This window comes from Pseudosulfitobacter koreensis (assembly GCF_024733015.1).
Taxonomy (GTDB): Bacteria; Pseudomonadota; Alphaproteobacteria; order Rhodobacterales; family Rhodobacteraceae; genus Pseudosulfitobacter; species Pseudosulfitobacter koreensis.
Genome location: NZ_JANKJG010000001.1, coordinates 449,409 through 506,146 on the forward strand (window position 1 = coordinate 449,409; position 56,738 = coordinate 506,146).

Sequence of the window (56,738 nt, forward strand, 5' to 3'; positions counted from 1 at the left end):
CGAACAGAAAGCGGCCATCCGGCATCTTGCGAAAATAATGCAGCAGGTTGCGCGTGTCATAGCAGGCCTGATCGCTGGTCCAACCGGCGTCTTCCTGTTCCTGCGGGGTCAGCGGACGGGTTACGATCACGTTCGACTGGCTGGGCATGTAGCGGCCCGCCAGCCAGGCGGGCAGATCATCAGATGAATAGCCGTTCGTCGCGATCACGACCTGATCCGCCGTGACCTTGCGCCCGGTATCCAGGATCCAGTGCTGCGCCTTGTTCAGGCTCTGAACCTGGGCTTTTTCATAGATCCGCGCACCGGCATCCCGCGCCGCCCTTGCCAGCCCTGCAATGTATTTGCGCGGGTTCAGGCCAAAGCCGATGGGCGTCGTCAGGGCACCATGAAACGGACCGGCCAACCCGTGATCGGGCAGATCTTTCTTTGCGATAATCTCTGCTTCGACCCCGTGGTTTTCGGCTACCGCATCGGCGGCACGGCGCAGATCGTCCATGTCCTTGGGCCGATGCGCCAATTCGGTTTCGCCTTTGGAATGGCGGTCGATGTCGATGCCGTGGCTTTCGGCAATCCGCTCGACCAGCGTGATCGCGTCGCGTTCGGCCTTGCGGTATTGCAGCCGTCCGTCGCGGCCAAAACGTTTGTCCAGCCCTGCGTCGTCCATGCGGGCCCCGCCGAGACAGCAAAACCCGCCATTGCGCCCCGACGCGCCCCAGCCGATGTGATGTGCTTCGAGTACGACGACATCGACGCCCGCCTGCGCCAGGTGCAGCGCGGCGGACAGGCCGGTAAAGCCGCCGCCGACGATGGCCACGTCGCAGGAGATATCAATCTCTAATGAGGGGAATTTGGGCAGATCGCAGGTATTGTCCCACCAGCATCCATCCCTCGGGCCGCAGCCATAGGCAAAGTCGGAATAAATACGTTTCACGTGACCCTCTGTGCCGCCTGTTCTTCCCGGCGCACGCGCACGGCGTGGCGTTTCGACAGTAACGAAGCGGTGATCACGCCAACCGATACGATCCCGATCAGGATCGACGACAGCGCGTTGATCTCGGGCGAGACACCCAGTCGCACGGACGACCATATCTTCATCGGCAATGTGGTCGCAGCCGGACCGGTTGTAAATGACGCGATCACCAGATCATCCAGGCTGAGCGTGAAGGCCAGCAACCATCCGGAAATGACCGCAGGTGCGATGATCGGCAATGTCACCAGACGGAACGCGTCAAATTGCGATGCCCCCAGATCCAATGCCGCCTCTTCCAGCGAGCGGTCGAATGTGGACAGGCGTGACGAGACCACGACCGACACGAAACACATGGAAAACGTGGTGTGCGCCAGCACAATCGTCATGACGCCGCGGTCCATGCCGATGCCGATGAACAGCAAGAGCAGTGACAGGCCGGTGATCACTTCGGGCATCACCAGCGGCGCATAGATCATGCCGGAAAACAGCGTGCGCCCCATGAAACGACCACCGCGCACCAGCACATAGGCGGCCATCGTGCCCAGAACGGTGGCCAGGGTGGACGACATGACCGCCACCTTCAGCGTGACCCAGGCCGCGTCAAGGAACGCCTCGTTCTGGAACAGCGTGCCGTACCATTGGGTCGAAAAACCGGCCCAGACTGTCACCAATTTGGATTCGTTGAAGCTGAAGATCACCAGGATCAGCATCGGCAGATAGAGAAAGGCAAAGCCGAACGTCAGGCTGACCACGTTGAAGGGGCTGAGACGGTTCATTGTTCTGCCTCCTGCTGGCGCTGCTCGTTGCGCTGGAACAGGATGATCGGGATGATCAGGATCAGCAGCAGGATCACGGCGACGGCACTTGCGACCGGCCAATCACGGTTGGAGAAGAACTCTTCGAACAGGACCTTGCCGATCATAAGCGTCCCTGATCCGCCCAACAGGGACGGAATGACGAATTCGCCCAGCGCCGGGATGAAGACCAGAAAACAGCCCGCCACGATACCATTGCGCGACAGCGGGATCGTCACCAGCCAGAACGCCTGCAACCTTGAACAGCCAAGGTCCTCGGCAGCTTCGATCAGGCTTTCGTCCAGCCGTTCGATTGCGGCATAGATCGGCAGGATCATGAAAGGCAGATAGGTATAGACGATCCCGATATAGACCGCCCAGTTGGTGTTCAGGATCGTCAGCGGTTCATTGATCACGCCGAGCCAGAGCAACAACTGGTTCAGGAACCCTTCGGTGCTCAGAATGCCCACCCAAGCATAGACCCTGATCAGGAACGAGGTCCAGAAGGGCAGGATCACCAGCATCATCAACGTGGCGCGCCATTCTTCGGGGGCGCGCGCCATGGCATAGGCCATCGGATACCCGACCAGCAATGTCACGAGGGTCGAGATAAACGCAATCTGCAGCGAGCTGACATAGGCCTTCCAATAGAGGTCATCCTGGGTCAGGAAGACGAAGTTTTCAAAGTCCAGCCCGGCCAGCAGCGCGCCCAGACCGTCCTTGAGCGTCGGTGTATAGGGCGGGATCGCAAGGGCGATGTCCGACAGCGAAATCTTGAACACGATGGCAAAGGGCACCAGAAACAGCGCCAGCAGCCACAGATACGGAACCGCTATGAGGACAAAGCGTCTCACGCTTCCAACAACACGCCGGCGGTGGCGCTCCAGCTCAGCCAGACGGGGTCTTCCCACGTATAAGCGCGGCGCGAGACGCGGCGCGTGTTGGCGGATTGCGCCTTGATCACCTGACCAGTGGGCAGTTCGACGTGATAGGTGCTGAGGTTGCCCAGATAGGCGATGTCCAGCACCTTGCCTTGTACCGCGTTCACGGCATCGGCGGGACGTTCGGCGCTGATCGCGATCTTCTCGGGGCGGATTGCCAGATGCGCTTTTTGCCCGTCACTGAACGGGCGCTGGCTGGCGGCGATGGCCGGTACGCTGTTGCCCCAATCGACCGCATAACTTTCATCACCATTGGCCTTGGCGGTGCCTTCCAGAATGTTCACGTCACCGATGAAATCGGCCACGTAGACACTGTTTGGCGCCTCATAGATCTTTTCGGGGGTCGCCACCTGAATGATGCGCCCCTCGTCCATCACGGCCACGCGGCTGGCGACGGTCATCGCCTCTTCCTGATCGTGGGTCACGATGACGAAAGTGGTGCCCGTGGTTTCCTGAATGTCCATAAGTTCAAACTGCGTGTCTTGACGCAGCTTCTTGTCCAGCGCGCCCAGCGGTTCGTCCAGCAGCAACAGTTTCGGAGCCTTGGCCAGAGACCGCGCAAGGGCGACACGCTGGCGTTGGCCGCCCGAAATCTGGTGCGGCTTGCGGCGACCGAACTTGCCCAGACGGGTCAGCGTCAGCATTTCCTCGACGCGGGCGGCAATCTCGTCCTTGCCCATGGCCGAGCGGCGCAGACCAAAGGCGATATTGTCCCAGACCGAAAGATGCGGAAACAACGCATAGGATTGGAACATCATGTTGACCGCGCGCTTGTTCGGCGGCACCCCGGCAATGTCCTTGCCCGACAGCAGAATGGACCCTTCAGTCGGTGCCTCGAAACCCGCAAGCATGCGCATCATCGTGGTCTTGCCACAGCCCGAGGGGCCAAGCAGCGCGAAGAATTCTTTTTCGTAGATATCCTGTGTCAGGTTGTCGATTGCAACGAAATCACCAAAGCGCTTGGTCACGTTCACAAACTGGATCAGAGGCTTTTGTTGCGGATCGTCCCAAGGGGCGAATACGGTCTGGGCCAAAATCGGTCCTCACAGAAATCAGAGGGAAGTGGGGGCGCAACCCCGATGATTGCGCCCCGAAATCAGGCTTCAGGTGCCGGATTTGACCTTGGTCCACATGCGCGTGACGGTACGCTGGGTTCTCGCGTCATAAGGCGAGGTGGTATAGAGATTTTCCAGCGTCTCGGCATCGGGATAGATCGCCGTGTCGCCGATCACGTCCTCGACCAAGAACTCCTGGCTCGCCTTGTTGCCGTTGGCGTAATAGACATAGTTCGACGCCGCGGCCATGTTCTGTGCGTCCATGATAAAGTTCAGGAACTTGTGCGCGCCTTCGGGGTTCGGTGCGTCGACCGGGATCGCCATGTTGTCGAACCACATCAGAGCACCCTCTTTAGGCGCGTAGTATTCGATGTTCACGCCATTGTCGGCCTCGGCGGCACGGTCGCGCGCCTGCAGGATGTCACCCGACCAGCCGACGGCCACGCAGATGTCGCCGTTTGCCAGCGCGTTGATGTATTCCGAACTGTGGAATTTCTGCACATAAGGCGCGACCGCGGACAGGACCGGCTCGGCCTTTTCGATGGTCTCGGCATCCTGTGCGTCGGGGTCTTCACCGATGTAGTTCAACGCGGCGGGGATCAGCTCGACCGGGGCGTCCAGGAAATGCACGCCACAGGACTGCAATTTTTCCATGTTGGCGGGGTCGAACACCAATGCCAGCGAATCGACGGGCGCGTCTTCGCCCAGCACTTCCTTGACCTTGTCGATGTTCACCCCGATGCCGGTGGTGCCCCACATGTAGTTGATCGCGTATTCGTTACCGGGGTCGTATTTGCCAACGCGGTCGCTGATCACGTCCCACATGTTGTCCAGGTTTGGCAGCTGCGACTTGTCCAGCTTCTGAAATGCGCCCGCGCTGATCTGACGTTGCAGGAAGGTGCCGGATGGCACGACGACGTCATAGCCGGACGATCCGGCCAGCATCTTGGTCTCCAGAACCTCGTTGCTGTCAAAAACGTCATAGATCAGGTCAATGCCTGTTTCTTCCTCGAATTGTTGCAGCAGACTTTCGTCGATATAGTCGGACCAGTTGTAAACGCGCACTTCTTCGGACATTGCCGAGGTGGCGGTGACAGCCAGGGCCGCGACTGTGCTAAGCATTGTCTTAGTCATCGTAATTCTCCCGTTCATCCGACCGGGTTGATCCCGGCTTGGGGTAATTTGATCAAGTTTTGCCCTTTGCGGCAAGATGTTTTATGGTTTCATGGCAAAGGGAACCGTGCAAGCGGTTCGCCAATGCGGGACCAGAAAGAGATTTTAGGAATGAACGCATCGCTGAAAAATGAGGCAGTGAAAAATCAGGCCACGCCCGAGACCATGGTGGCCAAAACTCCGGCGCATCAGGCGGTCTATGCCAGGATGCGTGATGCGATCCTGTTCGGTGATCTGGCACCCGGTCAGCCGATCACGATCCAGGGTCTGACGGCACTGCTGGACGCGGGGATGACCCCCGTGCGCGAGGCGATCCGCAAGCTGACAGCCGAGGGGGCGCTGGTCATGCAGGGCAACCGCCGTGCATCGGTGCCGGTTCTGGACCTTCATACGCTTGAACAGCTTGAATTCATGCGCCTAAATCTGGAACCGGAGCTGGCGTTTCGCGCAACCGCACACGTCACCGACGACGATATCGCAACGCTGACGGCCATCGACCATGGCCTGAATCACGCGATTTCAACCGGCGATGTCAGTGGGTATCTGCGGCTGAACCATGCCTTTCACACGGCGTTCTATGCCCTTGCCAATGCCCCCATTCTGGCGCAATCCGCCGACGCGCTCTGGCTGCGGTTCGGGCCATCGCTCCGGGTGGTGTGCGGACGGTTCGGAACCTCGAACCTGCCCGACAAACACGCCGAACTGCTGGAAGCGCTGAACCTGCGGCACGCGGATACGGCACGCGAGGCCATCGCCGAGGACATCCGCCAGGGCATGCTTCAGGTCAGAACCGCGCTGTCAGAAGACCATGCAACACGATGATTCGCCGCCTGCCTGATTGACACTTCCGAATTTGATCATATTCTGCATGCAACTTCATTTCGGATGAAAAGGACACCGTCATGGCTGCCATCACCAACCATCTGCCCACCGCCGAATTGCAGGCGCTGGACGCTGCCCATCACATGCACCCCTTCACCACCAACAACGAGCTGGCGGCGAAGGGCGCGCGCATCATCACACGGGCGGATGGCGTCTTTCTGACCGACAGCGAAGGCAATCAGATCATGGACGGTATGGCGGGCCTGTGGTGCGTCAACATCGGCTATGGTCGGGGCGAACTGGCAGACGTGGCCGCGCGCCAGATGCGCGAATTGCCGTTCTACAACACGTTTTTCATGACGTCACACGCGCCGGTGATCGCATTGGCCGCGAAGATCGCGGAACTGGCGCCCGCGCACCTGAACCAGGTATTTTTCGCGGGATCGGGCTCGGAGGCGAACGACACCAACATCCGCATGGTCCGCACCTACTGGGCGCAAAAGGGCAAACCGTCAAAGTCGATCATCATCAGCCGCAAGAATGCCTATCACGGATCGTCCGTGGGTTCGGGCAGCCTGGGCGGCATGACCCCGATGCACGAACAGGGCGGCCTGCCGATCCCCGACATTCACCACATCGACCAGCCGAACTGGTGGGCCGAAGGTGGCAACAGCACACCCGAGGAATTCGGCCTGGAGCGCGCGCAGCAGCTTGAGCAGGCCATTCTGGCAATGGGCGAGGACCGCATCGCGGCCTTCATCGCAGAGCCTATTCAGGGCGCCGGCGGTGTGATTGTGCCGCCATCGACATATTGGCCTGAGATTCAGCGCATCTGCGATAAATACGAAATCCTGCTGATCGCTGACGAGGTCATCTGCGGTTTTGGCCGGACAGGCGAGTGGTTCGGATCGACCACCGTGGGGATCAAGCCCGACATCATGACCATCGCCAAGGGTCTGTCGTCGGGATATCAGCCCATCGGTGGGTCGATCGTGTCGGATGAAGTGGCCGAGGTCTTGAACGCCTGCGAGTTCAACCACGGGTACACCTATTCCGGCCACCCGGTCGCCAGCGCCGTCGCGCTGGAGAACCTCCGCATTCTGGAAGACGAGAACATCCTTGACCATGTCCGCGATGTGGCCGCCCCTGCACTCGCCGAAATGTGGCACAGCCTTGGCGATCACCCGATGGTCGGCGAGACCAAGATCGTTGGCATGATGGCGTCACTGGCCCTGACCCCCGACAAGGACAGCCGCGCCAAGTTTGCTGCCGATGCGGGCACTGCGGGCTTCATGACGCGCGAGCGCAGCTTTGCGAACAACCTGATCATGCGCCACGTCTATGACCGCATGGTCATCTCGCCGCCGCTGATTATCACGCCGGAAGAGATCGCCGAGATGGGCAAACGCGCGCGAAAGGCGCTCGACGAATCCTATGCGCAGATCAAGGAACAGGGCCTGTTCAAACCGGCGTCCTGATCCGTCAGGCGCCTGTCATAAGCGGCTCTAACATGGCCAGACAGGTCTCCAACTGATCTATCGCCACAAACTCGTCAGGCTTGTGGGCCTGGGCAATATGTCCCGGCCCGCAGACCACCACGTCCATCCCCATCTGCTGAAACAGCCCCGCTTCGGTGCCGAAAGGGACCAGTTCGGCGCTGTTCGTGCCCAGGAGATCCATCAGCACATCGCGGGCCGTGTTCACGTCCATCGGTTCCAGCCCGACAATCTCTCCGATCGTTTCGGTGCGGATATCGGCCTGCGCATGGATCGCGCGCATCATCGGCAGCATTTCGGTCTCTACAAAGGCTTCGATGGATTGCCTTACGAAATGCGCATCGTCCTGAACGACGGGGCGCATTTCCCAGTCCACCTCGGCCTTTCCTGCGATGACGTTGTGCGCCACGCCACCGGATACGCGCCCGATGTTGATCGTGGTCCAAGGCGGCTGATAGCGGCTGGCGGCAGGGGCCCGCGCCATCAGGTCGCCGCGCAGTTCCATCAACCGGGTCACATAGCGCACCGCGTATTCGGCAGCATTCACGCCGCGGCCCGGATCGCTGCCATGCCCCTCAAGCCCGGTAAAATGCGTGGTATATTCGCAGCAGCCCTTGTGGCCCTCGATCACCCGCATGCCCGTCGGCTCTCCGATCACGGCCATCTTCGGCTGCAACCCACGCGCCTGAAGTTCGGGGATCAGTGCCTGCGCACCGATGCAGCCGACCTCTTCGTCATAGGTGAACGCGAAATGCACCGGCTTTTGCGCCTGAACCTTGCTCGCCATCACCACGGCGGCGGCGATGAACCCCTTCATGTCGCAGGTGCCGCGCCCATAGAGGCGACCATCGGCCTCGCGCATCTGAAACGGATCGGAACTCCAGTCCTGATCAGTGACCGGCACCACATCCGTATGACCGCTCAGCAGCAGCCCGCCCGGCGCATCTGGACCGATACTGGCCCACAGGTTCGCCTTGGTGCCGCAGGGCGCCAGCATCACATCCGTGCGCGCACCCGCAGCTTCCAGCCGGTGCGCCAGTTCGGCGATCATCGCCATGTTGCTGTCCGCCGACACCGTGGGCATCGCGATCAACTGGTCGAGAAGCTCGACGGTTTCGCGCAGGCTCATGGCTTCACGAACATCTTGCGCGGGCGGTCACAGAAACACTCTGCCGCGCCGTCTTCGGTGATGCGAATGCTTTCGGTGATCTCAAGCCCCCAGTCGGCCATCCACAGGCCCGGCATGAAATGAAAGGTCATGTTCGGCTCCAGCACCGTCTCGTCACTGACCCGCAACGAAATCGTGCGTTCGCCCCAGTCTGGCGGATAGCTGAGCCCGATGGGATAGCCGCAGCGCTCGCCCCGCTCGATGCCTGCCGCCTCAAGCGGGGCAGCCAGCGCATTTGCGATATCGCAAGCGCGGTTTCCCGCACGGGCGGCTTCCAGACCCGCCTCCAGCCCTTCGACCAATGCCGCCTCGGCCCGTTTCAGGAAATCAGGCGGAGTGCCCAGGAACAACGACCGGCAGAACGGCGCGTGATAACGGCGGTAACAGCCTGAAATCTCGAAGAACGTCGCCTCGCCTGTCTCGAACGGACGGCCATCCCATGTCAGGTGCGGCGCTGCGGCGTCGGTGCCCGAGGGCAGCAGCGGCACGATCGCAGGGTAATCGCCCCACGCCCCCACGACGCCGCGCACCGCATCCCGATAGATCTCGGCCACGACTTCGTTCTTGGGCACGCCGGGTTCGACCCGCTCAAGCAAACCATCCACGATCTTCTCCGAGATACGTGCCGCGTTGCGCATATAGTCCAGCTCCGGCTCGGACTTGACCGCGCGTTTCCAGTTCACCATCGCGGTGGCATCCGAAAACTTGGCGTCGGGCAGACCCGCCTGCATCACCGCGAACGCCTTGGCGGAGAAGTAATAGTTGTCCATCTCAACGCCGATGCGCTTGGCACCCAGTTCTTGCAATATTCCTGCCAACTCCTGCATCGGGTGGCGCTCGGTCGACTGTACGAAATGGTCCTCGTAGCCGCGCACATGGTCGTCATCCATCCACACGGTGCGCCGCGCCCCGCTCGCGTCCTGACGCCGCCCCCACCAGATCGGATCGCCCTCCAAACGCAGGATCACGCCCTGGTGCACATAAAATGACCATCCGTCGTATCCGGTAAGCCACGCCTGGTTGCTGGGGTCGGTCACGAACAGGGTGTCGATCCCGGCCGCATCCATGGCGCCGCGCACCAGAGAAATGCGGCGGTCGTATTCCTCTGTCGTGAATGGCAAGTGCTTAATAATCATGGGCGTACTCCCTTTTCAGGAACTTGCTTGGTGTTGCCTTGCGACGCAACACTTATCCGGTTTTCACCGATTCCGCGATCCACGCACACAATACAGGCGGCGCCACTTGCAGGCCATTGTCCTGTTATCAAGGATTTAGCAGAAAATTTGCCTGCATTGACGGCACAACCAACTGTTTTGCAGCAATCAGGTTGCAATACCGGGCTGCGACCGTTTTACTTGCAATCAACAAGGCGGGTTCACCGTCGTCATAAATATCAGGGAGCCGGATTTGGCTAACACATCGACTGATGCGGCGTTCGTAGAGTTCGAACGCGTGCAAAAAAGCTATGACGGCGTGAACCTCGTCGTCAAAGACTTGAACCTTTCCATGCCGCGCGGCGAGTTTCTTACGATGCTTGGCCCCTCTGGATCGGGCAAGACCACTTGCCTGATGATGCTGGCGGGATTTGAAACAGCAACCCACGGCGACATCCGCCTCGGCGGAACGTCGATCAACAACATCCCGCCCCACAAACGTGGCATCGGCATGGTGTTCCAGAACTATGCGCTGTTCCCGCACATGACTGTCGCGGAAAACCTGGCCTTCCCTCTGGAAGTCCGCAAGATCGGCAAGTCCCAGCGCGAGGAGAAAATCCACCGCGCTCTTGGCATGGTCCAGATGAACGACTTTGCCGGACGCAGGCCCACACAGTTGTCAGGCGGCCAGCAACAGCGGATCGCCCTGGCACGGGCGCTGGTGTTCGAACCCGAACTGGTCCTGATGGACGAACCGCTGGGCGCGCTCGACAAGCAGCTGCGCGAGACGCTGCAGTTCGAAATCACCAATCTGGCGCATGATCTGGGCATCACAGTGGTCTACGTGACCCACGACCAGACAGAGGCGCTGACGATGTCCGACCGGGTCGCCGTGTTCGAAAACGGCCGCATCCAGCAGCTTGCCCCGCCAGATCAGCTATATGAAAAGCCGGAAAACAGCTTCGTTGCGCAGTTCATCGGCGAAAACAACACGCTGATGGGCGAGATCAAGGAAATCTCCAACGGCACCGCCGTGGTGCAACTGGACGGCGGTGATCTGATTGACGCGGTTCCGGTCAACGTGACCAAGGTTGGCGAACGTACCCGCGTGTCGATCCGTCCAGAACGGGTCGAGATGAACAAGGACCGCCTGATGCCCGGCGCCAAGACGCTTAAGGCCGAAGTGCTCGAGTTCATCTACATGGGCGATATTTTCCGCACCCGTCTGCGTGTGGCCGGTTCTGACGAGTTCGTCATCAAGACCCGGAACGCACCCGACCAGGAGCGACTGACACCCGGCACCCAGATCGAAATCGGCTGGTTGCCCGAAGATTGCCGTGCGCTGGACGCATAAGTCTGCGGCACGGCTGGCGTATCCCTTCGGGGGCACGCTCGCTATGAGGCTGTGATCAAGCCCAATCATGGCCTCCAAACCCAATTGGGCATACAAACGGGAGAACTATCAATGAATTTGATGAAAACGCTACTTGCGTCTTCTGCACTGACAGCCGCCGCTTCGGTCGGCGTTGCACAAGACATGTCCAACGAAATGACCATCGTTTCCTGGGGCGGCGCCTATCAGAACAGCCAGCTCAAGGCATACGTGGAACCCTACGTTGAAATGCACCCGGAAGTTACAGTTGTTTGGGACGAAAGCTCGAACGAAGCTGTGGCGAAACTGCGTGCCATGAACGAAGCTGACAACGTGACCTGGGATCTGGTCGATGTTGTTGCTGCTGACGCCATCCGCCTGTGCGACGAAGGCCTGGCGATGGAATACGACCCCGAGGAACTGCTCGCCGCAGGCGATGACGGTACAGCGGCAGAAGATGACTTCGGTGACCTGATCGTCTCCGACTGCTTCATTCCCCAGATCGTCTATTCGACAACATTCGGCTACCGCACAGACATGGTGCCCGAAGGTGTCGATGCACCCGACGAAATCTGCGATGTCTTCGACCTGGAAACATATCCGGGCAAGCGTTCGCTGGAAAAGCGTCCGATCAACAACATGGAATGGGCGCTGCTCTGTGACGGCGTCGCCAAGGACGAAGTCTATGACGTTCTGGCAACTGCCGAAGGTCAGGAACAGGCTCTGGCCAAGCTCGACACCATCAAGGACAGCGTTGTCTGGTGGTCGGCCGGTGCCGATACGCCTCAGCTGCTGGCAGATGGCGAGATCTTCATGGGTTCGACCTACAACGGTCGCCTGTATTCGGTCATCGAAGAGCAGGACCAACCCGTTGGCATGATGTGGGACGCTCAGGTGTTCGACCTTGACGGCTGGATCATTCCCGCCGGTCTGGAAGACGCAGACCTGGCACGTGTCAAACACTTCCTGAACTTCGCCACAGACACCAAGCGTCTGGCAGACCAGGCAAACTACATCGCCTACGGTCCTGCACGTCAGTCCTCGGCGCCTCTGGTGCCCGAGAACATGAAGCAGCACATGCCGACGGATCCCGAGAACTCCAAGAACACGTTCGTCTACAACTACATGTTCTGGGCTGACTATCGCGACGACATCGACGCGCGCTTCCAATCGTGGCTGGCCCAATAAGCCACGCTTGACTGCATGACTTCGGTGGGGGCCACATCCGGCCCCCACCACCCTCCAAAGCGAGACCGATGATGAGCAACGCAAAAGATGATGACGCCGTCGCAGGCCCCGTGCCTGTCGCACCTGTGCCGAACGCGCCCACCGAGTCCGGGCCCGTTCTTGCCGCCGACGGCACACCGCTGAAACGCAGCCTTTCACGCGCCTTACGGCGTCAAAAGGGCCGGGCCCTGCTGTTGGTCGCCCCGTTGCTGATCTTCGTTCTGGTCACCTTCATCATTCCGATCGGCTCCATGCTGTTCCGGTCTGTCGAAAACGATATCGTCTCGAACACCCTGCCCTATACCGTGCAGCGACTGGCCAGCTGGGAGGCCGAGTCCGGCAATCTCCCGTCCGAAGATGTCTACAAGGCGATGTACGACGACCTGTTTGTCGCCGCCGAAGCCAAGCGGCACACCCGCCTTGGGTCCCGCCTGAATTATGAACAAACCGGTATTTCCTCGCTGTTCCGCCAATCGGGCCGCGGCGTCGACGATCTGGCCGGAGACGCCGCCGACGCGCTTGAAGATGCCGTTCCGGCCTTCGGTGAAGGCGAGACATGGTATGCGCTGATGGATGCAGGCAGCGGCGAAGGCAACACCACCCTGCTGAGCAACATGCGCGACCGCATCGGTCGACTGAACGACAGCGCCGCCTCTGCCGAAATGGACTTTGTACCCAGCGCCGAGATTGCCGCGGTCCTGCCACGCACCGCGCGCACCTATACCGAATGGGCCGTCTACACCGTGACGGAAGACGAACGTAACCCAGCCGAGCGTGACCCATGGGAACTGGTGTCGCTGGCGCTGCTGGAAGAGCTGCCAACCGCTGACCTGTCCGGTCTGAGCGCAGAGCGCGCAGCCCTCTTGCAGCAAGCACAGGCCGTTGATTTCAATGTCCCTTCCTACCGGGAAACACTTGCGGAAATCGACGAGGAATGGGGCACTGTCACACCCTGGGAAACCATCCAGACACATTCGTCCAAATACACCGCCGGTTACTTCCTGAACGCCATCGACGCGCAGAAAACACCCGACGGCTATGAATGGCAGCCCGAGGAAAAGCAGATCCTGCTGACGCTCTTTGGTCGCACGCTGTTCATGTCGCTGATGATCACCGGCTCGTGCATCCTGCTGGGCTATCCGGTGGCTTGGCTCCTGGCCAACCTGCCCGCGTACAAGGCGAACCTGCTGATGATCCTGGTGCTTTTGCCCTTCTGGACCTCGCTTCTGGTGCGGACATCGGCGTGGAAGGTGATGCTGCAATCCCAGGGCGTCATCAACGACGTGTTGGTCTGGATCGGGCTGGTGGACGACGCCAACCGGCTGGTCATGATCAACAACCAGTTCGGCACGATCGTCGCGATGACGCACATCCTGCTGCCGTTCATGATCCTGCCGATGTATTCGGTGATGCAGACCGTGCCACCCAGCTATCTGCGCGCGGCCAAGTCACTGGGTGCGACGAACTGGACCGCCTTCTGGCGCGTCTACTTCCCGCAGTCGGTTCCGGGCATTGGTGCGGGATCGATCCTCGTGTTCATCCTGTCCATCGGCTACTACATCACCCCCGAAATCGTCGGCGGGACCAGCGGCGTGTTCATCTCCAACCGCATCGCCTACCACATTTCGTCCTCTTTGAACTGGGGCCTAGCAGCCGCATTAGGGACGATCCTGCTGGCGGTCGTTCTCGTCCTTTACTGGTGCTACGACCGGATCGTCGGCATCGACAACGTGAAACTGGGATAACTGATTATGGGCTTGCCTCCTTATGCAACGACGCCACAACGGATCTGGTATTACGCCTTTCGCGTGATCTGCGCGCTGATCTTCATATTTCTGATCACGCCGATCCTCGTGGTGATGCCACTCAGCTTCAACGCCGAGAACTTCTTCACCTTCACGCCCGAAATGCTCCGGCTTGACCCGGACGGCTATTCCCTGAAGCACTATCAGGACTTCTTTACCAATAACGAATGGCAACGCAGCCTGAAGAACTCGCTGATAATCGCGCCCATCGCGACGATCATCTCGGTGTCGCTGGGCACGCTTGCCGCCGTCGGCCTGTCGCAAAGCCACGTCCCGTTCAAAGGCACGATCATGGCGATCCTGATCTCGCCGATGATCGTTCCGCTGATCATCTCTGCGACCGGCATGTTCTTCTTCTACTCGGCTCTGGGCAACTGGCTCGAGGCGACACTGGGGCTCGACCGGGATTTCGTGGGCTACGTCAAGGTCATCCTGGCCCACGCGGTGCTGGGAATTCCCTTCGTCATCATCACCGTGACAGCCACGTTGGTCGGCTTTGACCGCTCGCTGACCCGCGCTGCCGCGAACATGGGGGCAGATCCGGTCACCACCTTCTTTCGCGTGCAGATGCCGCTGATCCTGCCCGGCGTAATCTCGGGCGGCCTCTTCGCCTTCATCACGTCCTTCGACGAGGTGGTCGTGGTTCTCTTCGTCGGCTCGGCGGGCCAAAAGACATTGCCCTGGCAGATGTTCACCGGCCTGCGCGAACAGATCAGCCCGACGATCCTTGCGGTTGCCACGCTTCTGGTGGGCATCTCGATCCTGCTGCTCACAGTCGTCGAACTGCTGCGCCGCCGCTCGGAACGTCTGCGCGGTATCGTCGAAAGCTAGGTTTCTTCTGGCTTGAAATATCCCGGGGTCCGGGGCAGCGCCCCGGTCCTGCCCCTTTGGCACTTTCGAAAAAACCTGACTCACTTGACGCTGCCTGAAATCACAGATTTCAACGCGTCAGGTGATGGTTTTTCTATCATTATTTTCAAGAAAGGCTTTAGCCGCCGCGCAGCCGCTCCAGCAGGCGCAGCGAGGCATAGCCATCCGGCACCATCCCTTTCGATACCTGAAACCGCCGCACCGCGGCCACCGTCAGCGGCCCGATCTTGGCGTCGATCTTCTGCGTGTCGAACCCCTGCGCCGTCAGCCGCTCCTGCAACTCGATCCGCTCGTCATAGCTCAGCGCGCGGTCGCCCAGCGGCCAGTCGGCCCTGAAGCCGGCACCGCCCCGAATGCGGTCTGCCAAGTGCCCGACGCCGATCACATAGGCATCGGCAGAGTTATACGCCTCTATGGCCTTGAAATTCTCGAACACCAGAAACGCCACGCCCCGCGATCCGGCGGGCAGCAGGATCGCCGCCGGTCCGTGGTCCGGCACCGCACCGCCCACGCCGGCGACACCCATGCGCGCCCAGACCGATGGCAATCGCGTGATGTCCCGGTCGGCTTGGGTATAGTCGAACCCTTCTGGCAGCGTTACCTCGACGCCCCATGGCATGCCCGTCTGCCAGCCATGATGCTTGAGATAGGCCGCCGTTGACGCCAGCGCATCCGTCGGATCATCCGACCAGATGTCGCGCTTGCCGTCTTTGGTGAAATCAACCGCATGTGCCAGATATGACGTGGGCATGAACTGCGTGTGTCCCATCGCACCCGCCCAGCTGCCGTTCATCCGGCTGGCAGGCACATCGCCGTTTTCCAGGATCGCCAGCGCCGCCAGCAACTGCTCTTCAAAGAACGCACTGCGCCGTGCGTCGTAGGCCAGCGTCGCAAGGCTCTGAACCGTGTTGTTAGAGCCGCGAAACCCGCCATAGGCGCTTTCCAGACCCCAGATCGCCGTCACGACGTGCTTGTCCACGCCGTAGGCCGCCTCGATCCGGTCCAGTGCTGCGCTGTTGTCGCGCAGCGCGGTCTGCCCGTTGGCGATGCGCACGTCAGAGACAGCCGTGTCCAGATATTCCCAGATCGTCTTGGTAAACTCGGACTGATTGCGATCGCGCCGCACGACGTCAACATCATAGCTGACCCCGTCAAAGGCGCGATCCAGCGTCGCTTGACGGATGCCCTTGGCCACGGCCCTGGGATAGAATGCCTCGATCCAGCGCTGAAAATCCGCATTCGACTGCGCCTGCGCGTCTGCATCAGCGACGGGAACAGGTGCGACGGTCGTGTCCTTGGCCGATGCCGCAGGCTGCGGGCGCAGCACCGGGCGGGCAGAGCCCTCGACCGGATCGTCCGCTTTCAGCGGACCGCCCAAAAATGTACCCAGCGCTGCCGCTGTGAGTGCGATGTACCGCATGTTTGCCTCGATTCTCGCTGCTTTTGTCGCGTGATTGGCACAAGCCTAGCGGCAATCATGGCATATCGAAAGAGATCAGGCACCGCCCGCGTCATGGGCACAGCTCTCGGCACGAATCCGCTCCAGGTGCTGGCGCAGCAGCGCCACGCGGTGCGGTCGAAAGCTGGTGCCTGTCACCTCAAGGTCGTGCATCCGGTCCAGCCGGAAGGTGCGGAAATCCTGCCGCAACAGGCACCAAGCCAGCAGTACGTTGTTTTGATCCAGGTAGACGATGCCCAGCGGGCGCACCGTCCGCTCGGTCTGCTGCGCCGCTGCGTCGGAATAGGCGAACCGCACGCAAAGCTCCTCCCACGTGGCACTGCGCAATCGCCCTACGTCGATCGTCGGCGGGCACGGGCGGCGAAATCGCTGCGCGTCCAGAATGGCATGTTTCAAACGGTGGGCCTGACGGGGCGGGACACGGGCCTGTATCTTGACCAGCGCCGATTCAGCCGCCTTGGCCAGCGCCGGGTCGCCGATCACCGCGACATCGCGCAGACCCAGAACCAGCGCCTCCAGCTCGTCATCCTCGAACCCCAGCGGCGGCAGCGTCGCGTCTTCGATCAGGGTAAAGCCAAAGCCCGCCTCGCCGTCGATCACGGCACCCAGACCCCGCAGCGCGTCGATATCGCGGTACACGGTGCGCAGCGACACATCCATGTCGCAGGCCAGGTGCTGCGCCGTGACGGGCGGCGACAGGCGGCGCAGATGTTGCATCAGTTGGAACAGGCGGTGGGTGCGGCTCATACGGCCCTTATAGCACATCTGCTGTCAGAAAATGACAGCAGATGTGTCGCGCCTCAGCTGCGTTTGCGGCTGACCTTGCGCTTGATCTTGTCGGCCTTGCGTTTGCCCTTGGCCACCTTGCGCCGGGGTGCGCGGCCAGCGGGTGATCGGCTGCCACCCTGGGGCATCTTGTCTCCGTCGACCGACAGCAACTCCAATGCGATGCCCCCCGTCACGGGGGCCGCTTCGGTCAGTCGCGCTGTAACCCGCTGGCCGATGCTGATCGTCAGGCCGGTGTCGGCCCCCATCAGCGTGCCCGCTTCGCGGTCAAAGTGAAAGAACTCGCGGCCCAGCGTGCGGATCGGCACCAGACCATCGGCGCCGCTGTCGTCCAGCTTGACGAAGGCTCCGAACTTGGCGACGCCACTGATCCGCCCGGTGAACTCGTCGCCCACGCGTTCCGACAGGTAAGAAGCCAGATAGCGGTCGGTCGTGTCCCGTTCGGCGACCATAGACCGCCGCTCGGTGTCTGAAATGTGTTGCCCGGTCTCTTCTAGCCGTTCGATGTCTTCGGGCTTCAGCCCGTCCTTACCCCAGCCATGCGCCGTCACCAGCGCGCGGTGCACGATCAGATCGGCATAGCGTCGGATCGGCGAGGTGAAATGGGCGTAATTGCGCAGCGCCAGACCGAAGTGGCCGAAGTTTTGCGGCCCGTAATAGGCCTGCATCATCGAACGCAGGGTCGAGATATTGATCAGCTCTGCATCTTCGGACCCGGCAGCGGCGGCCAGCAGCCGGTTCAGGTGCATGGTTTTCAGCACCTGCCCCTTCGCCAGTGGAAAGCCTGCCTCCAGCGCCGTTTCGCGCAGCGCGTTCAGCTTTTCGGGGCTGGGTTCCTCGTGCACCCGGAACAGCAGCGGCTGTTTTTTGGCGATCAGGGTTTCGGCGGCGGCGACATTGGCCAGCACCATGAATTCCTCGATCAGGCGATGCGCGTCCAGCCGCTCCTTGAAGTTCACGGAACTGACGGTGCCGTCGTCCTCCAGCACGATCTGACGCTCTGGCAGGTCCAGCTCCAGCGGTTGACGCAGGTGGCGCGCTTTGACCAAGGCGGCATAGGCATCGTAAAGAGGTTGCAAAACAGGCTCTAGCAAGGGGCCACAGCGGTCATTCGGGTTGCCGTCGATGGCCGCCTGCACCTCTTCATAGTTCAGCGAGGCAGGCGAGCGCATCAGTCCGCGCACGAAGTGGTGGCTGATCTTTTCGCCGTGGGCGTCGATCTGCATGCGCACGGCAATACAGGCGCGCGGCACGCCCTCGTGCAGGCTGCACAGATCGCCCGACAGCCGGTCAGGCAGCATCGGCACCACGCGGTCGGGGAAATAGGTCGAGTTGCCCCGTTTGCGCGCCTCGCGGTCCAGCGCCGAGCCGGGGGTGACATAGGCCGCCACATCAGCAATCGCGACCCAGATGATATGGCCACCTTCGTTCTTGGGATCGTCATCGGGATGGGCATAGCAGGCGTCGTCGTGGTCGCGCGCATCCCACGGGTCGATGGTGATCAGGGGCATGTCGCGCAGGTCCTCGCGACCCTTCAGGCCCATGGGCTTCATCGCGTCGGCCTCTGCGACCACCTCGTCGGGGAAGTCGTCGGGAATGCCGTGTTGGCGGATCGCGATCAGCGACACCGCCTTGGGGGCCGATGGATCACCCAGCCGCTCGACGATCCGCGCGCGGGGCAGACCCATGCGGGCAGGCCCGGCCAGCTCCGCCTCGACCAGTTCGCCGTCACGCGCGCCGCCCGTAGCATCGGCGGACACCTGCCATTCCTTGTCGGCACCCTTGTCCACCGGCAGGATACGCCCGCCCTCGGCCGTCTTGCGGAACACGCCAAGAATCTTCTTGGGGTTCGAGCCGACGCGCCGGATCATCCGCGCCTCGTAGTTGTGATCCTCGGCGGTCACCACGGTCAGACGCGCCAGAATACGGTCGCCCTCGCCCAGCGCTGGATCAGAAGTGCGGGTGATCATCAGCACCACAGGCTCCACGCCCTCGCCGTGCCACTCCAGCGGGCGGGCGAACAGATCGCCATTCTTGTCCGGGGCCAACACCTGCAGGATGCTGACGGGCGGCAGGCGGTCGGGGTCCTGATAGGACCGCTTGCGCTTTTCCAGATGACCCTCGTCTTCCAGTTCGCGCAGCAGACGTTTCAGGTCGATCCGGGCCGCACCCTTGATCCCGAAGGCCTTGGCGATGTCACGCTTGGCGGTCAGGGTCGGATTGGCGGCAATCCAGTCGAGAATTTCGGGTTTTGAAGGTATACGGCTCATATCTCCGAGGTAGCACGGGCATGGGGCAGCGTCATCGGCTATTTGTCATGTCCAGATCGGCGACGGTGTCCACGTCGCGCAGCGTCTCTATCTGGGCGATGCGAAGCCCCGGCAGGCTGGCGCATGTGTCTGCCAGCGCGTGTTCGGTGGACCAGCGCACGCCCTGGAACAGCCCGCGCGGCAAGGGACGCGCACGGCGCAGGCCGATCAGCCAATAGCCGCCGTCTTCCGCCGGACCGAACACCGCATCATGGTCGCCGAGCGCGGCAAAAGCGCTGGCAATATGCGCGCGTGTGATGCCCGGCACGTCGGCCCCGATCACGCAGACCGGACCACCTGCGCGCGCCATCATCCGTGCCATACGGTCCCCCAGATCGCCGCGCCCCTGGGGCCAGCGAGGCAGATGCGCAGGCCAGACGCGGCTGGTCATCCCGGCGCGGTCGGGTGCTACGGCCAGAACCGTTGCCCAGCGCGGATCGACAGTCTGACGCAGAAGGCGGCGCACCTGATGGCGGAACCACCACGCGGCGGCGGTCATTCCGATGTCGCGCCCCAGCCGCGTCTTCACCCGACCCGCACGCGGTTCCTTGACCATGACGACAAGCGTCGGTTTCACAGGGCCCGTTCCATGTCGCGGTGGCGGATGCCTGCGTCCAAATAGACCGGCCCAAAGGCGGCGAACCCCAACTTCTCATAGAACGGTATCGCGTGTTCCTGCGATCCCAGCTTGGCCCGCGTGATGCCGGGTTCTTGTCGGGCAATCTCCAATGCTGCGCGGATCAGCGCGGCGCCCAACCCGGTGCCGCGCATGCCCTGCAACACGCAGACGCGCCCGATCTTGGCGGTCTCTGCCGACAGCAAAATCCGCGCCGACCCCACGGGACGGCCAGCGTCAGTCGCCAGAACATGCAGCGCCTCGTCGTCCAGATCGTCGATCTCGTCGGCTTCGGGCACCTGCTGTTCCTCTATGAAAACGGTCCGCCGCAACGCGCGGCAGGCGGCGATATCACGAGTCTGCGCGATCTCGACCGTCATGCGAAATAATCACGCAGGATGCGGCCATAGATGGCTTTCAGCTGATGGATATGTTCAACGCGCACGTGTTCGTCCACCTGATGCATCGACTGACCAACCAGACCAAATTCGACCACGGGGCAGTGGTTCTTGACGAAACGCGCGTCCGAGGTGCCGCCGGTGGTGGACAAGAGCGGTTTGATCCCCGTTTCAGCCTCGACAGCGGTGCTGACCAACGTGGACAGATCGCCGGGGGGTGTCAGAAACGCTTCACCCGAAACCTTGATGCGCATATCGATCTTTACGCCGAATTCCTCGATCACCTGACCCACGTTGTCGTGCAGCCACTGGCTGAGGCTGTCGCCGGAATGGATGTCGTTGAAACGGATGTTCACGCAGGCCGAACATGACGCGGGGATCACGTTGGTCGCGGGGTTGCTGGTGTCCACGGTCACCACCGCCAGCGTCGAGGGGTCGAAATGGTCGGTGCCCTCATCCAGCGGATAGCTGGCCAGCCGGTCCATCAGACGCACCATTGCGGGCAGCGGGTTCAACGCGCGGTGCGGATAGGCAGAATGACCCTGCTTGCCGGTCACCTCGATCCAGGCGGTCATCGACCCGCGCCGCCCGATCTTGATCATCTCGCCCATGGTTTCAGGGCAGGTCGGCTCGCCCACCAGGCAGACGGTCATCGCCTCGCCATGCTTGTCCATGTGGTCCAGCAGGGCGGTGGTGCCGTGCTCTGCATCGCCTTCCTCGTCACCGGTGATCGCGATGATAATCGCACCCTCGGGCGGGGTGTCCCGGACAAAGTCGATGGCAGCGGCAACAAAGGCGGCTACGCCCGATTTCATGTCGGTCGTGCCGCGCCCGTACATCACCCCGTCGACGACATCGGCGGAAAATGGCGGATGGGTCCACGCGCTTTCATTGCCCACCGGGACCACATCTGTGTGGCCGTTGAAGCCGAAGGTGCGCGCGTGCCCCTTTTCGCCCCAGCGCGCAAAGAGATTGCGGATCCCCCCACGATCCGCCCATGTCACAGCAAACCCCGCCTGGGACAACGCGTCCGCTAGCACATCCAGCGCCCCGGCATCCGCTGGCGTGACAGAGGCGCATTTGACCAGTTCGGCGGTCAGTTCGGCGGGGTCAATGGGGGGCATGAGGTATCCTTGGATCAATGGGTGTTGGCGACATTGCGGCAAGAGTGGCCCGCAAGCGCGGCGTTTACTTGAATATTCTGTTACCAAACTCGGAAATTACATGCTAGGCTCACGCCCAATAACATGACCCGAGGCAGGGCATTCAGCAGTATCGCCATCAACGTATGGCACAAACATGCAACAACCGCATGGCGCAATGGGCACAGGTCAACTGTGCGCTGCTGATCGTTCTGTCTCGCTTCAAGGGCAAGAGGCAGACATGATCGCAGCACCACAAATTTCAGTATCAATCCCCCGCAAGCCAGACTCGCTTTCCCATTCCGACCCATCAAACGGCGGAGGCTATTCCCCCGCCGCGCGACGGACACTGAAACACTATGAAGCGGACCTGTGGCGCCGCGCACAAAAGGTCGCCTGATATGGCTTGGATTGCACTACTCGACACCCGCGAGGGCCGCTTTTGCGCCAACGGGTTGGGACTGGACCACCACGATGCACCCCGGTGCGACACGGCCGATGGCGGGCTGCTGACACGCGGCAGCCTGATGCTGGAGACACGCATGTCGCCCGATGGCCGCCCGCAGGAACTGTTCGGCTTTTCCGCCTGCCATCCGTGGCCGCGCAGCCTGACCTTTCAGGCGATACCGGGTGGCGGCATCTCGATGGTGCACAACCACAATGGCACGGTCGTGCACGGTGCCATCCGGCGCAAGACGTTCGCACGCACCGACGTGCTGCGCGTGACATATGCCTGGGACACCGCAACCAAATGGGCGCGGCTGTCGATCGAGGAGCCCGAGCAGGGCGAGGTGCTGGTCGTGCAGATCGCGGACCCCAAGCCGTTCCTGGTATCGGACCTGCGCGACCTGATTCTGGGGCAAAGCGACCGCGTTCTGGCGCAGGACGTGATCTTTGCCGCCGTCTCGACCGAAGTTGAGCCCATCGGACCGATGCCCTCGCTGGACCCCTCGGTGATGGCGGCCACGCCGCATGGTTACCGGCCCGTGGGCGAATTGCAGCGTGGCGATACGGTCATGACCGAACGTTCGGGCGTCGTGCCCGTGCTGCACCGCATTGACCGGACCGTTCCCGCAAGGGGCAGCTTTTCGCCCGTGCGGCTGCGCGCGCCCTATTTCGACCTGCAACAGGACATCGTTGTCGCACCGGATCAACGCCTGGTGCTGCGCGGGTCGGATGTGGAGTATCTGTTCAACCAAGAGGCCGTTCTGGTGCCTGCCCGCCACCTGATGAACGGACATGCAGCACACCCCGCGCCCAGCGGGCCAGTCATCACCTATACGCAGTTGCTGTTGCCGGGCCACGAGACGCTGCTGACTGCGGGCACCTGGGTCGAAAGTCTCTATATCGGGCGTCTGCGCCGCAAATCCGACCTGCTGATCAACAGCGCCTTGCAGAATCTCGAACGGTCCACCTTGCCTGAACACGGCAAGCCCGCATTCCCGGTGCTGAAATGGTTCGAGGCGATCACGCTGACCGATCAGCGCGCCGCGTGACACCACAGGCCTGCCGCTTCATCCTAGAAGCAGCAGGCCAAGCTCTCTAGAGTGGGTCGAAGAACGGCGTGACCTGTGCCACGATCACCGCGTTCTCATCCAGCGCCTGCTGCATCAGTGCGCGTTCTTCGTCGTCGATCTCGTGGCCTTCTTCCTCACGCTCGGCCAAGGTGCCATAGCCCGTGACGTCCAGCGGGGCGGTATCCGCCTGCTTCAGGATGGCCACGGTTTCGCGCACGGCCTCGGCCTCGTCCACGCCGCTGGCAAAGCACATCAGCGCAGCACCTGTCGCCTTGTCCGGCAGCCCGTCGCCCTTTTTCCGGCCGATCTGGACCAGCAGGGTATAGACCTGCTGGCGCGAAGGTTTCTTGGGTTTCTTGGTCTCAGACATGAATAGGGCCGCCGCATGAATGTGCGGCAGCCCTAGCGTGTTATTGTCGTTCTGAAAAGGGGCGAGCTGAAAAGCCTCAGGCGCGCCCTCGGATCAGACGTGTGATCCAGATCAACAGACATGCGCCTATCACGCCCACGATCAGCTGCCCGATCCAGCCACCCAGCGTGCTGCCGACGATGGCGACCAGCAGAAAGTTGGCGACGATGGCACCCACGATCCCCAGGCCGATGTTTGCAAGCAACCCCATGCTGGAATTCATGATCTTCTCAGCAATCCAACCCGCAAGGGCGCCTACGATAATGGCGGCGAACCAACCTATGCCCGTCATCTGTCTCTCCTATGAGTATTTCGCCGATACAACGGGCAGGGGCGGGTTTTGTTCCATCAGGTGCGCAGCAATTCGTTGATAGAGGTTTTCGACCGTGTCCTTGCGTCGACCTTTTTGACAATCACCGCGCAATAGAGGCTGACGTTGTTCTTGGACGGCATCGTTCCGGCCACAACGACGGACCCCGCAGGCACTTCGCCATAGGTGAATTCGCCGGTTTCACGGTCCACGATCTTGGTCGACTGGCCGATGAACACGCCCATGCCCAGGACCGACCCTTCGCGCACGATGCAGCCTTCGACGACCTCGGAACGCGCCCCGATAAAGCAGTTGTCTTCGATGATGGTCGGACCGGCCTGCATCGGCTCAAGTACGCCGCCGATGCCAACGCCACCCGACAGGTGCACGTTCTTGCCGATCTGCGCGCAGCTGCCGACGGTCGCCCACGTGTCGACCATCGTGCCCTCGTCCACATAGGCGCCCAGGTTCACGAAGGACGGCATGAGAACCACGCCGGGTGCGATGAACGCCGATTTGCGTACGACGCAGTTCGGCACGGCGCGAAAGCCAGCCGATTTCCATTCGGCATCGCCCCAGCCCTTGAACTTGCTGTCAACCTTGTCCCACCAACCGCCGCCCTGGGGGCCGCCTTCTTGCAGTTCCATGTCCTTGATCCGAAATCCCAGCAGAACCGCCTTCTTGGCCCACTGGTTGACGTGCCACGCCCCGTCCGCCTGTTTCTCGGCGACGCGCAGCTTGCCGCTGTCCAGCGCGTTCAGCGTCTCTTCGATGGCCTCGCGGGTTTCACCCGTGGTTGCCGACGAAATGCTGTCGCGGGCTTCCCATGCAGCTTCGATTGAGGATTCAAGGTGTGCGTTGGACATGGCAATAATTCCAGTGTTGGGACATTTCAGCCCCTTTAGCCTCTGAGGGGCCCTCGCGCAATGCATGTGGGTGACGCAGAGGCATCGGCGGAGGCCCACTATCGCGTTTCCAATGCTGCCAAACCAAGGCATGTTGCCGACAACACGGACACCGGAGAGACAATGACCAAGCCTGCCGACCACACCGCACGTCACCCCCTGCGCCACGCAGGCGTCGACCGCACCAAAGTCAAGGACGCGCCCGATACGCCGCAAACCCGCGCGTCGGCCTACAAGCTTGCCTTTGCCGACGACGATTTCCTCTGCCGCGAGGAACTGCGCCCGGTGCGTCTGCAACTGGAATTGCTCAAGACCACCTTGCTGCTGGACGAACAGGACATCCGATCAACCATCGTTCTCTTTGGTGGCGCACGCATTCCCGCCCCGGCGAACAGGGATAGGGCCCGCACCCAGACGCTGGCTGATCTGTCGCACTTCTACGACGTCGCACAGGAGTTCGCGCATCAGATGACCCTGCGATCACTGGAAAGCGATGGTCACGAGAACATCATCGTCACCGGCGGCGGTCCCGGCGTGATGGAGGCGGGCAACCGCGGTGCAAGCGAGGCAGGCGGCAAGTCGATCGGGCTCAGCATCGTTTTGCCGCACGAGCAGGCACCGAACGCCTATGTGACGCCCGAGCTTTGCTTCAACTTTCACTACTTCGCCATCCGCAAGATGCACTTCCTGATGCGTGCCCGCGCGATCTGCGTGTTTCCGGGCGGCTTTGGCACCATGGACGAAATGTTCGAGGCGCTGACCCTGATCCAGACCGGGCGCATGGAGCGTGTGCCGTTCCTTCTGTTCGGCCGGGATTTCTGGGAAAAGATCATCAATTGGGAGGCGTTGGCCGACGCGGGCACAATTTCGCCGCAGGACCTCGAGCTGTTCCGCTTCGTCGAAACCGCGCAGGAAGCGATGGACGTAATCGACGGCTGGGAGACCACACAACCCCGCGAAACGATTCCCGGAAGATAATCGGGAACCAAACCGCGGCGCTCTGCGTTGGGGCTTTGAATATTGAACTCTAGGGGGCCCCATGGCGAGCACAGTAGCATCCAAGACGAAACCGCAGGCGACCGACACCTCGGACGTGTCCGCGCAGCTTGAATTGATCAAGGCGGACATTGCTCAGCTGACGACTCTGCTGGGGCAATTGACAAGCCATAAGAAAGACGAGGCATCTGCCCGCGTCAAACAGGGCGTTTCCGATTTGAAGAATACTGCTTCGGAGCAGGCGACCTATGCCCGCGTGCGTGCCGCCGAGGCAGGCGAGCAGGTGCAGGACATGGCCGAACAGTATTACGGTCAGGCAGAAGACGCGGTGCGCAAACAGCCCGCACTGGCCGTTGGTATTGCCGCTGGCCTGGGCTTTCTGGTGGGCATGATGACCACGCGCCGGAACTAAGACATGTTATTGGGACTGCGGTATCGCATCCATCTGGCCGTCCGGCGCTATGCGCTTGGCGGCCTTGGTGGGTTGATGGCCTTGATCGGCCTGGGATTTCTCTGCGCATCGGGGTTGATGCTGCTGCTGACGGTCACCGACCCGATCACGGCCTGCGCGATCATGGGCGGGGCATTCTTTGGCCTTGGGCTGATCCTGATGTTCGTCGCCCGCAAACCCCGCGTGCCAGTATCAGAGGCATCGCTGGCCGCGTCGCCGACCGCACAGGCCAGCGCTACAGCGCCACCACCACCTGCCGCTAGCCCGATGCCGCCGCTTGCTGCGGCGTTCGTTCAGGGCCTGACCCAAGGTATGGCCGCACGCCGGCGTTGACCAAGATCAGGCACACAGTTCGGCGGGAAGCGTACAGACCGGAATATGGTGCGGCAGGGTTTCCACGATCTGACCGTGCTGGGTGTCGCGGATGCAATAGCCGTATCCGGCAATCCGATGCTTCCACTCACGCTTGGACAATGCCTTTGCGCGTTCCTGGGTGATCAGATCAACGGCCTTGGCCGCAAGTGCCGCATCTGTGTTCGAAAAGTCCAACATTTCAATTCTCCTGTTCCTGCCTAATTGCAGGATCAGGATGGCGGTGTCTTTCGGCGTAAATCGTACACAATAGGGATTTCTTCGGGGCAACTGTGTCCAATTAAGACACCAGCACCCCAGAAGCATCAGTTAAGCCCGGTTTCTGCCGCAATCTCGCGGCGCGATTTGCGTTCGCGCTCGGTCGCCGATTTCAACTGGCCGCAGGCGGCCATGATATCCTCGCCGCGCGGTTTTCGCACGGGGCTGGCGTAACCGGCCTTGTAGACGATCTCGGAAAACGCGCGGATGCGGTTGTTCGAGGACCGCTTGTAAGGCGCACCGGGCCACTCGTTGAACGGGATCAGGTTGATCTTGGCCGGGATGCCCCGGATCAGTTCGATCAAGCGATAGGCGTCCTCGTCACTATCGTTTACGCCGTCCAGCATGACGTACTCAAAGGTGATCCGCTCGGAATTGCTGACCTTCGGATAGGTCCGCAGCACGTCCAGCAACTCCGCAATATTCCAGCGCTTGTTGATCGGCACCAGCTTGTTGCGCACCTCGTCGGTGGTGGCATGGAACGACACGGCCAGTTGGCATCCGATCTCTTCGGCGGTGCGGGCGATCTCGGGGACGACGCCGGAGGTCGACAGGGTGATGCGACGGCGCGACAACTGGATGCCCTCGGGGTCCATCGCGATCTTCATCGCGTCGCGCACGTTTTCAAAGTTATACAACGGCTCGCCCATGCCCATCAGCACGATGTTCGACAACAGGCGCGCATCTTCGGTGCGTTTGCCATGTTCGGGCCATTCGTCCAGATCATCGCGTGCCATCATCACCTGACCGACGATTTCGCCTGCGGTCAGGTTGCGCACCAGCTTTTGCGTGCCTGTGTGGCAGAACGAACAGGTCAGCGTGCAGCCGACCTGAGAGGAAATGCACAGCGTTCCGCGCCCCTCCTCGGGGATATAGACCACCTCGACCTCGTGGCCGCCCGCAATGCGCACCAACCACTTGCGGGTGCCATCGGTGCTGACCTGTTTGGACACGACTTCGGGAATCTCGATCACAAAGGCTTCGGCCAGTTCGGCGCGGAATGCCTTGCTGAGGTTGGTCATGGCGTAAAAGTCGCGCACGCCCCATTGATAGATCCACTGCCAGATCTGCCCGACGCGCATCTTGGCCTGCTTTTCCGGCGTGCCGATGGCAATCAGCGCATCGCGCATTGCGGCGCGGGTCATGCCGACCAGGTTCGCAGGCCCTGCAGGAACCTTGCGGGGGATGGTCATAACATCTTGAGTGATCGGCGCATCGGCAGACATCGGGGCAACTCCGGAGTTGGGGTGATGCGCCTCTATATAGGAAAGCGGGGCAGGATCAAAGGATTCGGCCCCGCTGTCCGACGCGCTTAGCCGCCGCAGCGGCTTTCGGCTTCTTCGACTGCTGCGGTAAAGCCCAACAGCGAGAATGTATCCTTGGTGGTGGTGCCCCGACCGGACACGCCGGTGACGACCGCATCGGCACCGCGCTTCATGGCGGTCACGATCTTGGTGTCGTCGGCTGCTGTCGCGGGCCACGCCCATTCACCATCGGTGAACAGCTCAAACTCGCTGCCGCTGATGTTCACGTTGACGGTGCTGCCGCTGGCAAAGGGATACCCGCCGGTAAAGGCCACCTGGCCCTTGGCTTCGGCGCTGGGGCGATAGAACACCATCAGCAGGATCTGGCTGCGAGTCGCGGCCACGACACGTCCGTCACGGGTGTTCACGATTTCCTTGGGGGTCGACACGCTCCAGCATTCGGTCGGGTTGTCTTCGACAAAGACGCTCCAATCGGTCTTGGCTGCGACACGGTTGGTGCTCTGGTCTTGCGCGGCAGCGGTATTGACCGTCAAGGCCATCGTCAGCCCCGCCATACCCAAAACACCTGCCGTTGTACTCATAAATCCCATCTGTCCAGCCTCCAGACTGTCCTTAGCCTCAATACGAAGGGCGGTGCCCGTGGCCCGTTGCGCGGGGCCTTCTCTTGCAACTGCCTCAATTCTTCTCGACAAGAAACATATTAACGCGAAAACCGCGACCCACGAAACCCAAATTGGCAGGAAATCGCCAAGATGTGAGGTGAACTATGTCGAATGCCGTTTCAATGGCCGAAGTCTGGCGCGGCCCCTTTCTGGAAAGCGTCCATCGTGGGCATGCCGTGGTCTGTGACGACACCGGACAGATCGTACACGCCTGGGGCGATCCGCAGGCCACCGTGCTACCGCGATCGTCTTCCAAGATGCTGCAGGCGCTGCCCCTGATCGAAAGCGGCGCGGCGGATGCCTTTGGCCTTGGCACCGAGCATCTGGCGCTGGCCTGCGCCTCGCACAACGGGGCGGCGATCCACACCGAACGCGTGGCGAAATGGCTGGATCATCTGGACCTTGGCGACGACGACTTTCGCTGTGGACCACAGGAACCCGACGACCGCGACGCGCGCAATGCGCTGATCCGTGCCCAAGAACGCCCCTGCCAGATGCACAACAACTGCTCGGGCAAGCACAGCGGATTTCTGACGCTGAACAAACATCTGGGCGCTGGCCCCGATTACGTCGATCCTGATCACGCAGTGCAGCGCGCTTGTCTGGAAGCGTTCGAGCGTGTCACCGGCGAATCAAGCCCCGGCTTCGGCATCGACGGATGCAGCGCGCCCAACTTTGCCACCAGCCTGCATGGTATGGCCCGCGCGATGGCGCATTTTGCCGCCGCGCCCACAGGCAGCGCCGAGGAACGGTTGCGCACGGCAATGACGCTGCACCCCGAACTGGTCGCGGGTGAAGGGCGCGCCTGCACCAACCTGATGCGCGCGATGGGCGGCAAGGTCGCGATCAAGACGGGGGCCGAGGCGTTCTTTATCGCCATTATCCCCGAGCTGAAGATGGGCGTCGCGTTGAAGATCGAGGACGGCGGCACCCGTGCTGCCGAATGCGCGATCGCCGCGATCCTGGTCAAGCTGGGCGTTCTGGAACCGGATCACCCCGAAACGCTAAAGTACCTGAACGCACCGATCCGCAACCGCTGCGATTTGATAACGGGCGCAGTGCGTGCGGCTCCTGCCCTGATCTAGACGAAGTCCGACCGCGCATAGCCTTGGATGAACAGAAGCGCCGTCAGGTCGCCGTGGTTGATCCGCACATCGCATTCGGCACCGACCACCGGCTTGGCGTGCAGCGCCACGCCGGTGCCTGCGCGGTGCAGCATCCCCAGATCGTTGGCCCCATCGCCCACGGCGATCACATCGGCCTCGGACAGACCCAGACGCGCGGTGATCTGCTCCAGCGCGTCGACCTTGGCCTGCTTGCCCAGGATCGGCTCGGCCACGGTGCCGGTCAGCGTGCCACCCTCCACGATCAGTGTGTTGGCCCGGTTCTCGTCGAACCCCAGATGCGCCGCGACTGCCCCGGTAAAGGCGGTGAACCCGCCCGACACCAGCGCCGCATGGCCGCCCTGCGCCTTCATCGTGGCCAGCAAGGTCGCACCGCCGGGCATATAGGTGATGCGCTGCGCCAGAACCTCATCAATCACGCCAGCACCCAGCCCTTTCAGCAGCCCCACTCGCTCACGCAGGGCCGCTTCGAAATCCAGTTCGCCGTTCATCGCGCGGGCGGTGATGTCCTTGACGAAGTCACCGACCCCTGCGGCATCGGCCAGCTCGTCAATACATTCCTGCTGGATCATCGTGCTGTCCATATCGGCCAGCAGCATCTTCTTGCGCCGCCCCTCGGCGGGCTGGATCACCAGATCAACGCCCATTTTTTGCACGTCCGCCCACACGTCCCAGCGATTGTCTGGCATCTGCGCCAGCGTGAATTCCGCCGCCTCGTCCGGCGACAGCCAATCGACAGGACCACCGCCCCAGGCATTGCGCAGCGCCTCGGCCAGTTCGGGTTGCAGCGCGCCGGGAGCCGCGATCAGCGTACACATAAATGCAGTCATGTTTCGGGTCCGCTCCACCAATGTCGCAAAAAGCTGTTCAAGCGGCGCTATAGTCGCGTTTTCCCCATTGCGCCACCCATCGAAGCGCCGTAGATGCGTCAGTGGGACACCCTTCCCCAACGAAGGGCGATTATCTGTGAGGATACCAGAAATGGCTATTGACCAACCGGCAACGCGGCCGGCCAACCCGCGTTTTTCTTCCGGCCCCTGTGCCAAACCCCCCGTATTCAATTTGAACAACCTGTCCGACGCGCCCTTGGGCCGCTCGCACCGTGCAAGCGTTGGCAAGGCCAAGCTGCTGAAAGCGATCGAGGACACCCGCGAGATTCTCGGCGTGCCCGCCGATTACCGCATCGGCATCGTTCCCGCATCCGACACCGGCGCCTACGAGATGGCAATGTGGTCACTGCTGGGCGAACGCCCCGCCGAGATGGTCGCCTGGGAAAGCTTTGGCGCGGGCTGGGTCACCGACGTGGTCAAACAGCTGAAAATCGACGCCACCACTCACACTGCCGAATACGGCGAGATCGTGGATATGGCCGCGCTGAACTATGACAACGACGTCTGCTTTACCTGGAACGGCACCACATCGGGTGTGCGCATGCCCAATGGCGATGCAATCCCCGCCGACCGCGCGGGCCTGACCCTGTGCGACGCGACCAGTGCTGCCTTTGCGATGGACCTGCCCTGGGACAAACTGGATGTGACCACGTTCAGCTGGCAAAAGGTGCTGGGCGGCGAAGCGGCCCACGGGATGCTGATCCTGTCGCCCCGCGCCGTGGAGCGTCTGGAAAGCTATACGCCTGCATGGCCGCTGCCCAAGATTTTCCGCATGACCAAGGGCGGCAAGCTGATCGAGGGCATCTTCAAGGGCGAAACCATCAACACCCCGTCGATGCTCTGCGTCGAGGATTACCTGCAGGCGCTGGAGTGGGCGCGCACCGTCGGCGGCCTGAAAGGGCTGATCGCACGGGCCGATGCCAACACCAAGGCCATTGCCGATTTCGTCGATGCGCATGACTGGATCGAATTTCTGGCCGCCGATCCCGCGATCCGCTCGAACACCTCCGTGTGTCTCAAGTTCAACGATGACCGCATCGCGGACGGCGCTGCCTTTGCCAAAGCTGTGGCGAACCGTCTGGCCGACGCCGATGTGGCGCTGGACATCGGGGCCTATCGCGACGCCCCTGCGGGCCTGCGCATCTGGTGCGGCGGAACCGTCGAGACCTCGGACATCGACGCGATGTTGCCCTGGCTTGAATGGGCCTTCGAGACTGAAATCAACGCCTGATCCCGGCGGGGTGACCACCTGTCCGCTGCATGGCACGGCGCGGTTACCCCACCATACCCCAAGTTTATTCAATGAAGGACCACTGACATGGCCCCCAAGGTACTTATCTCCGACAAACTCAGCGACGCCGCCGTTCAAATCTTCAAGGATCGCGGCATCGAGGTCGATTTCCAGCCCGATCTAGGCAAGGACAAGGACAAGCTGGCCGAAGTGATCGGCCAATATGACGGCCTCGCGATCCGCTCGGCCACCAAGGTCACTGAGAAGATCCTTGCCGCCGCGGACAACCTGAAAGTCATCGGGCGCGCAGGCATCGGCACCGACAATATCGACAAGGACGCGGCGTCGAAAAAGGGCGTGATCGTGATGAACACGCCGTTCGGCAACATGATCACCACCGCAGAACACGCCATCGCGATGATGTTCGCCGTGGCACGCCAGATCCCCGAGGCATCGGCGTCGACCCACGCGGGCAAATGGGAAAAATCCAAGTTCATGGGCGTCGAGCTGACCGGCAAGACGCTGGGTGTCATCGGCGCAGGCAACATCGGCGGCATCGTCTGCGACCGTGCACGTGGCCTGAAGATGAAAGTCGTCGCTTACGATCCCTATCTGAGCAACAAGAAAGCCGACAAGATGGGCGTTGAAAAGGTCGAGCTGGACGAGCTGCTGGCGCGCGCCGATTTCATCACGCTGCATGTTCCTTACACCGACTCCACGGCCAACATCCTGTCCAAGGAGAACATCGCCAAGACCAAGAAGGGCGTGCGCATCATAAACTGTGCCCGTGGCGGTCTGGTGGACGAAGCGGCCCTGGCCGAGGCGCTGAAATCCGGCCATGTGGCCGGTGCCGCATTTGACGTGTTCCAGGAAGAGCCCGCCAAGGAAAACCCGCTGTTCAACCTGCCCAACGTCGTCTGCACCCCGCACCTGGGGGCCGCAACCACCGAAGCGCAGGAGAACGTGGCGCTGCAGGTGGCCGAGCAGATGGCGAACTATCTGCTGACCGGCGCTGTTGAAAACGCCCTGAACATGCCGTCGGTCACTGCCGAAGAGGCCAAGGTGATGGGCCCTTGGCTGAAACTGACCGACCACTTGGGGTCTTTCATCGGTCAGATGACCGACGAGCCGATCCGCGCGATCAATATCCTTTATGACGGGTCGGTCGGGTCAATGAACCTGGACGCGCTGAACTGCGGTGTGATCGCAGGCATCATGCGGCGCGCCAATCCCGACACCAACATGGTGTCGGCCCCTGTGGTTGCCCGTGAAAAGGGCATCCAGATCAGCACGACCAATCAGGACAAATCCGGCGTCTTCGACGGCTATGTCAAGGTCACCGTGGTGACGGCCAAGCGCGAGCGTTCGGTCGCGGGCACGGTGTTCAGCGACGGCAAGCCGCGCTTTATCCAGATCAAGGGCATCAACATCGACGCCGAGATCGGCCAGCACATGCTGTACACCACCAACAACGACGTGCCGGGCATCATCGGCCTGCTGGGCAACACCATGGGCAAAAGCGGCGTGAACATCGCCAACTTTACCCTGGGCCGCAACGAGGCCGGCGGCGAGGCGATAGCGCTTTTGTATATCGACGAGGCGCTGCCTGCGGACGTTCAGAAGACGCTGGAAGGCACCGGAATGTTCAATCAGGTCAAACCGCTGGAATTCATGGTCGCCTGACGCACATATTTTTGGCGGCCTTGCCCCCTGCAGGGCCGCCACACTCCGTACGACCTGCAAGCGCCGCGATCTTGTCCAGCAAATCGTCGCTCTCTTGCACCCTTGGGCGGGTCCGCCTATTCCACCTTCGGAATGCATTTCACAGCCCCAAGGATTTTCGATGCCCAAACCCATCTATGCCGTCGGCGACATTCACGGCCAGCACGGCGAGTTGTCCCGCGTTCTCGATCTGATCGAAGCGGATGGCGGCAGCGATGCGCAGGTGGTGTTCGTGGGCGATTACATCGACCGTGGCGCGGACAGTGCGGCGGTGCTGGACACGCTGATTGCAGGGCGTGATGCGGGGCGCGACTGGACGTTTCTTCTTGGCAATCACGACCGCATGTTCGACTGGTGGATGCAGGATTATCCCCGGCAGGAGGCCTTTCTGCCGGTCGAGCTTTATTGGCTGCACCCGCGTCTGGGCGGCGACACGACACTGGCGTCCTATGGCATCGATTTCACCGTCAAAAGCCGCCAGACCGCCGTGCACGCCGAGGCGCTGAAAACCGTGCCCAAGGCGCATATGGATTTCATCGCCACCTGCAAGCTCAGCCACGAGACCGACGCGTTGTTTTTCTGCCATGCTGGCATCCGGCCGGGCGTACCGCTGGATCAGCAGACCGAACACGATCTGATTTGGATTCGCGAAGAATTCCACGAGGTCACGACGCCCCACCCCAAGCTGATCGTGCACGGCCACACGCCCGTCGATGCGGCGACGCATTACGGCAACCGCGTCAATCTGGACACCGGCGCGGGCTACGGCAAACCGATGACCGCCGCCGTGTTCGAGGGCCGTGATTGCTGGACGCTGAGTGCCGAAGGGCGCGTGCCGCTTACGCCCTGACCGCGACGCTCAGGTCCAGTCCAGCACCACCTTGCCGCTCTGCCCCGACTTCATCGCGGCGAAACCGGCCTCGAAATCATCCACATGGAAGCGGTGGGTGATCACCCGTGATACGTCCAGACCGTTCTCCAGCATCGCGATCATCTTGTACCAAGTCTCGAAAATCTCGCGGCCATAGACGCCCTTGATGGTGATCGCCTTGAACACGATCCGGCTCCAGTCAACGGGGCTTTTGCCCGGCGGGATACCCAGCATCGCGATGCGCCCGCCCATGGTCATCGCATCGACCATCTGATCCAGCGCCTGCTGGTTGCCCGACATTTCCATACCCACGTCAAAGCCCTGCTTCATCTTGAGGCGCGGAATGACGTCCTGAAGCGTCTCTTGCGTCACGTTCACCGGAACCACATCTGCCACCTGCGACGCCAGTGCCAGCCGGTCGGGGTTCACATCCGTGATCACCACATGACGCGCACCGGCATGCCGTGCGACGGCGGCGGCCATGATCCCGATGGGACCTGCCCCTGTGATCAACACGTCCTCACCGATCAGATCGAAACTCAGCGCCGTGTGAACCGCATTGCCCAGCGGATCGAGAATGGCACCGATGTCGTCGCTGATCTCGTCGGGCAATGGCACCACGTTGAACGCGGGCAGCCGCAGGTATTGCGCGAAGGCGCCCTGTTCGTTCACCCCGATGCCCCGCGTCGCTGGATCAAGGTGAAACTTTCCCGCACGGCTCTGCCGACTTTGCGTGCCGATCAGGTGCCCTTCGCCACTGCAGCGCTGGCCCAGCTCAAGCCCCTGAACATCGCGCCCGATCTCGACGATCTCGCCTGCGAATTCGTGGCCCGTGATCATCGGCACGGGCACGGTCTTTTGCGCCCAGTCGTCCCAGTTCCAGATGTGGATATCGGTGCCGCAAATGCCGGTCTTGTTGATCTTGATCAGCACATCGTCGGGACCGATCTCGGGCACTGGCGCCTCAACCATCCACAGCCCCTCGCGGGCGTGCAGTTTCGACAGCGCCTTCATTTCGTTGGTCGCCATCAGATCACGCCACAGGCTTTGCCCGCCTTCTCGAATGCCGCCAGCGCGCGATCCAGATCGTCACGGGTCAGGGCCGCGTTCATCTGGGTGCGGATGCGGGCCTGTCCGCGCGGGACTACAGGGAAGAAAAAGCCCGAGACATAGACGCCCTCATCATAGAGCTTTGACGCCATGTCCTGTGCCAGCTGCGCCTCGCCCAGCATCACGGGAATGATCGGGTGTTCGCCGGGCAGCAGATCAAACCCGAGTTTTTGCAGTCCATCACGCCAGTATTTCGCGTTTTCAAACAGTTGTGCGCGCAGGCCGTCGCCCTCTTCAACCAGACGCAGCGCCTCGATGCCCGCCGCAACGATCGCGGGCGGCAGCGCGTTCGAGAACAGATAGGGCCGCGCGCGCTGTCGCAGCAGGTCGATCACCGGTTGCGGCCCCGCGATATAACCGCCAATGGCCCCGCCCAGCGCCTTGCCAAGCGTGCCGGTCAGAATGTCCACGTCGACACCGAAATGCGAGGGCGTGCCAGCCCCTTTCGGCCCCATGAAACCGGTGGCGTGGCAATCATCGACCATCACCAGCGCACCGTATTCTTCGGCCAGGCGCGTAATCTCGGGCAGGTTCGCCAGATAGCCGTCCATGCTGAACACGCCATCGGTGGCGATCATGACAAAGCGCGCGCCGTCGGCCTTGGCCTGCTTCAACTGCGCCTCAAGATCGGTTATGTCGCTGTTGGCATAGCGATAGCGCTTGGCCTTGCACAGCCGGATGCCATCAATGATCGAAGCATGGTTCAGCGCGTCGGAAATGACCGCGTCCTCCGGCCCCAGCAGCGGCTCAAACAGCCCGCCGTTGGCGTCGAAGCAGGCGGCGAACAGGATCGAATCGTCCTTGTTCAGGAACGCCGCCAGCTTTTGTTCCAGCTCGCGGTGCATGTCCTGCGTGCCGCAGATGAACCGCACCGACGCCATGCCGAAACCCTTCGGCTCCATCGTCTCGCGGGCGGTGCGGATCAGATCGGGGTGATCTGCCAGCCCCAGATAGTTGTTGGCGCACAGGTTGATCATCTCGCGCCCCGCGACCTTGATCTTGCCGCCCTGGGGCGAGGTGATCAGGCGTTCAACCTTGGTCAGCCCTTCGGCGTCGATGTCGGCCAGGGTCTGGGTGATGTGGGATAGAAATGCTTGGGTCATGGACGGCTCCTCTTTGCCGTCGCTTCTATCATACCGGAAGCGATTCCGAAATAGAGGATTTCTGTATCACGGATACTTGTCCGATATACCGGATTAATCGCTCAGGCGTTCTGAACCACCAGAAAGGCGCGCGCGGCGCTTGTGGCCTTGATCCGGTGCGGCACATCGGCTGCATAGCGCGCGGTATCGCCCGCGCCGATGGTCTGAGTGGCCTCGGCGCTGGTCACGTCCAGCGTGCCATCGATCACCGTTAGGTATTCGCGCGCGCCACGGGTGTGGGGCTGGCTGTCCAACATGCCACCTTCGGCAAAGCGCAGCTCGTAAACCTCGTGGTGGCCCGCCTCTTCGGGGGGCGACAGGATGCGGATGCGGCACCCGCTGCCCCGGTTTTCGATGGTCGGCACATCAGCGCTGCGCAGCACCTCGATGCTGGCCGTGGCGGCATCACCGTCCAGGAGCCCCGCAAAATCGACCTGCAGCGCGCGTGTCAGGTTCCACAGCGTCGCGATTGTCGGACTGCTTTCGCCACGCTCGATCTGGCTGACCATCGACCGGCTGACGCCTGACAGCTTGGCCACGGCATCCAGCGACAAACCCTGGGCGCGCCGCGCATCTTTCAGGCGGCTGGGCAGGCGGGTCAATATTGCGTCAGTTTCGTCCGTCATCACGGATGATATGCGCGGGACATTGCCCGCTGTCAACTGACGGCACGTTGCGGCTGACATCGGTGCGGACAGGGATCATAACCACGGGCAAAGCAAAAGGATCACATCATGCAAGACATCGTTATTCTCGACGGCGCGCGCACCGCAATCGGCACATTCGGCGGATCGCTGGCTGGAACACCCACGGTCGATCTGGGCACCGCGGCGGCCAAGGCGGCGCTGGAACGCGCAGGCGTCGAAGGCGCGCAGATCGGCCACGTAGCCTTTGGCAACGTCATCAACACCGAACCGCGCGACATGTACCTCAGCCGTGTCGCCGCCATGCAGGCGGGTGTGCCGGACACCACGCCCGCGATGAACGTGAACCGTCTGTGCGGATCGGGCGTGCAGGCCATCGTTTCGGTGATGCAGTCCCTGATGCTGGGCGATGCCGACTTTGGCTTGGCGGGTGGCGCCGAGAACATGTCGCGGAGCCCCTATATCGTGCCAGCCGCCCGCTGGGGGGCCAAGATGGGCGATGTCCAGTCGCTGGACATGATGCTGGGCACGCTCAACTGCCCCTTCGGCACCGGGCACATGGGCGTAACAGCGGAAAACGTCGCCCAGGAACATCAGGTCACCCGCGACGCACAGGATGCTTTTGCGCTGCTCAGCCAGGAGCGCGCGGCGACGGCGATTGCGGAGGGCCGCTTTGCCAGCCAGATCACGCCGGTCGAGGTGCAGGTCAAGCGTGACATGGTGCCGTTCGAGGTGGACGAGCACCCGAAGGCCACCAGCATCGACGCGTTGTCGGGATTACGTACAGTTTTCCGCAAAAACGGTACAGTAACCGCAGGCAACGCCAGCGGCATCAATGACGGCGCTGCGGCACTGGTGCTGGCCACGGCGGACGCAGCGGAAAAGGCGGGGCTGAAGCCCAAGGCGCGCATCCTTGGCTATGCCCACGCCGGTGTACGCCCCGAGGTCATGGGCATCGGCCCAATCCCCGCCGTGCGCAAGCTGCTGGAGAAAACCGGCCTGTCGGTCGCGGACTTCGACGTGATCGAAAGCAACGAGGCCTTTGCCGCGCAGGCCCTGGCGGTCAGCAACGATCTGGGGCTGGACCCCGCAAAGGTGAACCCGAACGGCGGCGCGATTGCGCTGGGCCATCCGGTCGGGGCGACGGGCGCCATCATCACCGTCAAGGCGCTGTACGAGCTGGAGCGGATCGGCGGGAAACGCGCCCTGATCACAATGTGCATCGGCGGCGGTCAGGGTATCGCGCTGGCCATCGAACGTATCGCTTGAGCCGACGTCGGGGGGAACCACCCCCCGGCCTCAACTCAGGTGTTGGGCCAGGGCAAAGAGCACACCGCCCAGCACCACGCCGCCTGCACCCGCCATTGCGATCCAGCGCCAGAAATGACGCTCGGGCGGCGTTTCATCCTTCGCCTGACGGATCAGCGCCGCCTCGACCAATGCAGGCAGACGCGGGCCGAACCGGGCCAGCACCATCGCCGTCTTGCCCAGATCGCTTAGTACCGCGCGCGGGCCGATGGATGTCTTGATGTAGTCGGTGACGATGGGGCTGGCCACTTCCCAGATGTTCATGCGCGGGTTCAGCGACCGCGCCACACCTTCGACCACAACCATCGTGCGTTGCAGCAGGATCAGCTCTGTGCGGGTTTCCATGCCGAAACGCTCGGTCACCTCGAACAGATAACTCAGCAGCCGCGCCATCGAGATGCGGGTGGCGTCCATGCCAAAGATCGGCTCGCCCACCGCACGCAGGGCGCGGGCGAATTCGTCGACGTCCTTGTCGGCGGGCACATAGCCTGCCTCGAAGTGCACTTCGGCGACGCGTTTGTAATCCTTGCGGATAAAGCCGAACAGGATCTCGGCATAGACGCGGCGGGTGTATTCGTCGATGTGGCCCATGATCCCGAAGTCATAGGCGATGATATCGCCGTTCGCCGCGACCTTGAGATTGCCTTGGTGCATGTCGGCGTGAAAGAAACCGTCGCGCAGGGCGTGGTTCAGGAACAGTTGCAGCACCCGCTCGGACAGCTCGACGCGATCAACGCCCAGCGCGTCGATTGCGGCGTTATCGCCCATCGACACACCGTCGGCCCAGCTCATGGTCATCACCCGCCGTGCGGAATGATCCCACTTGATGCTTGGCAGTCGAAATCCCGCATCATCCGCCGTGTTGGCCGCGAATTCGGATGCCGACGCGCTTTCCAGCCGCAAGTCCAGCTCGCCGCGCACAACGCCGTCGAAATGTTCGATCACGTCCAGAGGTTTCAGGCGGCGTGCGCCGGGGGCGAACAGGTCGACCAGGCTGGCGGCGAGATAGAACGCATCAACGTCCTTTCGGAACGCCGCCTCGATACCGGGGCGCAGGACCTTGACCGCCACTTCTTCGCCGGTTTCGCGCAGCGTCGCCTTGTGCACCTGCGCGATGGACGCCGCGGCGACGGGTGCGCTGAATTCGGAAAAGATGGTGTCGACCGGCTGACCCAGTTCCTTTTCGATCTCGCGCTTGGCCACGTCCACATCGAAGGGCGGCAGCTTGTCCTGCAACACCCGCAACTGCACCGCCAGATCGTTGCCGACAACATCGGGGCGAGTCGAAAGAACCTGACCGAACTTGATATAGGCAGGGCCCAGCGCCGTCAGGGCACGGGTGGCGGGCGGCATGTTCGGATCGCCGTTGTACCCCAGCCACCGAAACGGCTTGCCCAGCAGTTTCGCCACAAACCGCACGGGTTTCGGCGCATCGAAGGCATCAAGCACCACGTTCATCGCACCCGTGCGTTCCAACGTGGCGCCGGTGCGGATCAGCCGCCAGATGTTATGAGGTCCGCGCACGCTAGATCTTCCATCCCGAATGCAGGGCAGCAACGCCCATGGTCATATTGCGGTATTTGGCGTTCTCGAACCCTGCGGCACGGACCATGCCGAGGAATGTGTCCTGATCGGGGAAATTGCGGATCGATTCGACCAGATACTGATAGCTGTCGCGATCATTCGCGATCATCTTGCCCATCTGCGGGATTACGTTGAACGAATAGAGGTCGTAGGCCTTTTGCATCGCGGCGTTGGGCAGCTGGCTGAATTCCAGCACCATCAGCCGCCCACCGGGGCGCAGCACGCGAAACGCTTCGTTCAGCGCCTCCTGCGGGCGGGTCACGTTGCGGATGCCAAAGCTGATCGTGTAGACGTCGAAGGTGTTGTCGGCGAAGGGCAGCGCCATGGCGTCGCCCACGATCCAATCCAGACTGTCATGCATCTGCTCGGCCTCGGCGCGCTTGCGCCCCTCGACCAGCATCGGTTCGGTCAGGTCCAGAACGGTCGCATGGCCGCTGCCCGCGCGTTTGAGGAACCGGAACGCAATGTCGCCGGTGCCGCCTGCCACATCCAGAAGTTTCTGCCCCGAACGCGGCGCCAGCCAGTCCATCATCGCATCCTTCCAGATGCGGTGGATGCCCATGCTCATCACGTCGTTCATCACATCGTATTTGCTGGCAACGGAGTTGAACACGCCCTGCACCCGTCCGGCCTTGTCTGCCTCGGGTACGGTTTCAAATCCGAAATGGGTGGTTTTGTCTGTATCGTCGGTCATCTGGTCATTGTCGCCTTTGTCGGTCTGCCTTGTTATAGGGCGCTGAGGTCTGCGCACAATGCGTGCCTTTTGTCACAGGAAACCATTCCATGCCCGAATTGCCAGAGGTCGAGACAGTACGCCGCGGACTGGCCCCGGTGATGGAGGGCGCCGTGATCGCCGAAGCCGAGGTAAACCGGCCCGATCTGCGCTGGCCCTTTCCACCCGAGATGGCAGCGCGTCTGACCGGTCGGCAGGTTCTGGCCCTGCGCAGGCGGTCGAAATACATCCTGGCCGATCTGGACAGCGGCGAGACGCTGTTGATCCATCTGGGCATGTCGGGCCGTATGCTGATCTCGGGCGATCCGCTGGGGCAGTTCGTACACACCCACCCCGCCGCGCAGAAACACGATCATGTCGTGCTGCACATGGACAACGGCGCGCGCATCACCTTCAACGATCCGCGCCGGTTCGGGGCGATGGACCTGTTGAACACGGCCACCGCCGAAGCGCACAAACTGCTGGCGTCACTGGGTCCCGAGCCGTTGGGAAATGCCTTCAACGAGGACGTGCTGGTGCGGGCGTTCAAGGGCAGGAACACGCCGGTGAAATCGGCGCTGCTGGACCAGCGGATCGTGGCGGGGCTGGGCAATATATATGTCTGCGAGGCGCTTTTTCGTGCAGGGGTGTCCCCACGTCGCAAGGCTGGGAACATCGCGCAGGCTCGTGTTCGTGCCCTTGTTCCGATCATTCGCGCGGTGCTGAACGACGCCATCGCGGCGGGTGGATCATCCTTGCGGGATTTTCGGCAAGCCGATGGAGAGCTTGGATATTTCCAGCACAGCTTTGACGTTTACGGGCGCGAGGGGCAACCCTGCCGCACCCCGGACTGTCACGGCACCGTGCAAAGAATTGTGCAGTCGGGGCGGTCGTCCTTCTATTGTGCACTATGTCAAACTTAGCTTGAAACATGCACCGCCCGTGTTAAGGAACGCCCTCAGACGGCAACAAATGGAAGCATTCACATGGCCTATGAGACGATCATCGTCGATGTAGACGACCACGTCGCCCGTATCACGCTGAACCGCCCGGACGCATTGAACGCGCTGAGCGAGGAGCTGCTGGGCGAGTTGGCTGAAGCCGTTACCGACGCGCAAAAGGATGACAAGGTGCGGTGCATCGTCATCACCGGATCGGAAAAAGCATTCGCCGCAGGCGCCGACATCGCGATGATGAGCGAGATGAGCTTTGTCGATACCTTCATGGGCAACCTCTTCACCGACAGCACCGAAGCGATCAGCCGTGTGCGCAAGCCAATCATCGCGGCGGTGTCCGGCTATGCGCTGGGCGGCGGCTGCGAACTGGCGATGATGTGCGATTTCATCATCGCATCGGAAAGCGCCAAGTTCGGCCAGCCCGAGGTGAACCTGGGCGTGATGGCAGGCATCGGCGGCACGCAGCGGCTGGCGCGGTTCGTGGGCAAGTCCAAGGCGATGGACATGAACCTGACGGGCCGCTTCATGGACGCCGAAGAGGCCGAGCGCTGCGGGCTGGTCAGCCGCGTGGTGCCGACCAAGAAGCTGATGGAAGAGGCGATGGCCGCCGCCAACAAGATCGCGTCGAAGTCGATGGTGTCGGTCATGGCGATCAAGGAATCGGTCAATCAGGCCTTCGAAGTGCCCCTGCGCGACGGGCTGCTGTTCGAGCGTCGGCTGTTCCACTCGATGTTCGCCACCGAGGACCAGTCCGAAGGCATGGCCGCCTTTCTGGAAAAACGCGAACCCCAGTTCCGCGACAAGTGATCGGGGCGCCCGGCGCCTATGCGTCCGGCCCCCGATACGTGGGGCGTTGACTCGGGGCTGCCGCGCGCCTAAAGACGCGGCTTCACCGCAGCTTTTGGCTGTTCTTACACTACCGCACCAATCATTGGGACGAGATAATCATGGCAAATACGCCTCAGGCCAAGAAACGGGCCCGTCAAAACGAAAAACGTTTCGCAATCAACAAAGCACGCCGTTCGCGGATTCGCACATACCTGCGCAAGGTCGAGGAAGCGATTGCTTCCGGTGACAAGGCCGCGGCCGAATCTGCGCTGCGCGTTGCACAGCCCGAACTGATGCGTGGCGTCACCAAGGGTGTTTATCACAAAAACACTGCATCGCGGAAAATGTCACGGTTGTCGTCGCGCGTTAAATCGCTCGGCTAAGGCCAGACACCGAAATATGACGGTTTTGCAACGGCATCGCGCAGGCGGTGCCGTTTGTGGTTTGAGCCTTCAAAATAGGGCCTCTAGATTCTTTTCTGCAAAAGCCCGAGTCAACATTTAGTTTCTGTTGCCGCGTCGCGCGCGAAGTTGCTACCAAGGTTCCAGCGATTCACATCGCCTTGGGGGGACAGGACAAACAGACCCGCGTGCTGCCGCACAAAAAAGGGTTTGATTGCGGGCCGGACAGTCTGGGACAGGCTGAATGGTGTCTGTGGAATGCCGTGAGACCGGCGCCACCTGTCGCATCATAATTGGGAATGACGAACGTCGTTCAAGGCATCCATAAGCGGGTGCTGCGGGCAGAGGTGCGTTTACCGAAAGACGACGGCGCAAGCCGCACCTGTTTCCGTAGGGACACGGGACAGTGCGGGTTTTTCGCGGGCAAAGATTAGGCGGCCAGGTACGGGTATGTGCTTTGGTGGGGACAGCAGAAAGGCTTGGGGAACAATCGAATGACACAAGAAAAATGGGGACAGCTGAGACAACGGCTGCTCAAGACCGTCGGGCAAAACAATTTCACGACCTGGATCGAACCGCTGGAATTTCAGCAACTGGAAGATGGGATCGCCACGTTCAACGTGCCGACCAATTTCATGGGCAACTATGTCAGCCAGAACTTCGCCGATCTGATCCTGCATGAACTGCGCCATGAAAATGCCACCGTGAACCGCCTAAACTTTACCGTCGCTGCCAATAAGTCGGAAAAGCCACGGACCATGCCTGCCAAACCAGCCGCTGCCCCTGCCAAGGTCGCGCCCTCGTCTGCCCTGAACACCGCGCCGCTGGACCGTCGGTTTACCTTCGACAGCTTTGTCGTCGGCAAGCCCAACGAGCTGGCCCATGCCGCTGCCAAGCGCGTGGCCGAGGGTGGCCCGGTCACGTTCAACCCGCTGTTTCTTTATGGTGGCGTCGGTCTGGGCAAGACGCACCTGATGCACGCCATCGCATGGGAACTGCAGCAGTCGCGCCCTGATCTGTCGGTGCTGTACCTGTCCGCCGAACAGTTCATGTACCGGTTCGTGCAGGCCCTGCGCGACCGCAAGATGATGGACTTCAAGGAAATCTTTCGCAACGTCGACGTGCTGATGGTGGATGATGTCCAGTTCATCGCGGGCAAGGATTCGACGCAGGAAGAGTTCTTTCACACCTTCAACGCGCTGGTGGATCAGAACCGTCAGATCATCATCTCGGCCGACCGCGCCCCCGGCGAGATCAAGGACCTTGAGGACCGCGTCAAATCGCGCCTGCAATGCGGTCTGGTGGTCGATCTGCACCCCACGGACTACGAGCTGCGTCTGGGCATCCTGCAAAGCAAGGTCGAACAGCAAAGCCGCAACTATCCCGGTCTGACCATCGCCCCCGGCGTGCTGGAGTTTCTGGCGCACCGCATCTCGACCAACGTGCGTGTTCTCGAAGGGGCGCTGACACGGCTGTTCGCCTTTGCCTCGCTGGTCGGGCGCGAGATCGACATGGACCTGACGCAGGACTGTCTGGCCGACGTGCTGCGCGCGTCCGAGCGCAAGATCACCATCGAGGAGATCCAGCGCCGCGTGTCCGAGCACTATAACATCCGCCTGTCGGACATGATTGGCCCAAAGCGTCTGCGCAGCTATGCGCGTCCGCGCCAGATTGCGATGTACCTGTCGAAACACATGACCAGCCGGTCGCTGCCAGAGATTGGCCGCCGTTTCGGGGGGCGCGACCACACCACCGTGATGCACGGTGTGCGCCGCATCGAAGAGTTGAAGGTGCAGGACGGGCAGATCGCCGAAGATCTCGAACTGCTGCGCCGCGCGCTCGAAGCGTAAACCTGCGTCACCTGTACCACACGGCACCCTTTTCGGGTGCCGTTTGCGTTTGTTGAGGGTGCAATCCAGCTGCCGCGCTTGACCCTTCTGTCAATCCAGCCGACAACAGAAAAAAAGGTTGAGAATGCGCCGGTATTGGGTAATTTGCCCGTCCCGGTGGTCCGATTGGAGAGGGACAGATGAAAATCAGTATTGAACGGGCCGCGCTGCTCAAAGCGGTGAGCCAGGCGCAGTCCGTCGTGGAGCGCCGCAACACCATTCCGATCCTCGCCAACGTGCTGATCGAGGCCGAAGGGTCCGACGTGATGTTCCGCGCCACCGATCTGGATATCGAGGTTGTGGATAAGGCCCCCGCCCAGGTCGAGCGCGCAGGTGCCACCACCGTGTCGGCCACCACATTGCATGAAATCGTGCGCAAGCTGCCCGATGGCGCGCTGGTCACGCTGACCGCCGACGCCGCAGCAGGCCGCCTGACGGTAGAGGCGGGCCGGTCGAACTTTTCGCTGGCCACGCTGCCCAAGGAAGACTTTCCGGTCATGGCCTCGTCGGAATATGCGTCGAACTTCTCGATCGAGGCGGCCAAGCTGCGCCGTCTGTTCGACAAGTCCAAGTTTGCGATTTCGACGGAAGAAACGCGCTATTACCTCAACGGTGTCTACATGCACGTCTCGACCGGCGAAGACGGCCCGGTGCTGCGCTGCGTGGCGACCGATGGTCACCGTCTGGCGCGGATCGACACCGGCCTTCCCGCAGGGGCCGACGAGATGCCCGGCGTGATCGTGCCGCGCAAGACCGTGGGCGAGCTGCGCAAGCTTCTGGACGACGACGAGATGAAGATCGCGGTGTCGGTGTCGGAAACCAAGGTGCGCTTTGCCACACCGGACATCACGCTGACGTCGAAGGTGATCGACGGCACGTTTCCCGACTACACCCGCGTCATTCCGCAGGGCAACACCCGCAAGCTGGAAGTTGACGCAAGCGACTTTGCCCGCGCCGTGGACCGTGTGGCGACTGTGTCGTCGGAACGCTCGCGCGCGGTCAAGCTGCAGCTGGACGAAGACCGGCTGATCCTGTCGGTCAACGCGCCTGACAGTGGTGCCGCCGAAGAAGAACTGGCCGTGTCGTACAATGACGAGCGTCTGGAGATCGGTTTTAACGCCAAGTACCTGCTGGAAATCGCAAGCCAGGTGGACCGTGAAAACGCCGTGTTCATGTTTAACTCGTCGGGCGACCCGACGTTGATGCGCGAAGGCAATGACATGTCGGCGGTCTACGTCGTCATGCCGATGCGCGTTTAAGAGTTTTCTTGCCTCCGGCGGGGATATTTAGGGCCAAAAGAAGGGGACAGTGGTGAAGCTGTCCCTTTCTGCGTTGACCCTGTCGCATTTCAGATCGCACCGGATGGCGCGGATCGCGGTTGATCCGCGGCCTGTGGCGCTGTTCGGGCCGAATGGGGCGGGCAAGACCAACATACTGGAGGCGGTGTCGTTGTTTTCGCCCGGCCGCGGTTTGCGCAGGTCAAGCGCCGAGGACATGACGCGCAGGCCCGAGGCCTTGGGATGGAAGATCAGCGGGGTTCTGACTTCGCTGCGGCAGGTGCACGAGATCGAAATCCTGTCCGAGGCCGGAGCTGCGCGACAGGTGCGCATCGACGGCAAGGCGGCGGCGCAGGTGGCGCTGGCGCGCGTGGCGCGGGTGCTGTGGCTGATCCCTGCAATGGACCGGCTGTGGATCGAAGGCGCGGAAGGGCGACGGCGGTTCCTGGACCGGATGACGCTGAGTTTCGAGCCGGGCCATGCGGACCTGTCGCTGATCTATGAAAAGGCAATGCGCGAGCGCAACCGGCTGTTGAAGGACATGGTGCGCGATCCGGCGTGGTACGGAGCGCTGGAGGCGCAGATGGCGCAGGCGGGTGCGGCGATCCATGCCAATCGGCTGGCCACGCTTATGGAGCTGCATAGTGCCCAGAAGGACGCGCAGACCGCCTTTCCCACTGCCGATCTGGAGTTGGTGCACGCGGACGCGCCCCTGCCTGAGAGCGAGGAGGCGCTGCGCACTGCACTGGCTGAAGGGCGCAAGCGCGATCTGGCGGCGGGGCGCACGTTGATCGGGCCGCACCGCGCCGATCTGATCGGCACATATGCGGCCAAGGACGTGCCCGCCCGTGATTGTTCGACAGGGGAGCAGAAGGCGCTGCTGGTCTCGCTGATCCTTGCCAATGCGCGCGCACTTGCCCAAAGCTTTGGTGCGCCACCCCTGCTGCTGCTGGACGAGGTGGCGGCGCATCTGGATGCGGACCGGCGCGCGGCGCTCTATGACGAGATCGTGGCGCTGGGCGCGCAGGCGTGGATGACGGGGACCGACCGCAACCTCTTTGACGCATTGGGCGGGCGCGCGCAGTATCTGCACGTGACGGAGGCAGATGGCGCATCCAAGGTCGAGGCTGTGACATGACGCTGCAATGGTCCGACCTGCTGCTGTACTGCGGCGCGCTGCTGATCCTGTTCCTGACGCCGGGCCCGGTCTGGCTGGCGCTGATGGCGCGCAGCCTGTCCGGAGGGTTCCGCGCGGCCTGGCCGCTGGCCGTGGGCGTGGCGATCGGTGACATCGTCTGGCCGCTGGTCGCCATCCTGGGGATTTCATGGATCTTGTCGGTTTTCGACACCTTCATGCTGGTGCTGCGATGGGTCGCCTGCGGTGTCTTCGTGGTGATGGGCGCGATGCTGATCCGCCATGCCGGGGCCACCATCAGCACCGACAGCCGTCTGACCCGCCCTGGCATTGATGGCCGGGTTCCTGGCTGGAATTCTGGCCATTCTCGGCAACCCCAAGGCGGTCCTTTTCTACATCGGTGTGCTGCCGGGGTTTTTCGATCTGCGCACGGTCACGGCGGTTGATGTGCTTCTGATCTTGGGCGTATCGGTTCTGATCCCGCTGGTGGGCAATCTGGTGATGGCGGCATTTGTGGGCCGCGTGCGGGCGCTGATCACCACATCGGGGGCGTTGCAGCGCATCAATACCGGGGCCGGTGTGCTGCTGATTCTGGTTGGGCTGCTGCTGCCCTTCACGTGATCCAGAAACTTGTCTCGATTGCGTGACATCCCCCCATAAAAACAGTATAAAATGACAAAAAACATAAGGTGATACGGCATGTCCGAAATCGAGCAGGCGCCAGCCGAGTATGGCGCGGATTCCATCAAGGTTCTCAAAGGCTTGGATGCTGTCCGCAAGCGTCCTGGCATGTACATCGGTGACACCGACGATGGCTCTGGTTTGCACCACATGGTCTACGAGGTCGTGGACAACGGCATCGATGAGGCGCTGGCAGGTCATGCCGACGCCGTGAACGTGACAATTCACGAGGATTCCTCGGTTTCCGTCAGCGACAACGGACGCGGCATTCCGGTAGGCATCCACGAAGAAGAGGGCGTGTCCGCCGCCGAGGTCATCATGACCCAGCTGCACGCGGGCGGCAAATTCGACAGCAACAGCTACAAGGTTTCGGGCGGTCTGCACGGCGTCGGCGTTTCGGTCGTGAACGCGCTGAGCGATTGGCTGGAGCTGCGCATCTGGCGCGAGGGCAAGGAGCACGTCGCGCGTTTCGAGGGCGGTTACACGGCCAAGCACCTTGAGGTCGTCGGCGACGCCGAAGGCAAGACGGGGACCGAAGTCCGCTTTCTGGCATCGACCTCGACATTCTCGAACCTGGAATACTCGTTCGATATTCTGGAAAAGCGCCTGCGCGAGCTGGCTTTCCTGAACTCGGGCGTGCGGATCATCCTGACCGACGAGCGCCCCGCAGAACCGCTGCGGTCGGAACTGTTCTACGAGGGGGGCGTCAGGGAGTTCGTCAAATATCTCGACCGGTCAAAGTCGTCGATAATGCAGGACCCGATCTTTATCACCGGCGAACGGGACGATATTGGCGTCGAGGTCGCGATGTGGTGGAACGACAGCTATCACGAGAATGTCCTGCCGTTTACCAACAACATCCCGCAGCGCGATGGCGGCACGCATATGGCGGGCTTTCGTGGCGCGTTGACGCGGACGATCAACAGCTATGCCCAGTCCAGCGGTATCGCGAAAAGGGAAAAGATTTCGTTCACCGGCGACGATGCACGCGAGGGTCTGACCTGTGTGCTGTCGGTCAAGGTGCCCGATCCGAAATTCTCGTCCCAGACCAAGGACAAGCTGGTCAGTTCCGAAGTGCGACCGGCGGTCGAGGGTCTGGTGAACGAAAAGCTGTCGGAGTGGTTCGAGGAAAATCCGCTGCAGGCGAAGATCATCGTCGGCAAGATCATTGAGGCCGCCGTCGCCCGCGAGGCCGCACGCAAGGCGCGCGACCTGACGCGGCGCAAGACGGCGATGGATGTGAATTTCCTGGCAGGCAAGCTCAAAGACTGCTCGGAAAAGGACCCGTCGAAGACCGAAGTGTTCCTGGTCGAGGGTGACAGCGCCGGAGGGTCGGCCCAGACGGGCCGCGACCGCCAGACACAGGCGATCCTGCCGCTGAAGGGCAAGATCCTGAACGTTGAACGCGCGCGGTTCGACCGGATGCTGGGCAGTCAGGAGATCGGCAACCTGGTGATGGCGCTGGGCACCGGCATTGGCCGCGACGAGTTCAACATCGACAAGCTGCGCTACCACAAGATCGTCATCATGACGGATGCGGACGTCGATGGGGCGCACATCCGCACCCTGCTGCTGACGTTCTTCTATCGTCAGATGCCCGAACTGATCGAACGCGGGCATCTCTATATCGCGCAGCCGCCGCTCTACAAAGTGTCGCGGGGCAAGTCCGAGGTTTACCTCAAGGATCAGGCCGCCATGGAAGATTACCTGATTAATCAGGGCATTGATGGCGCCATGCTGCGCCAAGGCAACGGTGAGGAAATCAGCGGCGCCGATCTGGGCCGTGTGGTCGATCACGCCCGTCAGCTGCGCCGCGTGCTGGAAGCGTTCCCGACGCATTACCCGCGCCACATCCTGGAACAGGCCGCCATCGCCGGCGCGTTTTCCGAAGGCGCGGTGGAACGCGATCTGCAAGGCGTCGCCGACAAGGTGGCGGAACGCCTGAACCTGATCGCGCTGGAATACGAAAAGGGCTGGCAGGGGCGCATTACCCAGGACCACGGCGTGCGTCTGGCCCGCATCCTGCGCGGGGTCGAAGAGGTGCGCACGCTGGACGGCCGCATTTTGCGTGGTGGCGAGGCGCGCAAGACCGGCACGTTTACCCAGCATTTGCAGGACGTCTATGACATGCCCGCCAAGCTGGTGCGCAAGGACCGCAGCCAGATGATCTATGGCCCGATGGACCTGCTGGATGCGATCCTGACCGAGGGTGAAAAGGGTCTGTCGCTGCAACGCTACAAGGGTCTGGGCGAAATGAACCCCGACCAGCTGTGGGAAACCACACTGGACCCCGATGCGCGCACGCTGCTGCAGGTCCGCGTCGAGGACATGGCAGAAGCCGACGATCTGTTCACCAAGCTGATGGGCGACGTGGTCGAACCGCGCCGCGAGTTCATCCAGCAGAACGCGCTGAACGTGGAGAATCTGGACTTCTGATCCCTTGTAGGGACGCGGGTAGTTTTCGCGTCACTGGTGCGCATGTATGAGATAAATGCTATACTTTACAAGGGATTAATGACGAAGCAGTGAGGGCGGAGGAGCTGTGCGCTAATCGATTCGCACTTCCGTTGGACCACCACGACGGTCCCCCTCTCAATCTTTGTTAAGCGTCGCAATGCCCCCTTGCCCACCAATGATCCACCAGCGGGCTGGATCGCGCTCTTTCAGCGTGTCGCGCGCTTTTAGCTTGGCTTTGCCTTCACAGTCTGGGAAGCGCACACAGTCGAGAAACGCTCCATGGCCGGCCCTGATCGCAGGGCGTGGAAAGCCCGCATGATTTTCAGCGACAACGGCACCGAACTGACCAGTAACGCGATCTTAACCTTTGCCACGGAACACAAGATCGAATGGCATTCTCTCCACCGTTGGAAGGCTTCAAACGCGGTCGGGACTTTGCGGCATGGCTTGGTCTGGTCCCGGTTCAGAAATCGACAGGTGGGCGCCAAGTGTTAGGGCGAACATCAAAGATGGGGCAGCGCGACATTCGGCGACTGCTGATCATTGGGGCCATGACACGGATCAGATGGGCGATTAAAAATGGTCCACCCAAGGGCTCATGGCTTGAGCAGATGTTAGAGCGTAAGCCTCGCATGCCGGTGGCCATCGCGCTGGCCAACAAAACGGCGCGCATCATTTGGGCGATGATGACGAAACATGAAGATTATCGAGATCCGGTCGCGGTAGCCTAAAGGCTGCATCGCTCGGTATGATGTGAGAAGGACATTGAGACAGTAAGGACAAATGATCGACTAGATCGAGGTTAGGAAAACCAGGCATTCCCAGAGAGCTTAGCGCTCGTGTCATTGATATGGACCTGACCTTCGCATCGCCATACCGGCCCGCGGCATGTGAAACGCCGCAATCTGAAGCCTAACACATGACCGTACCCGATCACATGTTCAAACCGTCGAAAATATCTCTTGCGTCAAAGGGCATCCACACATGGGAACGCGACATGAGGGGCACTTCATCGTGCGACACGTCTAGCCCGCGTCCGATATGCGGTATGCGTGTGAATAAAGGTCGAAATTGCCGCCGCGTGCGCAAGCGGCCAGTGTAATTCCGGCATCTTCGGCCAGTTGCACCGCCTGTCCTGTGGGGGCCGAAACCGCGATCAGGGCGGGCACCCCGGCATAGGCGCATTTCTGCACCAGCTCCACCGACAGCCGCGAGGTCATGACCACGGCCCCCAAGGCGGGGTCCACGCCCGACCGCAGCAGCGCCCCGACCAGCTTGTCGAGGGCGTTGTGCCGCCCGACGTCCTCGCGCAAGAGCGTGATGCCGCGCTTGGGGTGCAAGAAGCCGGCCGCGTGGGTCGCGTGCGTGCGCGCATGAAGCGCCTGGTGCGGTCGCAGGGCGTCCGTCGCAGCCGCCACCTCAGCGGGAATCAGGCGCAAGTGGTCTCCGGTGACTCGCGGCAGGGGGCGCAGCGCCTGTTCCAAACTGTCGATCCCGCACAGACCGCAGCCCACAGGCCCAGCCAACGTGCGCCGGCGCTGCGCAAGTGCCTCGGCACGGTCCTCGCACAGCCAAAACCGCGCTTCGATACCTTGGTCGTGCGTTGCGATCTCGAATGCTTCGATCTGCGTCAAATCGGTGATCGCGCCCTCGCTCAGAGCAAAGCCATGCGCGAAGTCGGCAATGTCGTTGGGCGTCGCCATCATCACGGCAAGGGTCGTACCATCAAAGACTACGGCGACCGGAACCTCCTGTGGCAGGTCTCTGCGCTTTTGGCGCGGCATACGCGCCGAGCACCCGTTTGTCCCAAGCGGGATCGCCAGACGTGTCACGCTGCCACAGATCGGATCGGATGCGCCGAGGTCGTTGCTGTGGTGCAGCGAATTGTTGCGTTGATCCATTCTGCTGCTCCTCCCGCGTCCCTTTAAGAACCGATCAGGGGCTAACTTGTTCCCTCGACCCGCCCCCCCGGCATCCGCGCTCAGTGCATCCGCGCATCAAGGTTGGCGAGGATGAAAATCGTACCACCGCCCATCAGGCCAAGGATCAGCGCGGTGAAAAGGATAAGCTGCAGATCGTCTCGCGCCTGCCCCCGCAGTCGGATGTGCAGGAACCAGCGAAACTGCGCCGCGATCTGCAAAAGCGCGGTCAGCCCCAGCGTCACTAGAACCGTTATCCGATCCGCAATGTCGAACGCGACCACTCCAAAGGTGATCAGCGTCAGCACAAGCGATACCAAAAAGCCTTTCATGTAAGAGCGCCTTTCGTGCGCAGCATCTGCCGCGCGTGCGCCTGCTTCGTCTTCAGGTGCTTCGCGGGTCATCCAAGCTCTCCCAAGTAGACAATAGTAAAGATCCCGATCCAGACGATATCCAGAAAGTGCCAGAGCACGGTCAGCCGCAACAAGCCCAGCTTGACCTCGCTGTCCTGTCCAAAGATCAGCACCTGCACGGCAATGACGACCAGCCAGAGCATGGCGGCGCTGACGTGCAGCGCATGCAGTGGCACCAGCGCCCAGAACGCCGACAACCAGCCCGACCTGCTTGGCACGCCACCCTTTTCCACCATCGACGCGAAATCATGCAGCTCATAGGACAAGAACGCCAGGCCCAGGCCAAACGTCAGCCCCAGCCATATGAACAGCCGGGCATCGTCGCGTTCGTGTTTCATCGACAGCGACGCCATGCCGATGGTCAGGCTGGATATCAGCAGCAGCAGCGTTTCGATAAAGACCGTCCGCAGCTCGAACAGATCATGCGGGCCTGGTCCGCCCGCCAGTGCATCCGACATCGCGACGTAGGTGGCGAAAAGCAGGCCAAAGACAATGACATCGCTCATCATGAACACCCAAAAGCCAAAGACCAGCGTGACTGCCTGATCATGGGCGGGCGCGTGACTTGCATCCAGGTTCAGTCCGGGGTGACGGCTCATTGCTGCTCCTTCATGACCGGCATGGCACGACCATTGTTCGCACGGCTGCTTTCCTGCGACCGCACAGTCAGCGGCAGCGCACGCACATTCTCAAGCCATTCCATATATTGGGCACGAACCTCGTCGGCCGAGATCGTCTTGGTGGTGTTGCGTGTGAAACTGCGCGCGATCACCGCGCCAAGCCCCGCAAGCGCTGCCAGTACCACCAGCCACCACATGTACCAGACCAGACCGAAGCACCCCAAGAATCCGACCAGTCCAAGAACGAGGCCAAGCGCAGCATTGCGCGGCATTTCAATATCCTGCCAATCGTCAGGGGACTGAAGGGCTTTGCCGTCGAGCTTTTCATGCGTAAACGGGTCCTTGCTTTCGACCGTCGGAACGACGGGAAAGTTATACTCGGGCGGCGGCGCAGAGGTGGCCCATTCCAGCGTTCGCCCGTCCCAGGGATCACCTGCGCGCACCGACAGGTGATCGCGGTCGCGCACGCTGACCCAAAGCTGCACGCACAGGCACGCAAAGGCCGCGACGATCAGCAAGGTTCCCACCAGCGCTACAACCGTGAACGGCAGATACGCCGGTTCGACATAGGCATGAAGACGACGCGGCATCCCCAACAGGCCCAGACCATAGAGCGGGAAGAACGCAAGGACAAAGCCCGCGATCCACCCCAGCGCCGCGCGCCTGCCCCAGATCTCGTCCAGCCGAAATCCGAACGCCTTGGGAAACCACATCGTATAGCCTGCCAGCATCCCGAAAAGCGTGCCGGGGATCAGCATGTTGTGAAAGTGCGCTACCAGGAACAGCGTATTGTGAACCTGATAGTCCACGCTTGGATTGGCCAGCACGATCCCCGTGGTGCCGCCGATCACAAACAGCATGATGAACCCCAGGGCATAGATCATAGGCACCGTCAGCCGCACTTGACCGCGGTACATCGTCAGCATCCAGTCAAAGATCTTCACTCCTGTCGGGATGCCTATCAGCATGGTCGAGATGCCAAAGACGGCGTTCAGCTCGGCCGATTGGCCCATCGTGAAAAAGTGGTGCATCCAGACGCCAAAACTCAGGACCGCGATGCACATCGTCGCCAGCACCAGTGCGCGGTAGCCATAAAGCGTCTTGCCAGAAAAAGTCGTGAACACCTCGGAATAGACACCAAAGGCGGGCAGGATCAGGATATAGACCTCTGGGTGACCGAACAGCCAGAACAGGTTGGCGTAGTTCATCATGTTGCCGCCAAGGTCGTTGGTGAAAAAGTGGAAATCGGCGTAGCGATCCAGCGCAAGCAGGGCCGTTGCGACCGTCAGCGGGGGCATTGCGAAGATCATCAGGATCGACGTGCACAGCGCAGTCCAGCAGAACAGCGGCATGCGAAAGAAATGCATCCCCGGCGCGCGTTCCTTGTAGACCGTCACCGAGAAGTTGATGCCGGTCAAAGTCGAGCCCAGCGACGAAAGCGTGACCGCCCAGATCCAATAGTCCGGACCTGCTCCGGGATTGAAGCTGCGCTCGGTATAGGGCGGATAACCGCTCCAGCCGCCGGTCGAAAAGGGCATCAGCACCAGCGAGACCATGACCAGCGCAGCCCCCGCCGCCGTCAGCCCCAGCGAGATGGAATTGAGAACTGGAAAGGATACATCGCGCGCCCCGATCTGGAGCGGCATGACGTAGTTGATCAACCCCGTCAGAAACGGCATCGCCACGAAGAAGATCATGATCGTGCCGTGCGTGGTAAAGAATTCCCCAAAGTGTTCCGGCGTCAGGAATCCTGTGTCGTTCAGCGCTGTGGCCTGATGGGCGCGCATGAACGTCGCTTCGACAAGGCCACGGGCCAGCATGACCAACGCCAGGATGACGTACATGATCCCGATCTTCTTGTGGTCCACGCTCGTCAGCCAGCCAGACCACAGTGACCGCCACCAGCGCCGCCGGGTCAGCATCACGACCACAGCCAGCGCACCGAAAACCACCAGGCTGGCCGCACCGCTGGCGATCAACCCGTTCAGCCAGGCCTTGCCGTCATGGGGGTGACGCACGATCTCCCAGAACGGCAGGGCGTCCCACCCCAGGCGCCCGAACGCCGTATCCAGAAACTGATGCAGCGTCACGGCTTTGCCGCCGCGACGGGCTGCGACGTCTGCACGAACATATCGGGCGGCACCGAGCCAAAGCGCAGCGGCATGGTCACGCCCAGATTTTGCGCGGCCTCTTGCGCAGTATTCTGTGCCGCCAGAATCGCCCGTGCCCGGCTGTCGAGCGGCCCGGCCTCACGCACTTTCTGGACCCAGGCGTCAAAATCATCGGCGCGCATCGCGACAGCTTCGAACCGCTGCTGTGCAAAATCCATCCCGTTGTATTGCGTGTTACGCCCGCGAAACCGTCCAGGTGCGTCCGCCGCCAGATGCAGATGCGTGACCATGCCGCTCATTGCATAGATCTGGCTTCCCAGTGCCGGGACAAAAAACGCCTGCATCACCGTCTGGGATGTCAGGTCCAATGCCAATTGTCCGCCCACGGGAAACGCCAATTCATCAACCGTCGCGATGCCCAGATCGGGATAGATGAACAGCCACTTCCAATCATACCCGATCGCCTGAACACGGATCGGTGGGCCAGAGGTCAGCAGCGGTTTGTAGGGATCAAGGGCGATCGTATTGCGCCACAGAAACACCCCAAGAACCACGACGATCACCGCGGGTGTTCCCCACAGCAGCACCTCCCATTTCCAAGAGAAATTCCAGTCCGGCTTGTAAGCGTTGTGCTTGCCATAGCGATAGCGAAAGGCAAGCCAGGGGGTCAGCACCAGCACAGGCAGCACGATGATCGCCATCATGCCGAGGATAATCAGGAAATGCGTACGCTGCTGCGCGGCAACAGGCCCTTGTGGATCAAGAAAGGTGATGTGGATGCCATCACACCCCGGCAGCGCGACCAGCGCCGCGACAGCGACTGCACTTGCTGCTCTGCTGATAGCAACAGGCGGTTCCGGACTCCGCTTACGATCTCGCACAGCAAGGGTCAGAGGCATATTACGCCTCGATCCGCACTGGTGCACCCTTCGAAGCTGGGGTCTGGGACTTCTTGTCGTGATACGACAATGGAACCAGCACGTTCATTTCCGGATAATACCCGCCGATGCA

Annotated in this window: 52 protein-coding genes and 3 pseudogenes (2 of these 55 cut by a window edge); 24 read left to right on the plus strand and 31 right to left on the minus strand. The window is 61.6% G+C overall.

Annotated elements, in window-relative coordinates; genetic code table 11:
* The 5 genes from NTA49_RS02285 to NTA49_RS02305 form a co-directional block, all read right to left on the minus strand.
* Window positions 1-931, minus strand: the 5' portion of a protein-coding gene (locus NTA49_RS02285) for an NAD(P)/FAD-dependent oxidoreductase (RefSeq protein ID WP_258293027.1). Its footprint begins 383 nt before the window's first position; 931 of the gene's 1,314 nt are visible here — the first part of the coding sequence; it begins with the start codon at window positions 929-931; its stop codon lies beyond the left edge, outside the window.
* Entirely contained in the window at window positions 928-1,746 is an 819-nt protein-coding gene (locus NTA49_RS02290) for an ABC transporter permease subunit (RefSeq protein ID WP_258293028.1), read from the minus strand. Before NTA49_RS02290 ends, NTA49_RS02285 begins: the two co-directional genes overlap by 4 nt.
* On the minus strand, window positions 1,743-2,618 hold the full coding sequence (locus NTA49_RS02295) for an ABC transporter permease subunit (protein WP_258293029.1): 876 nt from the start codon (window positions 2,616-2,618) through the stop codon (window positions 1,743-1,745). Before NTA49_RS02295 ends, NTA49_RS02290 begins: the two co-directional genes overlap by 4 nt.
* Window positions 2,615-3,739, minus strand: a complete 1,125-nt coding sequence (locus tag NTA49_RS02300; protein ID WP_258293030.1) for an ABC transporter ATP-binding protein — start codon at window positions 3,737-3,739, stop codon at window positions 2,615-2,617. Before NTA49_RS02300 ends, NTA49_RS02295 begins: the two co-directional genes overlap by 4 nt.
* 69 nt (window positions 3,740-3,808) lie before the next feature.
* Window positions 3,809-4,894 carry a polyamine ABC transporter substrate-binding protein gene (locus NTA49_RS02305; RefSeq protein WP_258293031.1) on the minus strand — a complete coding sequence of 362 codons (1,086 nt, stop codon included), beginning with the start codon at window positions 4,892-4,894 and terminating at the stop codon, window positions 3,809-3,811.
* 123 nt (window positions 4,895-5,017) lie between these two features.
* Between NTA49_RS02305 and NTA49_RS02310 the strand changes: the two genes are divergently transcribed.
* Both NTA49_RS02310 and NTA49_RS02315 read left to right on the plus strand, forming a co-directional pair.
* Entirely contained in the window at window positions 5,018-5,755 is a 738-nt protein-coding gene (locus NTA49_RS02310) for a GntR family transcriptional regulator (protein ID WP_258293032.1), read from the plus strand.
* Window positions 5,756-5,835: 80 nt separating this feature from the next.
* Window positions 5,836-7,233, plus strand: a complete 1,398-nt coding sequence (locus NTA49_RS02315; RefSeq protein ID WP_258293033.1) for an aspartate aminotransferase family protein — start codon at window positions 5,836-5,838, stop codon at window positions 7,231-7,233.
* A 4-nt stretch (window positions 7,234-7,237) separates the two neighbouring features.
* On the opposite strand, the gene argE is transcribed toward NTA49_RS02315, so the two are convergent.
* A complete protein-coding gene (gene argE / locus NTA49_RS02320; RefSeq protein WP_258293034.1) occupies window positions 7,238-8,380 on the minus strand; it encodes an acetylornithine deacetylase in 1,143 nt (380 codons plus the stop codon).
* Window positions 8,377-9,555: a M24 family metallopeptidase gene (locus tag NTA49_RS02325; protein ID WP_258293035.1), complete on the minus strand. Its 1,179-nt coding sequence runs from the start codon at window positions 9,553-9,555 to the stop codon at window positions 8,377-8,379. The genes argE and NTA49_RS02325 overlap by 4 nt, the downstream gene beginning before the upstream one ends.
* 316 nt (window positions 9,556-9,871) lie before the next feature.
* Here NTA49_RS02325 and NTA49_RS02330 point away from each other — a divergent pair, with 316 nt between their 5' ends.
* The 4 genes and pseudogenes from NTA49_RS02330 to NTA49_RS02345 all read left to right on the plus strand — a co-directional run.
* Window positions 9,872-10,927: an ABC transporter ATP-binding protein gene (locus tag NTA49_RS02330; RefSeq protein ID WP_408637127.1), complete on the plus strand. Its 1,056-nt coding sequence runs from the start codon at window positions 9,872-9,874 to the stop codon at window positions 10,925-10,927.
* Window positions 10,928-11,038: 111 nt separating this feature from the next.
* A complete protein-coding gene (locus tag NTA49_RS02335) occupies window positions 11,039-12,133 on the plus strand; it encodes an extracellular solute-binding protein (protein ID WP_261368065.1) in 1,095 nt (364 codons plus the stop codon).
* Window positions 12,134-12,204: 71 nt separating this feature from the next.
* Window positions 12,205-13,917 carry an ABC transporter permease gene (locus tag NTA49_RS02340; protein ID WP_258293038.1) on the plus strand — a complete coding sequence of 571 codons (1,713 nt, stop codon included), beginning with the start codon at window positions 12,205-12,207 and terminating at the stop codon, window positions 13,915-13,917.
* Window positions 13,918-13,929: 12 nt separating this feature from the next.
* Window positions 13,930-14,808, plus strand: a pseudogene (locus NTA49_RS02345) (ABC transporter permease); the annotation flags it as partial.
* Window positions 14,809-14,965: 157 nt separating this feature from the next.
* On the opposite strand, the gene NTA49_RS02350 reads toward NTA49_RS02345, so the two are convergent.
* The 6 genes from NTA49_RS02350 to dapE form a co-directional block, all read right to left on the minus strand.
* A complete protein-coding gene (locus NTA49_RS02350) occupies window positions 14,966-16,267 on the minus strand; it encodes a lytic murein transglycosylase (RefSeq protein ID WP_258293040.1) in 1,302 nt (433 codons plus the stop codon).
* A gap of 75 nt (window positions 16,268-16,342) precedes the next feature.
* On the minus strand, window positions 16,343-17,053 hold the full coding sequence (locus tag NTA49_RS02355; RefSeq protein WP_258293041.1) for a helix-turn-helix transcriptional regulator: 711 nt from the start codon (window positions 17,051-17,053) through the stop codon (window positions 16,343-16,345).
* A 53-nt stretch (window positions 17,054-17,106) separates the two neighbouring features.
* On the minus strand, window positions 17,107-19,362 hold the full coding sequence (gene rnr, locus NTA49_RS02360; protein ID WP_258293042.1) for a ribonuclease R: 2,256 nt from the start codon (window positions 19,360-19,362) through the stop codon (window positions 17,107-17,109).
* A 31-nt stretch (window positions 19,363-19,393) separates the two neighbouring features.
* On the minus strand, window positions 19,394-19,978 hold the full coding sequence (locus NTA49_RS02365; protein ID WP_258293043.1) for a TIGR04282 family arsenosugar biosynthesis glycosyltransferase: 585 nt from the start codon (window positions 19,976-19,978) through the stop codon (window positions 19,394-19,396).
* Entirely contained in the window at window positions 19,975-20,397 is a 423-nt protein-coding gene (locus NTA49_RS02370; protein WP_258293044.1) for a GNAT family N-acetyltransferase, read from the minus strand. The genes NTA49_RS02365 and NTA49_RS02370 overlap by 4 nt, the downstream gene beginning before the upstream one ends.
* The gene (gene dapE / locus NTA49_RS02375) at window positions 20,394-21,539 is read right to left on the minus strand and encodes a succinyl-diaminopimelate desuccinylase (RefSeq protein WP_258293045.1); all 1,146 of its coding nucleotides are present in this window, start codon (window positions 21,537-21,539) and stop codon (window positions 20,394-20,396) included. Before dapE ends, NTA49_RS02370 begins: the two co-directional genes overlap by 4 nt.
* A gap of 419 nt (window positions 21,540-21,958) precedes the next feature.
* Between dapE and NTA49_RS02380 the strand changes: the two genes are divergently transcribed.
* The gene (locus NTA49_RS02380; RefSeq protein ID WP_258293046.1) at window positions 21,959-23,053 is read left to right on the plus strand and encodes a Hint domain-containing protein; all 1,095 of its coding nucleotides are present in this window, start codon (window positions 21,959-21,961) and stop codon (window positions 23,051-23,053) included.
* A 46-nt stretch (window positions 23,054-23,099) separates the two neighbouring features.
* Here NTA49_RS02380 and NTA49_RS02385 read toward each other — a convergent pair whose 3' ends face one another.
* From NTA49_RS02385 to dapD, 3 genes are all read right to left on the minus strand, one after another.
* On the minus strand, window positions 23,100-23,444 hold the full coding sequence (locus tag NTA49_RS02385; protein WP_258293047.1) for a hypothetical protein: 345 nt from the start codon (window positions 23,442-23,444) through the stop codon (window positions 23,100-23,102).
* 76 nt (window positions 23,445-23,520) lie between these two features.
* Window positions 23,521-23,775: a GlsB/YeaQ/YmgE family stress response membrane protein gene (locus NTA49_RS02390; protein ID WP_261368066.1), complete on the minus strand. Its 255-nt coding sequence runs from the start codon at window positions 23,773-23,775 to the stop codon at window positions 23,521-23,523.
* Window positions 23,776-23,831: 56 nt separating this feature from the next.
* A complete protein-coding gene (dapD, locus tag NTA49_RS02395) occupies window positions 23,832-24,659 on the minus strand; it encodes a 2,3,4,5-tetrahydropyridine-2,6-dicarboxylate N-succinyltransferase (protein WP_258293049.1) in 828 nt (275 codons plus the stop codon).
* A 162-nt stretch (window positions 24,660-24,821) separates the two neighbouring features.
* Between dapD and NTA49_RS02400 the strand changes: the two genes are divergently transcribed.
* The 3 genes from NTA49_RS02400 (at window position 24,822) to NTA49_RS02410 (ending at window position 26,478) form a co-directional block, all read left to right on the plus strand.
* Window positions 24,822-25,676 carry an LOG family protein gene (locus NTA49_RS02400; protein ID WP_258293050.1) on the plus strand — a complete coding sequence of 285 codons (855 nt, stop codon included), beginning with the start codon at window positions 24,822-24,824 and terminating at the stop codon, window positions 25,674-25,676.
* 61 nt (window positions 25,677-25,737) lie between these two features.
* A complete protein-coding gene (locus tag NTA49_RS02405; RefSeq protein WP_258293051.1) occupies window positions 25,738-26,106 on the plus strand; it encodes a DUF883 family protein in 369 nt (122 codons plus the stop codon).
* A gap of 3 nt (window positions 26,107-26,109) precedes the next feature.
* On the plus strand, window positions 26,110-26,478 hold the full coding sequence (locus NTA49_RS02410) for a hypothetical protein (RefSeq protein WP_258293052.1): 369 nt from the start codon (window positions 26,110-26,112) through the stop codon (window positions 26,476-26,478).
* A 6-nt stretch (window positions 26,479-26,484) separates the two neighbouring features.
* On the opposite strand, the gene NTA49_RS02415 is transcribed toward NTA49_RS02410, so the two are convergent.
* The 3 genes from NTA49_RS02415 to NTA49_RS02425 form a co-directional block, all read right to left on the minus strand.
* A complete protein-coding gene (locus tag NTA49_RS02415; protein WP_258293053.1) occupies window positions 26,485-26,697 on the minus strand; it encodes a hypothetical protein in 213 nt (70 codons plus the stop codon).
* 125 nt (window positions 26,698-26,822) lie between these two features.
* Window positions 26,823-28,001 (minus strand): 23S rRNA (adenine(2503)-C(2))-methyltransferase RlmN, encoded by a 1,179-nt coding sequence (gene rlmN, locus NTA49_RS02420; RefSeq protein ID WP_261368067.1) that lies wholly within the window; start codon window positions 27,999-28,001, stop codon window positions 26,823-26,825.
* A gap of 86 nt (window positions 28,002-28,087) precedes the next feature.
* Window positions 28,088-28,621: an invasion associated locus B family protein gene (locus tag NTA49_RS02425; protein WP_258293055.1), complete on the minus strand. Its 534-nt coding sequence runs from the start codon at window positions 28,619-28,621 to the stop codon at window positions 28,088-28,090.
* A gap of 185 nt (window positions 28,622-28,806) precedes the next feature.
* Between NTA49_RS02425 and NTA49_RS02430 the strand changes: the two genes are divergently transcribed.
* Window positions 28,807-29,787: an asparaginase gene (locus tag NTA49_RS02430; RefSeq protein ID WP_258293056.1), complete on the plus strand. Its 981-nt coding sequence runs from the start codon at window positions 28,807-28,809 to the stop codon at window positions 29,785-29,787.
* Here NTA49_RS02430 and serB read toward each other — a convergent pair.
* Window positions 29,784-30,656, minus strand: a complete 873-nt coding sequence (gene serB / locus NTA49_RS02435; protein WP_258293057.1) for a phosphoserine phosphatase SerB — start codon at window positions 30,654-30,656, stop codon at window positions 29,784-29,786. The genes NTA49_RS02430 and serB overlap by 4 nt on opposite strands.
* A gap of 151 nt (window positions 30,657-30,807) precedes the next feature.
* Between serB and NTA49_RS02440 the strand changes: the two genes are divergently transcribed.
* The 3 genes from NTA49_RS02440 to NTA49_RS02450 all read left to right on the plus strand — a co-directional run bounded on the left by NTA49_RS02440 (window position 30,808) and on the right by NTA49_RS02450 (window position 34,519).
* The gene (locus tag NTA49_RS02440; protein WP_258293058.1) at window positions 30,808-31,947 is read left to right on the plus strand and encodes a phosphoserine transaminase; all 1,140 of its coding nucleotides are present in this window, start codon (window positions 30,808-30,810) and stop codon (window positions 31,945-31,947) included.
* 87 nt (window positions 31,948-32,034) lie between these two features.
* Window positions 32,035-33,630: a phosphoglycerate dehydrogenase gene (serA, locus tag NTA49_RS02445; protein WP_258293059.1), complete on the plus strand. Its 1,596-nt coding sequence runs from the start codon at window positions 32,035-32,037 to the stop codon at window positions 33,628-33,630.
* 160 nt (window positions 33,631-33,790) lie between these two features.
* A complete protein-coding gene (locus tag NTA49_RS02450; protein ID WP_258293060.1) occupies window positions 33,791-34,519 on the plus strand; it encodes a metallophosphoesterase family protein in 729 nt (242 codons plus the stop codon).
* Between the two features lie 9 nt (window positions 34,520-34,528).
* Here the strand turns inward: NTA49_RS02450 and tdh are convergent, their stop codons facing one another.
* The 3 genes from tdh to NTA49_RS02465 all read right to left on the minus strand — a co-directional run bounded on the left by tdh (window position 34,529) and on the right by NTA49_RS02465 (window position 37,418).
* Entirely contained in the window at window positions 34,529-35,569 is a 1,041-nt protein-coding gene (gene tdh, locus NTA49_RS02455; protein WP_258293061.1) for an L-threonine 3-dehydrogenase, read from the minus strand.
* On the minus strand, window positions 35,569-36,753 hold the full coding sequence (locus tag NTA49_RS02460; protein WP_258293062.1) for a glycine C-acetyltransferase: 1,185 nt from the start codon (window positions 36,751-36,753) through the stop codon (window positions 35,569-35,571). The genes tdh and NTA49_RS02460 overlap by 1 nt, the downstream gene beginning before the upstream one ends.
* Before the next feature lie 101 nt (window positions 36,754-36,854).
* The gene (locus NTA49_RS02465; protein WP_258293063.1) at window positions 36,855-37,418 is read right to left on the minus strand and encodes a helix-turn-helix domain-containing protein; all 564 of its coding nucleotides are present in this window, start codon (window positions 37,416-37,418) and stop codon (window positions 36,855-36,857) included.
* A 108-nt stretch (window positions 37,419-37,526) separates the two neighbouring features.
* Here NTA49_RS02465 and NTA49_RS02470 point away from each other — a divergent pair, with 108 nt between their 5' ends.
* A complete protein-coding gene (locus NTA49_RS02470) occupies window positions 37,527-38,705 on the plus strand; it encodes an acetyl-CoA C-acyltransferase family protein (protein ID WP_258293064.1) in 1,179 nt (392 codons plus the stop codon).
* 30 nt (window positions 38,706-38,735) lie between these two features.
* Here the strand turns inward: NTA49_RS02470 and ubiB are convergent, their stop codons facing one another.
* Together ubiB and ubiE are read right to left on the minus strand one after the other, a co-directional pair.
* Entirely contained in the window at window positions 38,736-40,268 is a 1,533-nt protein-coding gene (gene ubiB, locus NTA49_RS02475) for a 2-polyprenylphenol 6-hydroxylase (protein WP_258293065.1), read from the minus strand.
* 1 nt (window position 40,269) lies between these two features.
* A complete protein-coding gene (gene ubiE, locus NTA49_RS02480; RefSeq protein WP_258293066.1) occupies window positions 40,270-41,022 on the minus strand; it encodes a bifunctional demethylmenaquinone methyltransferase/2-methoxy-6-polyprenyl-1,4-benzoquinol methylase UbiE in 753 nt (250 codons plus the stop codon).
* Window positions 41,023-41,111: 89 nt separating this feature from the next.
* On the opposite strand from ubiE, the gene mutM reads away from it, so the two are divergent.
* The 9 genes and pseudogenes from mutM to NTA49_RS02530 form a co-directional block, all read left to right on the plus strand.
* Window positions 41,112-41,963, plus strand: coding sequence for a bifunctional DNA-formamidopyrimidine glycosylase/DNA-(apurinic or apyrimidinic site) lyase (gene mutM, locus NTA49_RS02485; protein ID WP_258293067.1), 852 nt, complete (start codon window positions 41,112-41,114; stop codon window positions 41,961-41,963).
* A 63-nt stretch (window positions 41,964-42,026) separates the two neighbouring features.
* Window positions 42,027-42,803: an enoyl-CoA hydratase gene (locus tag NTA49_RS02490; RefSeq protein WP_258293068.1), complete on the plus strand. Its 777-nt coding sequence runs from the start codon at window positions 42,027-42,029 to the stop codon at window positions 42,801-42,803.
* Window positions 42,804-42,943: 140 nt separating this feature from the next.
* Window positions 42,944-43,207 carry a 30S ribosomal protein S20 gene (rpsT, locus tag NTA49_RS02495; RefSeq protein WP_258293069.1) on the plus strand — a complete coding sequence of 88 codons (264 nt, stop codon included), beginning with the start codon at window positions 42,944-42,946 and terminating at the stop codon, window positions 43,205-43,207.
* A gap of 512 nt (window positions 43,208-43,719) precedes the next feature.
* Window positions 43,720-45,075: a chromosomal replication initiator protein DnaA gene (dnaA, locus tag NTA49_RS02500; protein ID WP_258293070.1), complete on the plus strand. Its 1,356-nt coding sequence runs from the start codon at window positions 43,720-43,722 to the stop codon at window positions 45,073-45,075.
* A 179-nt stretch (window positions 45,076-45,254) separates the two neighbouring features.
* On the plus strand, window positions 45,255-46,373 hold the full coding sequence (gene dnaN / locus NTA49_RS02505) for a DNA polymerase III subunit beta (RefSeq protein WP_258293071.1): 1,119 nt from the start codon (window positions 45,255-45,257) through the stop codon (window positions 46,371-46,373).
* A gap of 49 nt (window positions 46,374-46,422) precedes the next feature.
* The gene (recF, locus tag NTA49_RS02510) at window positions 46,423-47,529 is read left to right on the plus strand and encodes a DNA replication/repair protein RecF (protein WP_332844273.1); all 1,107 of its coding nucleotides are present in this window, start codon (window positions 46,423-46,425) and stop codon (window positions 47,527-47,529) included.
* Window positions 47,526-48,147: pseudogene (locus tag NTA49_RS02515) on the plus strand (LysE family translocator). Before recF ends, NTA49_RS02515 begins: the two are co-directional and overlap by 4 nt.
* Before the next feature lie 78 nt (window positions 48,148-48,225).
* A complete protein-coding gene (gene gyrB / locus NTA49_RS02525) occupies window positions 48,226-50,643 on the plus strand; it encodes a DNA topoisomerase (ATP-hydrolyzing) subunit B (RefSeq protein WP_258293075.1) in 2,418 nt (805 codons plus the stop codon).
* Window positions 50,644-51,059: 416 nt separating this feature from the next.
* Window positions 51,060-51,395 (plus strand): annotated as a pseudogene (locus NTA49_RS02530) (transposase); the annotation flags it as partial.
* A gap of 294 nt (window positions 51,396-51,689) precedes the next feature.
* Here NTA49_RS02530 and fdhD read toward each other — a convergent pair.
* The 6 genes from fdhD to NTA49_RS02560 form a co-directional block, all read right to left on the minus strand.
* A complete protein-coding gene (fdhD, locus tag NTA49_RS02535; protein ID WP_261368109.1) occupies window positions 51,690-52,448 on the minus strand; it encodes a formate dehydrogenase accessory sulfurtransferase FdhD in 759 nt (252 codons plus the stop codon).
* Window positions 52,449-52,645: 197 nt separating this feature from the next.
* Window positions 52,646-52,915 carry a cytochrome o ubiquinol oxidase subunit IV gene (locus NTA49_RS02540; protein WP_258293077.1) on the minus strand — a complete coding sequence of 90 codons (270 nt, stop codon included), beginning with the start codon at window positions 52,913-52,915 and terminating at the stop codon, window positions 52,646-52,648.
* Between the two features lie 68 nt (window positions 52,916-52,983).
* Window positions 52,984-53,595: a cytochrome c oxidase subunit 3 gene (locus NTA49_RS02545; protein WP_258293078.1), complete on the minus strand. Its 612-nt coding sequence runs from the start codon at window positions 53,593-53,595 to the stop codon at window positions 52,984-52,986.
* Window positions 53,592-55,706, minus strand: coding sequence for a cbb3-type cytochrome c oxidase subunit I (locus NTA49_RS02550; protein ID WP_258293079.1), 2,115 nt, complete (start codon window positions 55,704-55,706; stop codon window positions 53,592-53,594). The genes NTA49_RS02545 and NTA49_RS02550 overlap by 4 nt, the downstream gene beginning before the upstream one ends.
* Window positions 55,703-56,431 carry a cytochrome ubiquinol oxidase subunit II family protein gene (locus tag NTA49_RS02555; protein ID WP_258293080.1) on the minus strand — a complete coding sequence of 243 codons (729 nt, stop codon included), beginning with the start codon at window positions 56,429-56,431 and terminating at the stop codon, window positions 55,703-55,705. The genes NTA49_RS02550 and NTA49_RS02555 overlap by 4 nt, the downstream gene beginning before the upstream one ends.
* Before the next feature lie 196 nt (window positions 56,432-56,627).
* Window positions 56,628-56,738, minus strand: partial view of an FdhF/YdeP family oxidoreductase gene (locus NTA49_RS02560; protein ID WP_258293081.1) — the 3' portion only. 2,187 nt of this gene lie beyond the right edge of the window; the window shows 111 of its 2,298 coding nt (coding positions 2,188-2,298); the start codon falls outside the window, past its right edge — the gene reads right to left on this strand; the stop codon is at window positions 56,628-56,630.

Excerpts from the sequence above, each read along its gene's own strand:
- NTA49_RS02290 (WP_258293028.1), bottom strand. The coding sequence starts at position 1,746 with ATGAACCGTCTCAGCCCCTTCAACGTGGTCAGCCTGACGTTCGGCTTT.
- NTA49_RS02305 (WP_258293031.1), bottom strand. The coding sequence starts at position 4,894 with ATGACTAAGACAATGCTTAGCACAGTCGCGGCCCTGGCTGTCACCGCC.
- NTA49_RS02310 (WP_258293032.1), top strand. The coding sequence starts at position 5,018 with ATGCGGGACCAGAAAGAGATTTTAGGAATGAACGCATCGCTGAAAAAT.
- NTA49_RS02315 (WP_258293033.1), top strand. The coding sequence starts at position 5,836 with ATGGCTGCCATCACCAACCATCTGCCCACCGCCGAATTGCAGGCGCTG.
- argE (WP_258293034.1), bottom strand. The coding sequence starts at position 8,380 with ATGAGCCTGCGCGAAACCGTCGAGCTTCTCGACCAGTTGATCGCGATG.
- NTA49_RS02325 (WP_258293035.1), bottom strand. The coding sequence starts at position 9,555 with ATGATTATTAAGCACTTGCCATTCACGACAGAGGAATACGACCGCCGC.
- NTA49_RS02335 (WP_261368065.1), top strand. The coding sequence starts at position 11,039 with ATGAATTTGATGAAAACGCTACTTGCGTCTTCTGCACTGACAGCCGCC.
- NTA49_RS02340 (WP_258293038.1), top strand. The coding sequence starts at position 12,205 with ATGAGCAACGCAAAAGATGATGACGCCGTCGCAGGCCCCGTGCCTGTC.
- NTA49_RS02350 (WP_258293040.1), bottom strand. The coding sequence starts at position 16,267 with ATGCGGTACATCGCACTCACAGCGGCAGCGCTGGGTACATTTTTGGGC.
- NTA49_RS02355 (WP_258293041.1), bottom strand. The coding sequence starts at position 17,053 with ATGAGCCGCACCCACCGCCTGTTCCAACTGATGCAACATCTGCGCCGC.
- rnr (WP_258293042.1), bottom strand. The coding sequence starts at position 19,362 with ATGAGCCGTATACCTTCAAAACCCGAAATTCTCGACTGGATTGCCGCC.
- NTA49_RS02370 (WP_258293044.1), bottom strand. The coding sequence starts at position 20,397 with ATGACGGTCGAGATCGCGCAGACTCGTGATATCGCCGCCTGCCGCGCG.
- dapE (WP_258293045.1), bottom strand. The coding sequence starts at position 21,539 with ATGCCCCCCATTGACCCCGCCGAACTGACCGCCGAACTGGTCAAATGC.
- NTA49_RS02380 (WP_258293046.1), top strand. The coding sequence starts at position 21,959 with ATGGCTTGGATTGCACTACTCGACACCCGCGAGGGCCGCTTTTGCGCC.
- NTA49_RS02385 (WP_258293047.1), bottom strand. The coding sequence starts at position 23,444 with ATGTCTGAGACCAAGAAACCCAAGAAACCTTCGCGCCAGCAGGTCTAT.
- NTA49_RS02390 (WP_261368066.1), bottom strand. The coding sequence starts at position 23,775 with ATGACGGGCATAGGTTGGTTCGCCGCCATTATCGTAGGCGCCCTTGCG.
- dapD (WP_258293049.1), bottom strand. The coding sequence starts at position 24,659 with ATGTCCAACGCACACCTTGAATCCTCAATCGAAGCTGCATGGGAAGCC.
- NTA49_RS02400 (WP_258293050.1), top strand. The coding sequence starts at position 24,822 with ATGACCAAGCCTGCCGACCACACCGCACGTCACCCCCTGCGCCACGCA.
- NTA49_RS02405 (WP_258293051.1), top strand. The coding sequence starts at position 25,738 with ATGGCGAGCACAGTAGCATCCAAGACGAAACCGCAGGCGACCGACACC.
- NTA49_RS02410 (WP_258293052.1), top strand. The coding sequence starts at position 26,110 with ATGTTATTGGGACTGCGGTATCGCATCCATCTGGCCGTCCGGCGCTAT.
- NTA49_RS02415 (WP_258293053.1), bottom strand. The coding sequence starts at position 26,697 with ATGTTGGACTTTTCGAACACAGATGCGGCACTTGCGGCCAAGGCCGTT.
- rlmN (WP_261368067.1), bottom strand. The coding sequence starts at position 28,001 with ATGTCTGCCGATGCGCCGATCACTCAAGATGTTATGACCATCCCCCGC.
- NTA49_RS02425 (WP_258293055.1), bottom strand. The coding sequence starts at position 28,621 with ATGAGTACAACGGCAGGTGTTTTGGGTATGGCGGGGCTGACGATGGCC.
- NTA49_RS02430 (WP_258293056.1), top strand. The coding sequence starts at position 28,807 with ATGTCGAATGCCGTTTCAATGGCCGAAGTCTGGCGCGGCCCCTTTCTG.
- serB (WP_258293057.1), bottom strand. The coding sequence starts at position 30,656 with ATGACTGCATTTATGTGTACGCTGATCGCGGCTCCCGGCGCGCTGCAA.
- NTA49_RS02440 (WP_258293058.1), top strand. The coding sequence starts at position 30,808 with ATGGCTATTGACCAACCGGCAACGCGGCCGGCCAACCCGCGTTTTTCT.
- serA (WP_258293059.1), top strand. The coding sequence starts at position 32,035 with ATGGCCCCCAAGGTACTTATCTCCGACAAACTCAGCGACGCCGCCGTT.
- NTA49_RS02450 (WP_258293060.1), top strand. The coding sequence starts at position 33,791 with ATGCCCAAACCCATCTATGCCGTCGGCGACATTCACGGCCAGCACGGC.
- tdh (WP_258293061.1), bottom strand. The coding sequence starts at position 35,569 with ATGGCGACCAACGAAATGAAGGCGCTGTCGAAACTGCACGCCCGCGAG.
- NTA49_RS02460 (WP_258293062.1), bottom strand. The coding sequence starts at position 36,753 with ATGACCCAAGCATTTCTATCCCACATCACCCAGACCCTGGCCGACATC.
- NTA49_RS02465 (WP_258293063.1), bottom strand. The coding sequence starts at position 37,418 with ATGACGGACGAAACTGACGCAATATTGACCCGCCTGCCCAGCCGCCTG.
- NTA49_RS02470 (WP_258293064.1), top strand. The coding sequence starts at position 37,527 with ATGCAAGACATCGTTATTCTCGACGGCGCGCGCACCGCAATCGGCACA.
- ubiE (WP_258293066.1), bottom strand. The coding sequence starts at position 41,022 with ATGACCGACGATACAGACAAAACCACCCATTTCGGATTTGAAACCGTA.
- mutM (WP_258293067.1), top strand. The coding sequence starts at position 41,112 with ATGCCCGAATTGCCAGAGGTCGAGACAGTACGCCGCGGACTGGCCCCG.
- NTA49_RS02490 (WP_258293068.1), top strand. The coding sequence starts at position 42,027 with ATGGCCTATGAGACGATCATCGTCGATGTAGACGACCACGTCGCCCGT.
- rpsT (WP_258293069.1), top strand. The coding sequence starts at position 42,944 with ATGGCAAATACGCCTCAGGCCAAGAAACGGGCCCGTCAAAACGAAAAA.
- dnaA (WP_258293070.1), top strand. The coding sequence starts at position 43,720 with ATGACACAAGAAAAATGGGGACAGCTGAGACAACGGCTGCTCAAGACC.
- dnaN (WP_258293071.1), top strand. The coding sequence starts at position 45,255 with ATGAAAATCAGTATTGAACGGGCCGCGCTGCTCAAAGCGGTGAGCCAG.
- gyrB (WP_258293075.1), top strand. The coding sequence starts at position 48,226 with ATGTCCGAAATCGAGCAGGCGCCAGCCGAGTATGGCGCGGATTCCATC.
- fdhD (WP_261368109.1), bottom strand. The coding sequence starts at position 52,448 with ATGCCGCGCCAAAAGCGCAGAGACCTGCCACAGGAGGTTCCGGTCGCC.
- NTA49_RS02540 (WP_258293077.1), bottom strand. The coding sequence starts at position 52,915 with ATGAAAGGCTTTTTGGTATCGCTTGTGCTGACGCTGATCACCTTTGGA.
- NTA49_RS02545 (WP_258293078.1), bottom strand. The coding sequence starts at position 53,595 with ATGAGCCGTCACCCCGGACTGAACCTGGATGCAAGTCACGCGCCCGCC.
- NTA49_RS02555 (WP_258293080.1), bottom strand. The coding sequence starts at position 56,431 with ATGATGGCGATCATCGTGCTGCCTGTGCTGGTGCTGACCCCCTGGCTT.